Genomic DNA, 55,118 nt, shown 5'->3' with positions numbered 1-55,118 from the left:
CCCGCGTCGCGCTGAGCCGCCCGCAGCCCGGACCGTCCGGCCTCGTCTGGGGGCGGGTCTTCCTGCCGGTCCGGTCGCCGCGGGTGCTGCGGCAGGCTGCGAGGCTGCGGGGCTCTCGCGCCCCGGTCCGTTTCGGATGGCCGCTTGCCGTGCAGGCCCGGCGCTGTCGGCTCACGGGCGTGTGCTCGGGTGCTTGCGGCTGCGCTGCGGCCGCTGTCGCCTTTCACGTCGTCTGGCCGGTTGTGTCGCTGGGTGTTTGCGGCGGGCTGCGGTGACGCGGTCCGTCGCGAACCGCCGCGTACTTCTGCTGCTTCCTGTGCTCGGGGGGTGTCTGCAGTCTTGAGGCCGGCGCGTTGCTGTCCTGCCCTGGCCCGGCCGGGCCGGGCCGGTCCGGTCGCCTCGTGTTTGCGGCAGGCTGCGGTGCCTGTCCCGTCCCGGGCTGCCGTGCGCTCCTGCCACGCGTCCCGCTGACCGGCTTTCGCAGCCCGCATCCCGCGAGCCCGCAGCCTCTGTAGAGCGCACAGCTCGCATGCGGCTGCGGGGGCGGCGCCCGGTGTTCGTCCCGGGGTGTTCCGTCCGTGGTGCGAGGCCAGGGGTTGGGGGCCGTGGGGTGGTGTCCGGGGATGTGCGGGGAGTGCCGCGGCTTGCTCGGTCTATCGAGATTCGATAGATTTCGGTTGTCTTTCGTGAGGAGGGTGGGGTTGTGGGCAGGGTGACGGTGGGTGCGTTGCGGGCTGTGCTGGTGGTGGTGCTGGCCGGGACGGTGCTGGTGCAGGTGTTGATGGTGTGGGTTTTGGTCAGTGGGAGTGATCCGGAGGGCGGGTCGGCGGCGCTGACGGCGATGCGGGTGTTGACGGTGGTGGGTCTGGTGGCGGTGCAGGCCGTTGTGGTGTGTGTGGGGCGGCTGGTGGCGATGGTGCGGCGGGGGACGGTGTTCTCTTCTGCGGCGTTTCGGTATGTGGACGGTATTGCCGGGGCGATCGTGGGGGCGGCGGTGGTGTGGTTCGCGGTGACGGCTGTCAATGCGCCGGGTCAGCGGGACGATCCGGGTGTCACGGTGATCATGGGCGGGATCGGTGTGGCCGTTTTGGGGGTGGCGTTGATCGTTCTGGTGCTGCGGGCGCTGCTGGTCCAGGCTGTTGCCCGTGAGGGGGAGGCGGCGCGGATGCGGGCCGAGTTGGACGAGGTGATCTGATGCCGATCGCCGTGGACATCGATGTGATGCTGGCCCGGCGGAAGATGTCGGTGGGGGAGCTCGCGGAGCGTGTGGGGATCACGCCGGCGAACCTGGCGGTGTTGAAGAACGGCCGGGCCCGGGCGGTGCGGTTCACCACGCTCGCCGCGCTGTGCGAGGTCCTTCGGTGCCAGCCGGGCGATCTGCTGCGCTGGGAGGCCGAGGACACCACGGACACCGCCGGCCCCGCGGACACCGAGAGCGCCGTGGATGCCGAGAGCGCCGTGGATGCTGCGGGCGCCGCGGGCAGTGAGGATGCTGCGGACACCGCGGGCACCGAGGAAGCTGCGGGGGCTGTGGGGGGTTGATCCGTGTTGCGGGCGCGTGGGTGTGTTGTGCCCGTGCGGGGCGCGCCTGGTGCGTGTGCGGGGGCGGTGCCCGGCGGTGCCCGGCGGTGGTGGTCGTGTCCGGTCCGTCGGCTGGATGAGGCCGGGTTGCACGGTCACGCGTCACGGGTGTGCGGGGTGCGGGGTGCGGCTGGGGCCAGGCGGTCGGCGCGTGTGGGGTGAGCCGGTCCGGACCGTGGTCCGTTGCGGGCGACGCGAACATCCGTGGTGGCGGCCCCGGAACGCGACTTGGAGGGCGTGCCAGCCGAGTCCGCCCGGAGGGTGTGTGCAGGGGCGGGTTTTGCAGGCCTGGGCGGAGACGTCCACGGCGTGGTGGGCGGCCGTGCCCGGGTTCGTCCGCTGGGAAGGAGTGTCCGCGCACGGGACTTCACCGGGGAGGCGCCGTCGGGGGCGGGCTCGGTGTGGTGGTGGCCGTGCCGGGGCGCCGGGGCGCCGGGGCTGGGGTGCGGTGGAGGCCGGGTGGGGTGTGGTGGTGGCGGGTGATGCCGGCCGTGGCTGCGGCCGGGGTGTGAGGGGTGTGGTTGGGGTGGGGGAGAGGGTGGGGTTGTTGGGTGGGGACGGCCGCTCGGTGCGGCAGTGGCTTGCTGGGCTGATGGGGAATTCCGCGTTGCCCGCATCGGTGCTGGCGCGGTTGCTCACGGTTGAGGAGTTGCCCGATGGCGGCTCGTCGTGGCTGGCCCGGTGTCCGTTGGACGCAGGTGCTGGTGGCGTCGGTGCAGACGGGGCACCGGCTGGGGGCGGTGGAGAATCGGGCGGCCGATGTGGAGGTGCTGGCGCGTCTTGCCCGTGATCCGGTGCCGCGGGTCCGGTTCGCTTATGCGGCGCTGGTGGGCGACTTCGGCCGGCGTGTCCCCGAAGGGGTGCTGGAGGTTTTGGCGGGTGACGGTCAGGCGAGGATCCGGCGGGCGGTGACGCGGTGGGACGTGCCGCCTGCGGTGCGGGAGCGGCTTGCCGGTGACGATGACGCCGCGGTGCGGGCCGCGGCCGTCACCGAGCAGCTGTGGGCCTCGGCTGCGCCCGCCGTGCGCGAGGGCCTGCTCGCCGATCCCGCGCCCGAGGTCCGTGACGCCCTGGCCGTGTTGTTCGCGGGCGAGCGAGAACGCGGGTGACGGGGGGCGGGGACGGCGCCGGGGGAGAGGGGTGGCCACCGGGCTGCCGGGTGACGACAAGCGCATGGCCGCCACGTTCGGCGTGGGTGCCTTCGACGGGTACCTGGACCTGAACCGGCAGCCGTGGACGGACGGGCCTGCGCGAGGACGGACTGCTGGGCTGGGCGGTCACCGGACACAAGGATCTGTACTGCCGGCGGATGCGGGGCGAGGGATCCCGGCAACTGGCCGGTGGTGGTCCGCTCCTTCGACGACCAGGACGCCTGCTTGGACTGCCCGGCCGCGCCGTTCGTCTGCCGCATCCTCCTCGGTGCCCGCCACCCGTACACGAGGGCCCGCTCCTTCGACACCCCCTGCTTCCTGACCTACGGCGGCAGCCGCTGACCGCACCGCGCCCGGCGCCTGCCGGCTGCCGGACACCCCCCGCCCCCCTCGGCACCGCCGACGCCAACAGCCCCCCTTAGGGGGCTGGTCGGGATGTTGCCGGACCGTGGGGGCCCGGGCGGGCTGCTGCTGCGGCGGGCACCGCTGCCGTCACGAAAAAGAGGGGGGTTGGCGGCAGTGGTGCCCGGCCCGGGGTGTCAGGGGGTGGCGAGGTGGGAGGCCATCGCGAAGGAGTCGGCGATGATCCGGTCGGTGGCCTTGTCGATGTCCTCGTCGCTGGCCAGGGTCGCGCCCTGGGTGGCGCCGCCCTGGAGGTTGTGGGTGCCGCCCTGGGTGGCGCCCTGGGTGTTGTTGTTCCCCGAGCCCTGGGTGGCGCCCTGGGTGTTGCCGGTGCCGCCCTGGGAGCCGCCGAGGGTGTTGCGGGTGCCGCTGACGGTGCCGCCCTGGACGTTGTTGGTGCCACCCTGCGCGCCGCCCTGGGTGTTGGTCCGGCCGGTCTGGGTGCCGCCCTGGACGTTGTGGGTGCCGCCCTGGACGCCGCCCTGGGTGTTCTTCCTACCCCCGACCTGGGTGCCGCCCAGCACGTTGCCCGTGCCGCCCTGGGTGCCGTTCTGGATGTTGTGGGTGCCGCCCTGCGCCGCGGTCTGGGTGTTGCCGGTACCGCCCTGGGTGTTGCCGGTGCCGCCCTGGGTACCGCCCTGAAGGTTGCCGACCTGGACGTTGTTGCTGTTGCCGTCCCCGGTGTTGGAGATGTCGCCGATCCAGCCGCCGTTGTTGAAGATCACGTTGATCTTCGCGGGGGGTACGGGGTCGGTGCGCAGTGCCGCGGACGCCTGGCTCGCGGTGGTGCCCGTCCACGCCATGGCAGCGGCGAGGGACAGGGTCGCGTAGATGCCTACCTTCTTCACGGCAGCCCTTTCGTGCGGTAGGTAGAGAATCGGACCTTCTGCCGGTCCAACCTGTCGCACCCGCTGACCGCGCATCCACCGCGACACGGGCGAAGTCACCCGGACAGCGCCCCGCCCCACGGTCCAGCCCGACCGGCGGCCGGCCGCACCCCCCGGTACCCCGCGGGATACCGGCGGCCTGTGCGGCGCCCCTCGTACGGTACGAAGTGCCGTGTGTACGCACGGAGATGACCCCCTCGGCCCGAGCGCGGTGGGGGGCCGGCCGCGTCCAGGCGAAGCGGGCGGGGGCCGTCTTCGCCGGTGTGCGGCAGGTTCAACTCGGCTGCCCCGCCCGGCTGTGCCGCCCGGGACGTGATGTGCTCGTCATACGATCCACCGTTGTGTTTTTCGACAGGTCACTTGACGGGTGCGGCCGGCACGGGAGAAGGCCGACCGCGCCGCATCCGCGCCGCATCCGCGCCGCATCCGCGCCGCATCCGCGCCGCATCCGCGCCGCATCCGCGCCTGGCGGGCGCCGGCACCGGCCGCGCCGGGGCGGGTGCTCGCCGGCCGGCTCGAGGCGGCGTGCGATCGCACGCCGCCTCGCGGGGCACATGACGCCGATTACGGTGATCCCATGGACGTGGGGGCGGTACTGATCGCGGTCACCGGTGTGGCGGGAACCCTCGGGGCCGCGCTGCTCACCCAGCGAGGCGCCGACCGGGCCAAGAAACGCGAGCTGGAGATGGCGCACGCCATCCAGGAGGCGAAGGAGAACCGTGAGCTGCGGCGCAGCTGCTACACACAACTGCACCGTGATGCACGGCAGTTCACCACGGCGCTGAGCCGGCACCTGTACCTGCTGCGCGATCGGCTGCCCGCCCAGGAGGACGCAGCGGCGCTGGAAGCGGCCAAGGACGCCTACCGTGACCGGTGGTCCGAGACGTTGATGATCGCTCCCGACGCGGTGATCGTTCCCGCTCATGACCTCTCCGACGCGCTGACCGGGGTCTACGGGCAGGTCAAACGCCTGGAGCAGGGCAACTGCCGGCCCGGTGAAACCCTGCGGTCCGCCGCTGAGGCCCAGCATGCGCTGTGGTCGTCGATCCGCGTCATGAGAGAGGCGATGCGCCGCGACCTGGGCATCAGCGCGAACGCCGGTGACGAGGCGTCCCGGCACCTGCCGCGGGCCTCCTCCACCGATCCGGCGACCGTGACCGCGGACTTCGCGCTGTCCCCCGAGGACACGGACGGGTAGACGACGTCCCTGCGAAAAGGGCGCCGACCCCGGGGCAGCGCGTGGCCGGGGCATCGTCCGCCCGGGGCGGGCGCACAGGTGGGTGGCACGGTTCGCGTCCCCTCCGGGGCAACCTCGCCTGGCACTTTGAGGCAGTCGACGAAGGCAAGGACGAGGACCACGCGGACCGAGCACGTCGGCCACGAACCCGTCCGGGCGGCCACCGAACGCCGCCCGCACGCGCTGCCGGCCGGTCCTCCTCGGCACGCCGGCCGCCCAGGACGTCCAGGAGCCCGACACCCCCGTCGCCGGGGACGACCGCGGCCGCGGGGGCGCGGCCGTCGTGCGGCCGGTGCCGTCAGGTCCTTCACCGTTCCCGCCGTGAGGGCCGTCGCCGGCGTAGGCGACCGCGTCCGCACCGTCCCGGTCGGCGACCTGCTGCCCGAGAGCCATGTCCGGGCCGGGCCGCAACTCCCCGCCGAGCACGGCGCCTCGCCCGGCGACCTGCTGCCCGAGAGCCGCGTCCGGGCCGGGCCGCAACTCCCGGCCGAGCACGGCGCCTCGCCCGGCGCGGGCCGGCCCACCGGCCGGCAGGGCGACCGGTGCCCGAGGGGCACAGGGTGTGGGGCCCCGCCCCACGTCACCGACCGGTCCTTAGCCGCCATGCCGGCGCAGAGGAAGCTGTCCGCGATCACCCTCGACCGCCCCGACCCGCCGGCGCTCGCGGCGTTCTACCAGCGGGCCACCGGCCTCGAACCGTATCCGGAGTGCGACGCCGACTTTGCCGGCCTCAACGACGGGGACGGGCTCTTGCCCGTTTCCAGCGGGTCGACGACTACCGGGCGCCCCACGGGCCGGACCGGATCGTTCCTCAGCAGTTCCACCTCGACGTCGACGTCGACGACCTCGACGAGGCCGAGACACGGCTGCTCGAACTCCGCGCGGGCAGGCCGCCGTACCAGCCCCGGCCCAATCGCCGGCGGGTCCTCCTCGACCCCGCCGGGCACCCCTTGTGTCCGGTGGCCAAGGGCTGACCGCGCTCGCACACGAAGGGGAGGCGCGCGGTGAGGGAATCGCAGTGGACAAGCCACTGCCCTTCGTCGCGGCGGGCGAGCCGCGCACGCGCCTCTTGCCCGCTCTGCGCCCCTGGGCGGGGTATCGGTGTCGGCCGTACGGCTGTGCGTTCGTGCCGCACCACGCCGGTCGGGCGCCCGTGCCGAGGCCGATCGCGTCGTCCTCCTCGCAGCCCCGCAGCCCCGCTGCCCCGCTGCCCCGCTGCCCCGCAGCGCTGCAGCCCCGCAGCTACGCAGCCTCGCAGGTCCGTGGTTGCGCGGGCCGGGTGACCGGCGCCGTTTTCCGCCCGCGCACCGGCATGGTGATGGGGTGTCAGGTGACGGCGAAGCCGATGGAGATGGCGTTGGCGATGACGTAGGCGGCGGTCGTGGACCAGGCCACGATGCGGTTGGTGCGTCGTACGGCGGCACGTTTGTCGGGGTTGGCCCAGCTCAGGAGGATGTAGGTGGTGCAGCCGACGCCGACGAGGGTGTAGAGCAGGGTGGCGAGGTGGATCTGGTCGACGAGGGTCACGCCGAACTGGGTTCCGGTCAGGCTGGTGGAGCGCATGCTGAGCACGACGCTGAACAGGGAGGCGCCGAGGATGCCGAGGCGGGCCGCGAGCACGGTGAGGAACTCCGGCGCCCAGATGAAGTAGGACATCAAGGAGATGAGGAAGGCGACGTAGGCGGGCCAGGCCTGGCGGATGAAGCCGGCCAGGTCGACGCGGTCGAGGTGGAGTTCGATGACGAACTGGCTGTAGCGGCTCTGCTGCCCGTGCTTGATGCGGGGGTCGCCGAAGGACGTCTGGTAGGTGTGGGTGACCACGCGCACGCTGAAGTCGCGGATCTCGAAGCCGTCGAGGCTGATGGCGTGGTCGTAGCCGGAGTTCGCCCGGTCGGCGACGTAGGCGAACTGGGAGGCGTTGAGCTGGGAGTCCTCGACCTGGATCTGGACGTCCTGCTTGTCGAAGGGGTACTCGCTGAGGTCGAACTGCTGGCGGAAGGTGCCGGAGACCTTCACCTGGGACCAGTACTGGTCGCCGACCTTCTCCACCGACCGGTCGCTCTGGCTGACCTGGGTGGCGTTGATGAACTCCAGGCGCCGGGTGGCGTCCAGATCGGCGCTGGGGCACACGCTCCACAGCCAGAAGTCGGCGTTGATGGTCCGCGGTGAGACGTCCAGGCCGTAGAGGTCGGTGACGTAGGCGCCGACCTGGCAGGTCGGCGGCGCCGCCGCCGGGGCCGTGCGGGCCGCGGGCGCTGCCGGTGCCGCTGCCGGGGCGGCACGGGTGGCGGCTGCCGGTGCCGCAGGCGCCGTCGACGCCCCGAGGCCGGCGAACAGCACGGTGTGCAGCAGGGTGTACAGCACGAGCGTGACCGCCCTCCACCAGGCCCGGCGTCGCGGGTCTCCCTTCGCCGGGGCGGCGGGGGAGCGGTGGCCGGGACAGGGGTGGTCGGGCGTCACCATGCGGGGGACCGTACCTGCGCGAACGGAGCTTGCTTCGGGCTGACACACCCTGCCCGCCGCGTTTTCATCCCGCAGTGGTGCGGCAGGCGGCGCACCACCCCGGCAGGGCGACACACCCCCCGGCAGGTGGCACACCCCTCCGCCGGGCGGTACGGCCGGTACGGCCGGTACGGCGCGGGACAGGCACCGCCCGGGCCGGGCGGCCCCCTCGCCACGGCGTCCGCGCGGACCGCCGACCGGCGACCGGCGACCGCCCACCGCCCACCGCCGACCGCCGACCGGCGACCGGCGACTGCGGGCCGCCGACCGCGGGCCGCGGGCCGGTGCCGGGCTGCTCCTGTCCGCTTCCGGGTCAGGCGGCGGCCGATGCCGGGTGCGCGGGTGCCGGCCGGGTGCGCGCGGCGTGGTGGTGGCGTTGTGCCCAGCGCACCGCGGGTGGTGCGGCCAGGCCCGTCAGCGCGAACATGGCTCCGGCGACGTACCAGCCGGGGCGGCCCCAGGTGATGCACAGCGCGATGAGCAGTCCGGGGCCGAGGGCCTCGGCCAGGCCGGCGCCGAGGCCGAACACCCCCAGGTACTGGCCGGTGGCGTGGTGCGGGGCGAGGGCGAAGGAGACCTCGAAACCGGCCGCCGAGTGCCAGAGTTCACCGACCGTGTGGATCACCACCGCGGTGAGGAGCAGGGCCGCGGCCACCCCCGCGGGGACGCCCGCGGACAGCGAGAACAGCGAGCAGGCCAGGAGGAAGGCCACGCCCGCCCGGCGGTAGGCGCGGGCGGCGGCAGCGGGGGAGTCGACGCCGCGGCCGGCCCGGACCTGGAAGGCGACGACCATCACGGTGCCGGTGAGCATGGTGGCCGAGACGAGCCAGGCAGGGGCGGTGGTCGCGCCGACGATCCAGAGCGGGACGGCCACGGTGAGCACCTTGAACTGGACGGCCATCACGCCGTCCAGGGCGGTCAGCAGCAGGTAGGGGCGGTCCCGCAGGGCGATGCGGCGCGGACCGCCGGCGGCGGTCAGGGGCGCGAGGGGCGGCAGACGCAGAAGGATCACCGCCGCGGCCGCGAACGCGAACGCGTTGCCGGCGACCATCAGCCGGTAGGCGGTGAGCGTGCCCACCTGAACCACCCAGCCCGCCAGCAGGGCCCCCAGGGAGATACCGACGTTGGTCACCGCACGCAGGTAGGCCCGGAACTGCTGCGGCCGGTCTCCTGCGTGGTGCCGGATGAGCGGGGAGCGGGCGGCCGTGCCGGCCGCCTTCGCCGCGGCGGCCGCGCAGACGACCACGACGAACGGCCAGAAGCCGTCCACCAGGACGAAGCCGGCCGTGGCCAGCGCCTGCACCACCAGGGTCGCCGCGTAGATGCCGCGTGCACCGCGGCGGTCGGCCAGGTGGCCGACCGCGACCCCCAGGACCAGCGCGAGAAGACCGGCGATGCCCAGACCGAGACCCACCTCGCCCGCCGGAAGACGGACCGCCTCGGTGAAGTACAGCACCCCGGCGGTGAGATGGAGACCGCTGCCGAGGGTGTAGACGAGGTTCGACACCGCGAGGATGCGCTGCGGTCCGGCATCGGGCATCCAGCAGGGCATGACAAGACTCCAGGTCCGGCACGGCAGGTAAGGACCCCACCAGCTTGTTGCATATTACTTGCAAGGGCAAGAGGGTTGCTGTGGTGGGTGGTTGTGGTCGGCCTGCGGTGCCGTGGGGCTGCTTGTGCCGCCCGGCGGGAGCGCGGCAGATCCCCCGCCACGCTGCGGCAGATCCCTCGCCACGCCGCGGCAGATCCCCCGCCACGCCGTGAGACGGCCCTCCACTGCGGCGTGCCTGCCGGGGCGGCGGTGCATCGGCAGGGGCGCGGCCGGCTTTCGGCCGGCGGGGTCGCGCCGGCCCGGACGGCTCCGGCGGCAGCGCCGCCTACGGTGCGATCGTGTGTTCGCCCGGTGGGAGACCGCGCAGGCTCCACAGCCCGTACAGGGCCAGCAGCGGTTTGAGGACCGTCCATTCGCCCAGGCGGTAGTCGCCGGCGCGCACCAGCCTGGTGGCGAGATCGGGGCGCTGGCGGCGCAGGTGGGCGCGGGCCTTGAAGGCGTGGGCGGGCTGGGAGGCGATCTTGATGCGGTCGGCGTCCTCCAGCAGCGGGATCACGTTCGTGATGTTCTCCCAGGTCGTCCCGCTGGCCTCTTCGAGGACCACGGTCCCCTCGAAGGCGAGCACCCGCCTCGCGTAGTCGGCCATCACCCGTGCCTCCGTGGCGGCGCCGCCGGTCGCGCCGCCAGTGAAGATCACACGCGTGCTGGGTACGCGGTCGGCGGCGACGGAGCGGATGCCCGCACGCACACGCTGGCGGTTGACGGCGTTCGCCGACTTCTGCGGATTGCGGTATCCGAGGACGACGACGGCCTCGGCGGTGCCCTCACGGTCGCCCACCAGGGCGCGGGACCAGCGCCAGTTCATCCACTCGCCCCAGGCCAGGACCGCCGCCCCGGCCGCCACCGCCAGGCCCGTCCTTCGTCGCATGCGGCGACTGTAGTGCCGTGACCGCAAGGAAGGAGGGGCACGCCCCGGACAGATCTACGGCCGTGCTGCCCCCCCCGGCCGACGCGATGCCGCACCGCACTGCGCCCCGCCTACGCCCCGCAGTGCGCGCTGCACCGGGTTCAGGGCGCGCCTGACGGGCCGCCCCGCGGTTCGCGCGGCGGCCGGGTTCAGCGGACGACGTCGAAGACGTTCTTCTGCAGGCCGTTGGCGTACGCCTCGTGCTCGACGAGCTTCAGTTTCTGCGCGTCCTTGTCGGTGGCGCTGAACAGGCGCTTGCCGGCGCCGAGCAGGAGGGGGAAGACGAGCAGGTGGTAGCGGTCGATGAGGCCGGCGTCGCAGAGGGCGTGGTTCAGGGTGGCGCTGCCGTGCAGGATGATCGGCCCGCCCTCGGTCTCCTTCAGTGCGGCGACCTCCTCGACGGTGCGCAGGATGGTGGTCTCGCCCCAGTCGGACACCAGGTCGTCGTCGGTGAGGGTGGTGGAGACGACGTACTTCGGCATGACCTTGTAGTCGGCGAAGTCCGCCATGTCCGGCCACACGGGGCTGAACGCCTCGTAACTGGTGCGTCCCAGCAGCATGGCGGTGGCTTCCTTCTGCTCCCGGCCCTTGATCTCGAACGCCTCGGGAAGGAACTCGGTGTGCTTGAAGGTCCAGCCGGAGTTGCGGTAACCGGGCTCGCCGCCGGGGGCCTCCACGACGCCGTCGAGCGAGATGAACGCGGTGCTGATCAGAGTGCGCATGGTGGGTTTCCTCGGTGTCTGGTGGCCGTCATCGCCGAACGATCGGTCCGTGCCCGCCGCGGCCGCTTGAGCGGCTGAGGCGCACCAACCGTGATCTTTGACTGCCGATCATGACGGAACTCATCGGCGCTCACCCGCCCTCTTCCGGCAGCGGCGGGTGACCCGGACCACAGCCTAGAGGTGCCGCCCGGCCGACCCGGAGACATGCGCCGACGCCGGGTCGGCAGGCCGGGGTGGAAAGGGTCAGCGGGCCGGGGCGGAGGCGGTCTTCTTACGGGCCCGGTACGCGGCCGCCTTGATCTTGTTGCCGCAGGACTCCATGCCGCACCACTGCCGGCGCATGCCCCGGGAGCGGTCGATGTAGGTGCGGGTGCACTCGGGGTTGCCGCACTCCTTGAGCAGCGGCACGTCCGGCCCGCTGAGCAGCTCGACGGCACACCTCGCGACCAGGGACAGGGCTTCCTCGGCGCTGGCCTGGGTCCAGCGTCCGGACGGGGTCAGCTGCGGCACCGCGGGCGCGGTGCGGGCGGCGTTGTTCACCACGGTCAGCGCCGCCGTGTCGTAGGGCTCCGCGAGCCGGCGGGCGGTGACGAGCCGGTAGACGGCCTCCCGGACGGTCCTCGCCTGCTCGACGTCGGCCTCCGTGCTGGGCGCGACGGCGTCGACCAGGCCGGACTCCACGTACCAGGCGTTCAGCCGGTCGGGCGTCACGAACATCTCGAAGCGCACCGAACGCCGCGCGCGCAGCGTCGCGGCGAAGTCCAGCGCCGGGTTCCCGCAGACGAAGACATGCTCGAGATTCACATCACCATCCTGACAGGTGACTGCCGGGGCGGGCAAACAGTCCCCGACAGCACGGTCCCGCCCGAACGGCCGCCCGGCCTGCCCGCCGGCCGTTCGATCTGGCGGGCGGTCGTTCGGGCTACGCTGCGGCGAAGCGGCCGACAGCCGCCGGGGAGGGGATCGTGAGCCGTCGACCGTTGCTGTTCCTGGATGTCGACGGGCCGCTGCACCCGTACGCGACGCCTTCGGGCAGGTGCCCGGAGGGCTACGTCACCGTTCACCTGCCGGCCGAGGCACGCCGGCCGTCCGCCGCCGGGGCCCCGCCGTCGTACGTGCGTCCTCGCGCGGTGTGGCTCAACCCGGCCCACGGCCCCGCCCTGCTGGCTCTCGGGTTCGAACTGTGCTGGGCCAGCGTGTGGATGGGCGAGGCGAACCGGTGGATCGGTCCCGCCCTCGGCCTGCCGCCGCTGCCGTTCGTCGACTTCGGCGACGCGCTGCTGCGCGAGCGCCCGGACACCGTCCACTGGAAGTCGGCGCCACTGATCGCCCACGCCGGTGGCCGGCCCTTCGCCTGGGTGGACGACGAGCAGAGCGACGCGGACCACGGCCACGTCGCCGCCACCCACCGCGCCCCCTTCCTGCTGCATCATGTCGATCCCCGAGTCGGCCTGCGGCAGGAGGATTTCACCGCTCTGGCCGGATGCGCGGCAGCCCTCAACGGCTCCGCCGCAGCGCGGTGAGCCGGGCACCGCCGGCACCGGATGCCGGCACCGGATGCGGGGCATCGGATGCGGGGCATCGCGGACGGCGCGGGGGCGGATCCCCCGGGGGTGCAGCAGCAGCTGCTGGGCTGTGCCGTTCGCCCGGGCGGCCCGGCGCGAGGGCCGGCTGCCGCTGTCGGTCATGACGGCCGGCCGCCGAACTGCCAGGTGTGGACCTCGATGGCGGCGTACCGGTCGGGGGTCAGGACGGCGCGTGCCGTCTGCGGGTCCGGTGCCCGCAGCAGGACGGCCGTGCCCAGCCAGGTGGCGGCGTCGTCGGACAGCAACGGCCCGTAGGCGATCAGCTCGTGCCCGTCGTGCGGCACCGCGAGGTCGGCCGCCTGCCCGGTGCCGAGGCCGAGCACCAGGTACCGGTTGCCGCCCGTCCGGCCGCCGGGGAAGTCCCACATGGTGCGCCCCAGCGTGTTGTGCCACCGTCGCAGCAGCACGTCCCGGTAGACGCCGGCCTGGTAGTTGGGCTCCTCGAAGGCGAACGCGCGGGCGGCTGCGGCCTCGGGCAGGTCGACGATGTGCACGCTTCCGGTCGGGGTGGCGCCGTCGTCCGCGAGGGTCGGACCCCGGGCGATCATCTGCTTCGCGTAGTTGTCCATGTAGGACCAGTGGGCCTCCAGCAGCTGCTCGCGCAGCGGCAGGGAGGCGGGCCGGTCGCGGTGGTAGCAGAGGAACTCCATGCCCTCAGGGTCCCGGCGCGCCCGTCATCAGGCGAGCGATTTCCCCCCGGGGGGACCGGCACCCGTCGTCGACGGGACGGGGTGCTCAGGCGCCGGGCGTCCGGCCGTACGGGAGGCCGACGCCGCAACCGGCCTACCGATTACCAGATGTGACGTATGGTCAGGTGCTGACCGTGCGCAGGAAGTGGTCGGCGTCGTCCGGTCCTGCCAGCCGGCCCAGTTCCAGCCAGGATCCGTCCGGGAAGTGGAGGGCGAAGGTGGCGAATCCGCGCGGCCGGCCGGCCTCGGCCTCGATGCGGGCCTCGGCGGGGGAGAACCGTGCGACGGCGTGGAAGTCGCCGGCGGTGGTGGGGGAGAGTCTGCGGCGCGGGGAGGCGGCCACGCAGATGCCGTCACCGGCGAGCATCACCAGGCGCTGAGGGTTGGGGGAGTGCCCGTACCAGTGCAGCAGCAGCCGGCCCGCGGTGCGCTCCCAGTCGCCGTCGAAGAGGCCGTGCGCGGGATCGCCCGGGCGACGCCGGCCCCGGCGGTCCCGGCCGGGTGCCGGGGGCCGGGGCGAGGTCGCGGCATCGGCCAACCCTGACCCTGGAGTTGAGGTTGAGACCGGGTCCGGCTCGTGTCGGGGATGCGGGGCGCGCCGGCCGGCCGGCCGGCGCTCGAGGCGGTCGCCGAGCTTGTCGATCAGCATCATGGGGATGACGACGAAGAAGAACAGCACCGCGCCGGCGTAGAGCAGCCAGTGGCGGCCCGGTGTGAGGCGTTTGCTGCCCGCGGCCCGGTGCACCTGTTCGGGGGGTGCGGGGATGGGCCGGGCCAGTTCGCACCAGACCAGAGCCGTCGGGTCCGCACCCAGGATCTTCCTCGCCCGCCGTCTCACCTTGCGCTTCGCCATGCCGGGAGCCTACGTGCCCGGCCGTTCCCCTCTTCCCGCCCGCCCCTGCGGCCGGCACGGCCGGTGCTCTACCGTGCGCGGTCGGCGGCGGATGCCGGGTCCGGTCGCGGCCGCAGCGGCCGCAGCACCGCCGTCCCGTCCTCCAGCCCCACTCGCATGGCGAAGTCGAACCGGTCGACGTCCAGGCAGAGTTCGGCATCGGCGGGGTGGGCACCGCGGCGCCGCCCGCCGCGCAGGTCGTCCGCGGCCGGGGAGGTACGCGCCCGGTGCAGGAAAGGTCCGGCGTCGGGGACGTCCCCGGCCAGGAGCCGGTCCAGGTAGGCGGCGCAGGCCAGGTCCTCGGCGGCGCGGCCCCCTCGCCGGTGGCGACGAACGTCACGCGGTCGGCGCCGGCCTGCGCCAGGGCCCGCGCCGTCGCGCCGGCCACGACGAAACTCGCGCACAGTGCCAGTTCCGCCTCGACGACCGCCAGGGCGCCGACGGTTCCCGCCGTGGTCTTCTGGATCACGGTGCGGCCGGCCAGGTCGGTCTCCCGGATCCGGCCGGGGGAGTTGACCAGGTCGAACCCGCTCGCCGGCGCACCGTCCTTGAGCGCGAGCCAGCCCGGGTGGGACGCCTTGATCCGCAGTGCCTCGCCCTGGTCGGCAGCGAGGACGATCTTGTCCGCCCCGCGGTGGAACGCCCATGCGGCGGTGGTGAACGCCCGCATCACATCGATCACCACGGCCACCTGCTCGGTGCCGTCCACCTCGGGTATGCCGACCACACGCGCGTCCATGCCGGGATCGTCGCAGCCCGCCGAAACAGGCGGCAAGAGGAGGGACTTGCTACGACGGCTGCCGCAACGCCCGCCGAGTGGCCGCCTGTTGACGACACCAGGGCGGCCACTCGCCCGGCATCCGCCCGTCCGGTGGCGGACCCGCCTCTGCCGTGGGCGGCCCGGACGGTGCGGTGCCCCGTGCGTTCCGCGGCTCCCGCCGCGGGCAGGCCGCCGCCCGGCCGGCCACCCGGGCCCGCGCCGTGCACACCGGCACGAAGGCGGGACCGGCGGACGAACAGGGGCGGCTGACCAGGGGAGTTGACGCGGACCGGCCCCGCAGGGGGCGGGCGGTGTGGGTCAGGGCAGCAGGACGGTCTTGCCGTGGTTGCGGTGGGCTTCGAGGTCGGCGTGTGCGGCGGCGGCCTCATCCAGGGGGTAGGTCCGCCAGACGGGCAGGGTGAGTGTGCCGGCCGCGGCCGTCCGGGCCAGTTCCGGCAGCGGGTCCTCGGCCCGGCCGCCCCGGCCGCCCCGGCCGCCCCGGCCGCCCCGGCGCCCCGGCCGCCCTGGCCGGCCGGGCCGGCCGGGGCGGTGCCGGCGCTGAAGCGGACGCCGTGCTCGGCGGCGGACATGTCGGCGATGGTGACGACGCGTGCGCTGTCGCCGGTCAGGGCGACGGAGTCGGCGAGGACCCCGGCACCGGAGGCGTCCAGGACGTAGTCGACTTTCCGGGGTGCCGCGTCCCGCACCCGCTGGGGCCAGCCGTCGCCGTAGCGGACCGCGGTGGCACCCAGCGCGGTGACCCGCTCCACGTCGTGCTCGCCGGCCGTGGCGACGACGGTGAGCCCGCGGGCGGCGGCCAGCTGCACCGCGAGGATGCCCACGCTGCCGCCGGCGCCGTGCACGAGCAGGGTTGCGCCCGCCCGCACGCCGAGTTCGCCCAGGACGCGGGCGGCGGTCCGGCCGACGGTGACCAGCGAGGCGGCGACCTCCCACGACAGGGCGGCGGGTTTGGCCACCGGCTCCTGCACCAGCGCGTACGCGGCGTAGCTCCCGCCGACGGTGGCCCCGAGGACCGCGTCGCCGACGGCCGCGCCGGCGTTCTCGCCGGCGGCGTCGACGACACCGGCCGCGTCCAGCCCGGGGACCATGGGGAAACGGACGGGGAACGCTCCGGCCATCGCACCGGAGCGGATCTTCAGATCCAGGGGGTTCACGGACGCGGCCCGCACCCGGATGCGGACCTGGCCGGGGCCGGGCTCCGGCAAGGGGACCTCGGCCGGCCGCAGCACCTCGGGCGCGCCGTACTCGGAGAAAGTGATCGCTCGGGACATCGGTCCCTCCAGGCGATGGGGGCAGGCGGTGGGGGCGGGCGTTCAGGCGGTGAGGGCGGGGTAGTCGGTGTAGCCGCGGTGGTCGCCGCCGTAGAAGGTGGCCGGGTCGGGGGTGTTGAACGGGCCGCCGGCGGCCAGGCGCCGGGGCAGGTCGGGGTTGGCGAGGAACAGCGCGCCGTAGGCCACCATGTCCGCGGCGCCCTCCTCGACCAGCGTGAGCGCGTCGGGGCCGGTGGCGTCGGGGTGGGTGAAGGGGTTGAGGACGAACGTGCCGGGCCAGGCCTTGCGCAGCCGCCCGGTCAGCTCGGCGTCCGGGCCCTCCAGCAGGTGCAGGTAGGCCAGGCCCAGGGGGGCGAGCCGGTCCAGCAGGGCGCCGTAGACCTCGCCCGGACTGGCCTCGGTGATGTCGTTGAAGGGGTTGCCCGGCGAGATCCGCAGCCCCACCCGCCGGCCGCCGACCGCCTCGGCCACGGCGGTGACGACCTCGACGGCGAAGCGGATCCGGCCCTCGCCGCCGCCCCAGGCGTCGGTGCGCAGGTTGGCGTTGTCGCTGAGGAACTGGTGGATCAGGTAGCCGTTGGCGCCGTGGATCTCCACGCCGTCGAAGCCGGCCGCGACGGCGTTGCGGGCCGCGGCCGCGAAGTCGGCGACGGTCTGCGCGATCTCCGCCTCGCCGAGCTCCTTCGGCGTCACGAACTCCTTCGGCCCCTCGTGGGTGTAGACCCGGCCCCGGGCGGCCACGGCCGACGGCGCCACCGGCACCAGGTGACCGGGCAGCAGGCTCGGGTGGCCGATGCGGCCGGTGTGCATCAGCTGCGCGAAGATCACGCCGCCCTCGCGGTGCACGGCGTCGGTCACCGTCCGCCACGCCCGCACCTGCCCCGGGGTGTGCAGGCCGGGGGTGTCGGGGTAGCCCTGGCCGACGGGGGAGGGCTGGATGCCCTCCGTGACGATCAGGCCGGCGCCGGCGCGCTGCGCGTAGTACGTCGCCATCAGCTCGGTCGGCTCGGCGCCCGCTCCGTAGGCGCGGCTGCGGGTCATCGGCGCCATCACGACGCGGTTGGCCAGGGGCGTGCCGCCCAGGACGATCGGGTCGAACGCGGTGGTCATAGGGCTCTCCTCGGTGATGCGTGGCGTGCGGGGGCCGGGCGTACCGGCGCCCCACCCATTGCCTGTCCGGACAAGTAAATCACTTGTCCGAACAGTAAACGCCCGCTGGTTCATTCCCCGGGGCCGGAAGCGACGCCATGAAACACCCATCTAGCTGCATCGATGCATTCCTGAAGAGGCGGGAAGCCCGTGGCGGGCCTCCGGTGAAAGGTAGAGTTGTCCTGTCCAAGCAGGAGAGTGAGGAAGAGATGGCCGAGTCGACACCTGACGCCGGGCAGGAAGCCGCGGCGGCGCCACAGGAGGCCACCGTCCCGGTCCCGGGCGCGGCCGGCGGCGGGCCGATCAGCCACGCCATCTTCCGACTCGCCCGCCTGCACCGCATGTTCGCCGGACAGCTGCTGCGCCGCATCGGCCTGCACCCGGGCCAGGAGCTGGTCATGATGCACCTGTGGGAACTCGGCCCCCAGCGCCAGATCGACCTGGTACGCCTGCTGGACTCCGACGCCGCCACCATGACCCGCACCGTCCGCCGCCTCGAACAGGCCGGCTTCGTGCGCCGCCGCGCCTCGCCCACCGACAAGCGGGCCTCCCTCATCGAACCCACGGCCGCCAGCCACGCCCTGCGCCGGGAGGTCGAAGAGGTCTGGAGCCGGCTGGAGGACTTCTCCACCGCGGGCTTCTCCGACGACGAACGCGCCGACGCCCTCGCCACCCTGGAGCGCCTGGAGCACAACCTCGTCCAGGCCGCCGCCCGGCCCATGGGGCCGGCGCAGCAGTAGAAGCCGCGGAGCGGCCCGAACGGCCAGGTCGCCTCAGCCGACGGCCCGGTGGACTCCTCCGCGGCCCGGTGGACTCCTCCGCGGTCCGGTGGGCTCCTCCGCGGGCCCGGTGCCGGGCTGTCGAGGGATGCTGAGGGCTGCCGAGGAGGGTGCGGGCGGTGTCCCGGGTGCGGTGGTGCCGGTGGGGCGGTGGGCATGCCTCACGACGCAAGCCCCGGCCGGGTCGTCGGCGGGTCGTCTCCGTATCGGTCACGTCGATCCGCCCGTCGATCCGTCCGGGCCCGGAGTCAACCGGGCGCAGCCCTCTTCCAGGTGTCTTCGGGGCAGGAGTCAGGGTGACGGCCACGGAGGAAATCTGTCGTGGCGAAGGTAGACATTGCCCAGCTACGGAGTTATCTTTTCTGGCGTACCCAGGAAGTCGACGTGGGCACGGATGAACGCCGTGCGAACAGGTCAGCGGGACGCGACCCGTGGGGTTGCGAGCAGTACCCGCGGTATGTAGCAGTGCCACCGAGTAGTCGAAGGTAAGGAGCAGAGCGCCATCAGGATCGCCCGGGCGAGGAGGTAGTCCGCTCGGGTACCGCAAGGCCCCGGATTGGAAGGTGGTCCCCGGTCACGCATCCGCGATCCCCGCAGCCCCGTCCTCCCAGGCGGACCCTGCGGACACAGAAGGCCGGCGCAGTCGGCCGGTAGATGGTGTTGAAAGCTCGGGGCCCGGGCCGCCGTACGGCGGCCCGGGCCCCGACGCGTCCGTGAAAGAAGAGGTTTATGCCCCCTGCCAGTACCCGGTCCGCCAGCAATCTCGACGACGACGACTACCCCGCCTACACCATGGGCCGGGCCGCCGAGATGCTCGGCACCACCCCCGCCTTCCTCCGCACCCTCGGCGAACACCGCCTGATCACCCCGTTGCGCTCCGAAGGCGGCCACCGCCGCTACTCGCGGTACCAGCTGCGCATCGCCGCCCGCGCCCGTGAACTCGTCGACCAGGGCACCCCCATCGAGGCCGCCTGCCGCATCGTCATCCTCGAGGACCAGCTCGAAGAAGCCCAGCGCATCAACGAGCAACTGCGCACCCAGGGCGGCCGGCCGCAGCCGAACACCCCAGCCTGACGCCGACAGAACGGGCAGAGCAGACCAGGCGCCGGGCAGAGCAGACCAGGCGCCCGTCCCGGCTCCGCGCCGGCCGCCTCCCGCCGGCCCGGAGTCGGTACCCACAGCACGACAGAAGGACCCCGGCACCCCCCTGCCGGGGTCCTGGCGCATCTCGGAGCCGCTCGACCACGGTCATCACGTCGGCGGCGTGGGCGGCCCGGCCCACCTCCCGCGGGGTGCCGGTCGCTCGCGCCGTGACCGCGCTGGTCCACGGCGACGGCACGGTGCCCCGGGCGGCAGGGCCCGGACGGGGCCGTCCCGCTCGCCCGCTCGCCCGGCCGGCCCGTGCGCCGGCACGACAGGCGGGCCGGTCGCGGCAGGCCGGACGGGCCCCGTCGCGCTCCACGATGCGCGCGGAGCAGGACAGGTGCTCCCCGTTCGGGCCGGGGCGGGGCGCTGCGCCGTGACGGTCAGCGGTAGGCGGCGGGGAAGGCGCGGACGCCGGCAGCGGCCCAGTTGCCGAGGTCGGCCTCCGTGTGCTCGGGCGAGCCGGTGCACATCGCCTTGTCCACCGGGATCCACAGCAGCAGGCCGGCGAAGTGGTGGGCGGCCGGCAGCGGATCGTCCACCCGCAGCAGCCGCTGGTCGGACAGGCGCGCGAAGGTGGCCGCCAGGGTCTCCAGGACCCGCTCGAACCCCTGCGTGTACCAGGCGGTGCCCAGCTCGGGGAAGGCTTCGGCGTTGGCGATGATCAGCCGCCGCAGCTGCAGCACCCGGGGCTGGGTGAGGGTGCCCACGAACCGGCGGGCGAGCCGGTTGAGGTTCTCGTCCAGCGAGGCGGCGTCGGCGGGGACGTCCGCCACCAGCTCGATCCTGGCGTCGACCTGGTCGCACGGCCACGCCAACGCCCTGGTGGCACACACCCTGGCCGAGGAGACCCCTGAGTAGCCCTCACCGCGCCGGGGCCGCCCGCCACCGGCCCCCCGGCGCACCCGGTGCCGCCTCCCGCGAGCCGGGGGGGGGCGGCCGGAGCCGTTCGGCGAACACGCCGTCACGGGCGTCGCCCACCCGGCGCGCACACCGCCGCCCGCCCCTCACCGCCGACCCGCCCCGTCCTGGCCGTCGCCGCGGCCCCGAGGCGCGCGCGGTACGGCCGGGAGGACCACTCCCGGCGTCGTGACCGGCGGCCGAGGCGACCGCGCCGGGCGCCCGCTGCGCCGCCCGAGGCGGGGCTGCGGCGCCCGGCCGCAGCCGCAGCGCACGCAAGGCGCTGTCGCGTGGTGGGCCGTGGGCATGGGCTCACCCGCGCACCGGCCACAGCTCCGGCCGCCTCCCCAGCAGCCGCAGCGTCTCCTCCAGCGCTCCCGCCCCCTCGGCCTCCCCGGCGGGTGCGGGCACCACGGGGGCGAAGGCGGAGCCGGGCCCCCGCAGGGCCGGGTCGGCCGGGACGCGCCGGGCGACGGCCAGTGCCGCACGCAGCACCTCGTCCGGCAGAAGGACCTCCACGCCGAGGGTGACGGCGACGTCCCAGGCGTGCACCACGTAGTCGACCAGATGGAAGCCGACGGCCCGGCGGCCGGGGACGGCGCTGCCCAGCTCCGGCAGCACGAACTCCCTTTCCAGGACACCCGGTTCACCGAAAGCGTCGAGAACGGCCGTCGCGGCCGCGCGGTGCACCCGTGCCGGCTCGCCCCTGTCCCGCGGTTCCTGCCAGCGGGCGGCCTCGTGGCCCAAGCCCCGCGCGGCGGCCGCGAAACCGTGGTGCTGAGCCGCCATGTGCGCCACGAGCCGACGCAGCGTCCACCCCGCACACGGGCTGTCGCGTCCCCAGTCGTCGTCCCCCGCCAGATCCACCACCCGCACCGCCTCCCGTACCGCGATCCGGTCCCACTCGACGATGTCCGCTGCGTGACGGGTCATGGACCCGAGCCTAAAACTGCACGAACGACCGTGCTATCTGCTTTTCGGCGGCCCACCACCGGCCCAAAACCCGCACTATTCGGGGGACTTGGGGGCCTGATGGGGGTCGGGGGGAGCCGGTGGCGGCTGCCCGCACACGGACCGTGATGCCGCTGGCCGCCTCCGATCAGTGCCCCGAACTCGAAGGCGGGTCGGGGCACTTCGGTGTCCGCCCGCGGGCCGCCCGCTTCGGCGCAGGTGCGCTGACACCCGTGGCCGCGAGCTCCAGCGATGCCTCGGACAGCCGCCACACCCGCCCGATCCCCGCGGGCTCCGCCACCGCTGGACGCGCCACCCGCTCGACGCGCCCGTCGTAACGCGCCGTGGACATGCCCCTGCCTGCCACGCGGGAACACTGGCGCGCGGCAGGCAAGGGCCACTTCCGGGCAGGGCCGGGAAGCCGGGGCGGGGGAGCGCCCGCGGGATCAGAAGTTGAGCAGGCTGCTCTGCTCGACGGCGTTGTTCATTTCGCAGGAGTTCGCAAAGGTGTGTTTCCACGAAGTGCGCGTGCCCTGCCAGACACCGTCGACCGTGACGGTGACGGGCGACCACAGCCGCGTACACGCCTGGCCGGGCGCCGTGGACAGCAGCGAGTCGAACTGTCCGCCGGCGGCGCGCAGGTCGGCGCAGGCCCCGGCGGGATCGGGATGGGTGCCGCCGGCGCCGGGCATGCAGCTCAGGGTGACGGCGCGAGCTGCGGTGTCGGTCGTCCCGCCGGGGTGGGTCACGGTCAGGACCAGGGCCGAGGGCGCGTACAGGCCGGCCGGTGCCGCGGTGGCGGTGACCGAGGTGACGGCGAGCGCTCCACCGATCAGGGCGGTGGCTGCCGCGGCGGTGACGGCGAAGCGCAGGTTCGTGCGCATGAAAGCTCCTTCGTGAGGGTCGACGGCCTTGTGGGCCGGGAGCAGCTTCGCCTGAGCAACGGGGCAAGGCCAGTTGACGGACCGTGTTTGAGACGTGCCCTCTCTGTGTGCGGGGTGTGAACGCCGTGTGGGCAGGTCACGGCCACGGCCCACCTGCGGCAGATCTCCATTCAGTTCGGACTAGTGTGAATCTGACTAGTCTTGAGGGGGTGAAAGGCCAGGTCGCCATGGTCGTCACACCCCGCAGAATGGCCGGAAGTCAGGGCGTATCCGCCCCCACGGCGGCGCAGTGCCGCGCCCGGCGCACCTGACACACCCTCACCGGCCCGGCGAAGCAGGGGTGTCCGCCGGCCCCGTGGGACATGTGCGGGGGCGAGACCGATCGGGGGGTGGGGGAGCGGCGTGGCCGCACCGCGGGCCGAAGGCGATCCGGCGGGCACCGCGCCGGGCCCGTCCCCGGCGCGGTGCAGGTGCGGTTCACCGACGTGGTCGGGCGCGGATACCGCTGGGCGTCGACATGCCGGGCGCCGGCACGGCCGGGCGTCGCCGCCGGGCGGCCGACGAGACCACCGCCCCCGGCACCGCGGGCGTCCTGGGACCCGCAGCGCGCCCTCCCCGGCACCGCACACACCGGCCGCGAACACCCGCCGGCAGCAGCAGGCCCCCGGCCACCGCTGCTCGCACCGCCCCCGCGCGAGCCGCAGCTCTCCCACCACCGAAGACACTCCCGGCGCGAGCCGCAGCCCAACCCCCGCGCGAGCCGCCACTCCCGCGCGAACCGCTACCCCGAAGCCCCGAGCCGCCCCCACCCGGCAACGCCCGGAGCCCCAGGACCTGCCGGTCCCAGGGCTCCAGTCCCACTCCACCTGCCCGCAGCCGACCCGGCCGACCCGACCCGGCCACCCCAGCCGACCCAGCCGACCCGGCCAACCTGACCCGGCCAACCTGACCCGGCCGGCGGTCAGACGACGCTCAGGACGATCTTCCCGGTGGTGCGGCCCTGCTCACCGATCTCGTGCGCCTTCGCGGCCTCGGCCAGCGGTACGACGGTCTCCACCACGGGCGTGAGCGCGCCCCGCTCGGCCAGGGCGGCGATCTCACGCAGGCCCAGGTGGTCGGGCTCGACCAGCATCCACACCGCCCGCACGTGCTCGGGGACGTCGGCGGGGACGTCGTCGGGGCCGGGCAGGGTGATCAGCCGGCCGCCCGGGCGCAGCACCTTCAGGGACCGCTCGGCGTTCTGGCCGCCGAGCCCGTCCAGCACCACGTCGACGTCCCCGACGGCGTCCTCGAAGCGGACCGTGCGGTAGTCGATCACCTCGTCCGCGCCCAGCTGCCGCAGCAGGTCGTGCTTGCCGGCGCTGGCCGTGCCGATGACGTACGCGCCGCGGGCCTTGGCGATCTGCACGGCCAGGTGGCCGACCCCGCCGGCCGCCGCGTGCACCAGCACCCGCTCACCGGCGCGCACCTGGGCGGTGTCCACCAGGGCCTGCCAGGCGGTCAGCGCGGCCAGCGGCAGCGCCGCCGCCTGCACGTGGGTGAGGTTCGCCGGCTTGGGCGCCAGGTGGCGGGCCGGGGCGACGACGTACTCGGCGTAGGCGCCGGCCTGCCGCGGGAACAGCGGCATGCCGTAGACCTCGTCGCCGGGGCGGAACATCCCCACGCCCGGTCCGACGGCCTCCACGGTGCCGGAGACGTCCCAGCCGACCGCCGGAAGAGCGCCCCACTCGATCAGGGCCCCGCTGGCCCGGGTCTTGAAGTCCACCGGGTTCACTCCGGCCGCGTGGACCCGCACCAGGACCTCGTTCAGTCCCGGCTCGGGCCGGGCGACCTCGCGCTCGACGAGCATCTCCGGTCCGCCCCACTGCTCCACGACCACCGCACGCATGCTGTCCGCCTCACATTTCGTCTCGATCGGATACCGGCCGCCCGGGCCTCTCCCGGGGCGACGTGAGTCCACGATCCGGCACCCGCCCCCACCATGGTGTTGGCCGTTTGGCCACTATGTGACAGGATCTGGCCATGAGCGAGATGCAGTGGCCGTGCACCGACCCCCGCCCCGACCGGAGCGCCGACGCGGCCGGACGGCACCGCATCGCCGTCCTCGCCCTGCCCGGCGTCCCGCCCTTCGAGCTCGGCATCCCCTCCCGCGTCTTCGGCAGCGTCCTGGACGACGGCGGACGCCCGCTGTACGAGGTCACCGTCTGCACCGCCGACGGCGCCCCGGTCCTCAGCGACGCCGGGTTCACCGTGCAGCCCGCGGCCGGCCCCGAGGCCCTGGCCGCCGCGGACACCGTGATCGTCCCGCCCACGCACGCCATGCCCGAGCTGGGCCGCGGCGGCCCGCTGCCGCCCGAGGTCACCGCGGCCATCGCCGGCATCCGGCCCGGCACCCGCCTGGTGTCCATCTGCACCGGCTCCTACGTCCTGGCCGCCGCGGGCCTCCTCGACGGCCGGCCCGCCACCACCCACTGGAACCTCGCCCCCGAGTTCCGCCGCGCCTACCCCCGCGTCAAGGTCGACGAGGAGGTCCTCTTCGTCGACGACGGCGACGTCCTGACCTCCGCGGGCGTCGCCGCCGGCGTCGACCTGTGCCTGCACATGATCCGCCGCGACCACGGCGCCGCCGCCGCCAACCGCGCCGCCCGCATGTGCGTCGTACCGCCCTGGCGGGACGGCGGCCAGGCCCAGTACATCGACCGCCCGGTGCCCGAACCCACCGTCGCCACCACCACCGCCACCCGCGCCTGGGCCCTGGAACACCTCTGCGAACCCCTCTCCCTGAACCGCCTGGCCGAACACGCCCGGATGAGCCTGCGCTCCTTCACCCGCCGCTTCCGCGACGAGGTCGGCATGACCCCCGTGCAGTGGCTCACCGCACAACGCCTGGAACTGGCCAAGCAGTTGCTGGAGACCACCGACCTGTCCATCGACCTGGTCGCCCACCGCTCCGGCTTCGGCTCCGCCAACTCCCTGCGCGCCCACATGCGCGCCGCCTTCGGCGTCTCACCCGCCGCCTACCGCCGCACCTTCCACCCCAACGACCTGCTCGAAGCCGGCGCCTGAGGACACATCAACCCCGCACACACCCGCCCCGCGGACCGGCCGGGATGTGTGTGCGAGACGGTCGGACGTGTGCGGGATGTGTGCGGGCCGGCCCGTGCGACCGCCGCTGCGGTGACCACCCCGTGAAGGGGACGTGGGGGAGTTGTCGTATCTGGTCCTCCCGCGTAGCCCGCGGCGACGCGACTGGGGTTTTCTCGTGTGTGCATCTCCAACCCCCCACACTTCATGGAGACTTCATGCGCCCCACCGCTTCCGGCCTGCCCGCCGCACGGCTCCGCCTGCTGTGCCAGGGATGCCCGGGACGCACCTGACCGCCGCCGGGCCCACGGACGCGCACGCCCGCACCGGCACCCCCGCCTGCGCGAGGTGACAGCCGGGAACCGTGCGGCACGACCACAACAGCCGCTACAGCCATAGCTACGGCTACAGCTACAGCTGCGGCTGCGGCTGCCGTCCGCCCCGGCCCGGTGAGGCACTGACCGCCCGCACCCGCCCGCATCCGCCCGCGGTCCACCCACGGCACCCCCGCCCGTCGCGGCGCCCCGCGATCGGCGGCACCCGCGGCCGCACACAACATGTGCGCGCCGCCGCTCCCACCTGCCGTTTTCCCCGCTCGCGCAGGTCGGCCGATTCTCGACCGGCAGCACCCGGCAGGTAGTGACATGAGCACGTCATAAGTGTCAGTCTCTGTCCACCCGCTGTACGAGCACGATCCATCCCATGTCCGCCCGGGCCGGCCCCACACCGGCCAGGCGGCGTACCCCCCACAACAAGGAGCCTTTGTTCGTGAGCCTCCTCAACGTGCGTCACCCGCGCACCACTTTGGCCATCGCCACCGCGGTGGCGGCCGGCGCCCTGCTCTCCACGGGCCTGGCCGGCAGTGCCTCCGCCCAGATCCCGGCAGAACCCGCGGCCGCGAAGCCGCTCGCCGCGGCCCCGACCACCCTGTCGGCCGCCGCCCGCACCACGCTGATCCACAAGGCGCAGGCCGGCGCCGCCGGCACCGCGCAGCGCATAGGCCTCGGCGCCAAGGAGAAGCTGGTCGTCAAGGACGTCGTCAGGGACACCGACGGCACCACCCACACCCGCTACGAGCGCACCTACGCGGGCCTGCCCGTGCTCGGCGGCGACCTCGTCGTCCACACGGCCAGGTCCGGCAAGAGCGAGGGCGTCACCAGAGCGACCACCTCCGCCATCAAGCCCGCCTCGCTCACGCCGCGGATCTCCGCCGCCCACGCCGAGAAGCAGGCCGTCTCCGCCGCCAGGACCCTCGGCTCCGCCAAGTCCTCCGCCACCGGCGCACGCAAGGTGATCTGGGCCGCCTCCGGCACACCCGTCCTCGCCTACGAGACGGTCGTCGGCGGCCTCCAGGACGACGGCACCCCCAACGAGCTGCACGTCGTCACCGACGCCGCCACCGGCAAGAAGCTCTTCCAGTACCAGGGCATCGAGACCGGCGTCGGCAACACCCAGTACAGCGGCAAGGTCGACCTGACCAGCACCCAGTCCGGATCGTCGTACACCCTCACCGACGCAAGCCGCGGCGGCCACAAGACCTACAACCTCGACCACGGCTCCGACGGCACCGGCAAGCTGTTCACCCAGGACAGCGACACCTGGGGCGACGGAAAGGCCTCCAACGCGGGCACCGCCGCCGCGGACGCCGCCTACGGCGCCCAGGAGACCTGGGACTTCTACAAGAAGACCTTCAACCGCAGCGGCATCAAGAACGACGGCGTCGGCGCCTACTCCCGCGTCCACTACGGCAACGCCTACGTCAACGCCTTCTGGGACGACAGCTGCTTCTGCATGACCTACGGCGACGGCACCAAGGACGCCGCCCCCCTCACCTCCCTCGACGTCGCCGGCCACGAGATGAGCCACGGCGTCACCTCCAACACCGCGGGCCTGGAGTACTCCGGTGAGTCCGGCGGCCTCAACGAGGCCACCAGCGACATCTTCGGCACCGGCGTGGAGTTCTACGCCGACAACGCAACCGACGTCGGCGACTACCTCATCGGCGAGAAGATCGACATCAACGGCGACGGCACCCCGCTGCGCTACATGGACAAGCCCAGCAAGGACGGCGGCTCCGCCGACTACTGGTCCGCGGACGTCGGCGACAAGGACGTCCACTACTCCTCCGGCGTCGCCAACCACTTCTTCTACCTCCTCGCCGAGGGCAGCGGCGCGAAGAAGATCAACGACGTCAGCTACGACTCGCCCACCAAGGACGGCTCCACCGTCACCGGAATCGGCCGCGACAAGGCCCTGCAGGTCTGGTACAAGGCGCTGACCACGTACTTCACGTCCAAGACCGACTACAAGGCGGCCCGCGAAGGCACCCTGAAGGCGGCGACGGACCTGTACGGCGCGGACAGCACCGAAGCCAAGACGGTCGCCGCGGCCTGGACCGCGGTCGGCGTCGGCTGACACCCCGCACCCCACCGGGGCGGCGCCCGGGGAACCCATCCCCCGGACGCCGCCCCGCCCCGCACCGCCGGTGCGCCGCCCGCCCCCGCACCGCCGGTGCGCCGCCCGCCCCCGCACCGCCGATGCGCCGCCCGGCCCGCGCCGGTGCGAGGCCCGCGAGGCCCGGCGCACACCTCACCCGCCCGGTCCGGCAGCAGGCGCCGTATCCTCCCCGTCCGGCCCGTCCGGGGCCTCGGTCATGAACTCGGCGACCAGTTCCGCCGGGTTGGCGGCGGACGTCAGTGCGAACATCGCGTCCGGGTCGAACATGTCGTACAGGATCACCGGGACCGGCCGTCCCAGCGCCCGGGCGATGACGCCGTCCTCGTGCAGATGCCGGGCCGCCGCGACGCACACCCGGGCGAACCACGCGGCCAGCCGCTCGCCGCGTTCCCCCGGCTCGCCGTCGTCCTCGTACCACAGCCCCCGCGCCTGGGCCTCCCGCCGGTGCCGGGCGGCGCCGTCCGGGTCACACCCGACGCTTTTCACCCCTTCGAGTCCCGTCCGCGGGAAGAAGGCGTAACTCCAGCGCGCCTCCCACGCGTTCGACGCCGACCCCGCCGAGGCGGCCGCGTCGGCCTCGGTGGTGTAGCCGATCGCCACGTACGGAAACCGCGGATCCTGCTCGACGCTGTCGATCCGGAACGTCACCGCGTAGATCCCGCCGTCCGCCGCAAACCCGGCGACGACCTCACCGGCCGCCCGCCGCACGTGCTCCTGGAACGTCATACGACCCCCTCCTCGGCCCAGGCCGAACACCCCCGGCCCCGCCCCGGGCGGGGGCTCCTCCGGTGGCGGTAGCGCAGAGCTTTGCGGCGCCGACACCTGGGTAGCAGCGACATTGTTCCGCTACTCGCTGAGGTGATCACATGCGGTTCTACCGACTCGGGCAGGCCCCGGGGGAACCGCTCGGCGCGGTGGACGACACGCACGGCGACGAGGGCGTCCTGCTCAGGGCGGAAGTCGAGCACCTCCGCCACGAGGTCGCCGTGCGCTCGCGGATCTGCATGGCGGAGGGCGCCGTGGCCGTGCTCGGACACCTGCCCGTCGAGCAGGCCGCAGCAGTACTGCGCGACGTCGCGCACACCCTAGGCCTGGACCTGCACCGCGTCGCGGAACACGTACTGACCCTGGTCCAGGGCACCGGCACGCCCACCGCCGTGGTCGACGAACTGCGGCGGGCCCTGGACCGGGCCTGAACCAGGGACCTTGCGATCGATCCCCCCCGGCCCCGCCCTGCCCACGGAGGCCGGGCACGCGCCGCAGGCGCCGCGGGGGCAGGGGCGGCCCGTCGCGCCCGGCGGGCCAGCGACGCGGCGGAGGCGGGGACTTGGAAGGAGCGGCCCGTCGTACGCCCGGCGGGCCAGCAGTGCGGCGGAGGCGGGGACTTGGCGCGGCAAGCGGACCCGGACCGGGCCGGCGCCCCCCCTGCTGGGGGCGGTTGGGCCGGATGCCGCGTCCGGATGCGAGGGGCGTACGCCGCGTCACAGGATCTGCACCATGCGGATGTTCACGGTGACCCCGTCCCCTCGTCGGCCGATGCGGCGCGGCGGAGCACGGCACGCCATAGGCGCCGTCCTCGCCTGCGGCGTCCTGCTGACCGCCGCCACGGCGTGCGGCCAGGGTGCCGAGCGGAAGGTCGCCGGCGGCGCGCCCGGCGCCGCGTCGGCCCGCCCCGGCCAGGCGGTCGGCATCCGCCTTCCGGGGGTCGGCGAGCGGATGTCCCGTCAGCTGCCCCCCGACACCGGGCAGGCCGTGGTCGTCTACGGCGAAGGCCCCGATTCCCCCGACAGCCTCGCCGTCCTGTACGAGAAGCAGGGCTCGGCCTGGTACCGGACGCAGAGCTGGCCCGCGCACAACGGCAGACTGGGCTGGACGACGGACCACCGCATCGACGACGAGCACAGCCCCGTCGGCGTGTTCACCCTCACCGACGCGGGCGGCACCCGCACCGACCCCGGCAGCCGGCTGAGGTACTGGTACGACGACAACGCCTACGCCGCCATGCTGAACCCCGAACCCGCCCACGCCCATGACTTCGACTACGTCATCGCCATCGACTACAACCGGCTCAAGGGCGCACCGCCGTTCGACTGGAACCGCCCCGACGGCGTGGACAAGGGCGGCGGGATCTGGCTCCACATGGACCACGGCGACGGCACGTCGGCCTGCGTCACCGTCCCCGAGCCCGGCATGAAGACCCTCCTGCGCACCCTGGACCCCGCCCGGCACCCGGTCGTGGTGATGGGCGACCGCGAACGCCTGCGGTCCTGACACCGGCGAGAAGGCCGTCCGCCGCTGCGGCGCGGTGCGATGCGGTGTGGTGCGGCGCGATGCGATGCGGTGTGGTGCGGTGCGGTCCTGCCCGGTCCTGCCCCGCCGCCGGTGCACGGTCGGCGACCCCGCGGACGCGGACCGTGACACTCCGGCCGGCTCGCACCCCCCTCGGGAGGGAGGCGAGCGGCCGCTCCGGGGGCCGCTGCGGGGCCGGATCCACCGGCCGAGGGGTGATGAGCCCCATAGGAGCCATGTCACGTCCTATCCGGGGCCGTAGGTCCGCGCCGCCCCGAGCAGGAAGAAAAGCCCCTCGATGCCCGATTTAAGATGTTTCTCCGAAAGTGGGTAGTACGTCACATTCTTGCGTGGGGTTCCGCGGGTCGCTAACCATGTTGGTCGTTGCCGCAAGCCGCTGGCCGACCGGGCGTTGATCGCCGGACGTGCCCGCTGGAGCGTGCAGCAGGGCTCGCCCCGACGCCCTGCAGGCCGCGACCGGATATCCGGCCGGCGCCTCGACGACGTCCCACAGGAGAGTCCCTTGACCGCGATCACCGCTTCCCGCCGTCTTGCCCGCCTCGCCGTGACCGGCCTCGCCACGACCGGTGCCGCTGCCGCCGCCCTCACCCTGGTGCCGGCTTCCGCGCAGGCCGCCGAGGCGCCCAAGGCCGCGCACAGCGCCGCCGCCCCCGCGCGTGACGGCCACGCCGACGCCGCTGGTGCCGGCAACAACCTCGACGGCTGGATCAAGCAGTCGCTGGCCATCATGAAGAAGAAGGGCATCCCCGGCAGCTACGAGGGCCTGCACCGCAACATCATGCGTGAGTCCAGCGGCAACCCCAACGCCCAGAACAACTACGACGTCAACGCGAAGAACGGCACCCCGTCCAAGGGCCTGCTGCAGGTGATCGACCCCACCTTCAACGCCTACCACGTCGACGGCACCGCCCACAGCTCCACCGACCCGGTGGCGAACATCACCGCGGCCGCCAACTACGCCGCGCACCGCTACGGTTCCATCGACAACGTCAACTCCGCGTACTGAGCCACCCCGTGGTTCTGGAGCCCGGCGCGGCGGCACGACGACACGCGCCCGCGCCCGCTCCACCGCAGGACACGGGCACGGGCCGCGAGCGCCGGCCCGGGCCGCGCCCGGCACCGCGCGAACCGTCTCGACGTGAAGCGTGTCGACGCGAACCGTGTCGCCGTGAACCGTCTCAACCGTCCGGGTTGAGCTCCGCGTACAGCATCTCCGTCAACTCGGCGGCCTCGGGCGCGCGCGGGTCACCGGGAACCTCGTAGTACCCGCCCAGGGTGGCGATCACGTCCCGCCGGGAGCCGTCGTACTCGTGCTCGTGCCGGCGGTCCTCCCGCTCCCCGGACGTTCGGGGGTCGGCGGTCTGCCACCACCACACCCTGTCCCGGATCTCGTCCTTGGACAGGGGCCCGTCCAGGACGATGTCCCTGCCCTGGACCTTTCCCGTGATCCTGGCGGAGTTCGCCTCGATAGCCATGCGCCGCGTCTCCCTTCACCGGCCAGATCAGCGGCTACCCGCGAACCGCGGCCGCAGCGCCTCGCACGCGGCCCGGATGTTTCCTCCGGGCGGATCAGGCCGCGCTACGGCCGTCGAAGGGAAGGTCCAGCCGGCCGGCCACGGCGGTCAGGGCCGCGCCCAGGGGAAGCGCGACGCGGGTGAGGGCGTGCCGGTCGCCGCGGGTCGGATCCCGGTTGACGACCAGGACGGGCTTGCCTGCCTGGGCGGCCTGGCGGACGAACCGCAGCCCGGACATCACCGTCAGCGAGGACCCCAGGACCAGCAGCGAGGCCGCTTCCCGCACCAGCGCGCGGCAGTGCTCGACCCGCTGCGGGGGAACGGCTTCCCCGAAGAACACCACGTCCGGTTTGAGGACGCCGCCGCAGACCGTGCAGGGCAGCACCTGGAAGTCGCCGACCTGCGCGTCGGTGAGGTCGGCGTCACCGTCGGGATTGATGCCGGAGGCCACCGGATCGAAACCGGGATTGGCCGCCTCCAGGCGCCGGGCGAGTTCACGGCGCGCGCTGAGGGCACCGCAGGATAGGCAGACCACCCGGTCCAGGCTTCCGTGGAGTTCCACGACGTCCTCACTGCCCGCCGCCTGGTGCAGACCGTCGACGTTCTGCGTGATCACCCCCGCCAGCAGGCCGTGCCGCGCGAACGCGGCCACCGCCCGGTGGCCCGCGTTGGGCCGGGCACGGCCGAAGGTACGCCAGCCGAGGTGGCTGCGCGCCCAGTACCGGCGCCGGGCCTGGGCACCGGCGAGGAAGTCCTGGTAGGTCATCGGGGTGTGCCGGCTCAGGCTGCCGCCCTCACCCCGGTAGTCGGGGATGCCCGACTCCGTGGAGATGCCCGCCCCGCTGAGCACCAGCACCCCGCCCGCGCGCAGCGCATCGGCGACCGGCCCCACGTCCGTGGTGCCCGGCGGCCAGTCGTCGGCAGGGGTCCAGCTCAACGTCGGGCGCATGCGCATGCCGCCAGGGTACGAAACGACTGTTCGGACCGGGCATAGCCGGCCCCGCGACCGGACGCGCCCCCCGGCTCCGAGACCGGACGCGCCCCCCGGCTCCGAGACCGGACGCGCCCCCGGCTCCGAGACCGGACGCGCCTCCCCGGTCCCGCGACCGGACGCGGCCTGCGGCGCATCGAGCCGACGGGGGCCGGCTCGCCGCGCCGGACAGGGGGCGGGCCCCGGCACCGTATAAGGGAAGGGCCCGCCGGCTCATGCCGCCGCCGTCCCGGTCACCTGCCCCGGCCCCGCAGACCTGCCGGCCACCGGCCCCGCCGCCCCCCTCAGCGCCGGCCGTGTACAGCCCGCCCCCTTTGGCATCCCCGGGGCCACTCCCGGTGGTCGCGGCCGTCCCGCGCGGGGCACTGCGGCGGGGCGCGCGCCGTGTGGCCGGCGAGGCGGCCGCCTGCGGACGTGCGGGGAGCCGGGCGGATCCGGCCGCCTTCGCACGGCCGTTGCGGGCGCGCGGCCTCAAAGGGGTGGCCCGGACAGGGCACTCTGGTGCCGGTTGCCTCGATGTGACACGCTCGGAGGAGAACCAGCCTGGTCTGGTGGGAGACCCCGCGCCGCCGTGAGGTGACAGCGCAGCCAGGTGGCCGGTGGATGGTGCGGGTGGTCTTGCTCGGCTGTGATGCGGCACCGTATGCCGCGCGCTTGACGGCCTACTTCCGGCAGTGGGAGCCGACCGTGATGGGCTTAGATCCCGAACGGTGGTTTCCCCATGCCGTCTTTCGACGTGCACGTCAGCGACCTTCTCGAGCGAACCGTGGTCACGGTGACGGGCGAACTGGACTTCGACACCTGCCCGCGGGTCACCCGGGTGACCGACGCGGTGCACATCCGCAACCGCACCCTCTGCCTGGACCTCGCGGGTGTGCCGTTCCTGGACGCCAGCGGCCTGGGCCTCCTCCAAGGCCTGCACCGGCACACCGACGCCCAGGGCGGACTCCTCCTCCTGTCCGGCCTGCAGGCCCAGCCGCGACGGGTCCTGGAACTCACCGGAACCCGCACGCAGTTCCGTGTGACGACGGCTCGCCTCGGCACCACCGCCCACCTGCCCCCGCACCACGCCTCGCCATGACGGCGGGCCGGCCCGCCGGTCTCCGTGCCGCACGCCCGCCGCGGACCGGCGGGAGCCGGCTACACCTCGCCGGTGGCGAACAGTTCGAGGTGCCCGCACTTGGGGCAGCGGTAGGCCGCTATCTGCCGCCGGGGCCGGCCCAACCGCTTGGCGCCCCCGAAGATCCCCCGCTCCAACGCGCCCTCGATCCAGCGCGCGTACCCGCGTGAGTGCTCGCCGGCGTCCTCGATGAAACCCTCCGTCAGACCGACGGTGCCGCAGTGGGTGCACGTGTAGGAGTTCATCCCGCGAGTGTAGGAAACAGCCCGGCCGCCACCGTGGGGCCGTCCGGCGGCGCTTGCCGTTACGGCCGGTGCTACCGCCGCCACGGCCGCTACCGGCGCTACCGGCGCTACGGCCGCACGACGGCCGCCCGCGGCACCGAAGCCGCGTTGCGGCACAGAACTCAAATCCGGCGGCCGGCGCGCGCCTCCCGCCCTCCTGCGGCTTCCCGCCCTCCCGCGGCTTCCCGCCCTCCCGCGGCTTCCCGCCCTCCTGCGGCTTCCCGCCCTCCTGCGGCTTCCCGCCCTCCTGCGGCTTCCCGCCCTCCCGCGGCAGGCCGCACCACCGCTCCACCCAGCCCCCCGGAAAGTACCGAGGCCGTCCCCGCGGACGTGCCCCCCGTGGGGGCGCGGCCGTGTCCCGGATGGCAGCATCAGGGGGTGTCCGTCATGAGCAAGCTCCAGATCAAGCCCGGGCAGAGCGTCGTCGTCCTGGGCAAGCCCGACGACCTTCCCCTGGAGGTCGAAGCCGCGGGCGGGGTGGCCGCGGGCGACGCGGCGTCGGCCGACGCGGTGCTCGTCTTCGTGACCGCCTCCGGCGACCTTCTCGGGGCGGATGCCCGGGCGGTGCTCGACGCGGCGCGCCGTGACGCCCTCGCCTGGGTGGCCTACCCCAAGGGCGGGAAGCTCGGCACGGACCTCAACCGCGACACCCTGGCCGCCGCGCTCTCCGCGCACGGCGTACGCCCCGTGCGGCAGATCGCCGTCGACGACACCTGGTCCGCGCTCCGCTTCCGCCCCGGCGTCTGACCGCCGGACGTCCCGCCGACGGCAGGGCCGAAGACCCCGGCGCGCGTGGCACACGTCCGCGGCCGCCGTCCGCGGGCTACCGTGGCGGCCTGCTTCGGTGACCGGCGATCGCACAACGGAGGAACGGGTGCCCGTCCCGCTCGGCGAGGAACTGGTGGCGCTGCTGCGCCGTCCGGCCACCTGCTACCTCGCCACCCTCATGCCGGACGGCTCCCCCCAGCTCACCCAGACCTGGGTGGACACCGACGGGCGCCATGTGCTCATCAACAGCGTCGAGACCCATCAGAAGACCCGGAACATCGCCCGTGATCCCCGCGTCGCGGTGGCCGTCGCGGATCCCGCGGATCCGGCGTCCTACGTCCAGATCCGCGGCCGGGTGACCGAGGTGCGCACGCAGGGCGCGGTCGAGCACATCGAGTCGCTCTCCCGCAGGTATCTCGGCGGCCCCTACCCGTGGTTCGGCGGCCGCGACCAGGTCCGCGTCATCCACGTGATCGAGCCGGACCGGATCAGCGGCCCCCGCGGATAGCGCGCGCGGCGCGGGCGCTCCACTGGGTGGGGGCTCTTCCCTGCCGGGACGGCACTGCGGAGGGTTCAGGCGGCCAGGGCCCGGCTCGCCGCGGCGGCCGTACGGCGCTCCGCCCGCAGCTGCTCCAGGAGGGCGTCGGCGGCGGCGAGGGCCTGGTCCACCGATCCCGTGGACGTCAAGGCGCACAGCCGGGCGGAGGTCTCCTCCAGTTCCCGGCTGGAGCGGCCGGTGGGCTGCAGGTCATGACGGAAGCGGGCCTCGGCGAAGCGGGCCAGCACTGCGCGCAGTTCCTTCTCCGCCGGCAGCAGCACAGCAGCAACCCCTCTCGTGCGGCGGGCCGTCACACGGTCCCGCGACCAGCGCCGAGCGCACCCCTGTGGAAGGCGGCACCCCGGTCGGACGGAGCGGATACACGCTCCGGGACACCGTGTGCCCCCGCCGGATCACCGTATGCACTTCTTCCGCGACGCTCCGCGGACGACACGCTCCCGCCGCGCCCGGTCCGGCCTCACACGGGCGCCCGTTCCCGCGACTTGACGGGTCCGGTGCCCCCAACGCGGGTCAGGGGCTGGGACGCTGCGGGCCGGGGCTGCCGGTGAGAGGCACGCCGCTGCGGGCCGGCCGCGGAAGGCGGGCCCCGCCCCGCGGCCCCGGTGACCAGCGAAGACTGGGCAAAAGGGGCAAAGTGTGGAATTTGTGATGATGGTGCGGGTAGCGGAGGTGAAACCCACTCACGTAGGGAGGCGCATCCATGCACCCCGCCCAGGATGTCGTCGAGTTGATCCTCGAGGACCACCGCACGCTGGAGGACCTCCTGCGCCTGATGCGCAGCACCGAGGCCGACCGCTCCGCCGCGCTCCACGACTTCGCGCATCTGATGATCGCGCACGGTGAGGCCGAGCGGGCCTCGGTGCACCCGGTCCTCCTCACCTGCTTCGAGGACGACGACACCGTCGCCCACATCGAGACCGCGCACCAGGAAGCCGTCAAGGTCCTCTTCGCGCTCCTGCGGGTGCGCGACCTCGCCTCCGCGGAGGGGGAGTGGCGGCTGCAGCAACTGGCCTGCGCCACCGGCCGCCACACCGACGAGCAGGAGCGCACCCTCGTCAACCGGGTGCGGGAGACGCTCAGTCGGCCCTGCCGGGAGGAACTCGGCGCCGGCTACGCCAGGACGAGGGCCGACCTGCTGGCGGCACGGTGCGGCAGCGTCGCCCATGTCCACCGCCTGGTGCACGCCACCGCCCCCGTATGAGACCCCCGCCCGCCGCGCACCCGGGGGCCTCGGGACGGCGGGCGGGTCACCGCACGGGCACGCGCACGGGCCACCGCCGAGAAGAGACGCGACGACTAGGAGCCGTCATGGACTGGAGTCTGGGCACCTTCCTCACCGAGGTCACCGAACGCGCGGGCTACGACCGGCCCCAACAGGGAGCCAGAGCCGTGCAGAACGTGCTGGAGGTCCTCGGCGCCCACCTGGTGGGCGACGACCGCACGGACCTGGCCGCCCTCCTGCCCGCCGGATGCGCGTCCCTGCTGACCGCGGCCGAGCCGGCCAGCGAACCGCTGACCCCCGCCTCCTTCGTCGAGGCCGTCGCCGACCGCAGCGACACCGGCCTCGCCGAGGCCCGGCGCGAGATCGACGCCGTCCTGCCCACCCTCGCCCGGGCCGCGGACGACGCACTGCTGCGCCGTCTGCTCACCCAGCTGCCGCCGGGCCACGCCGGCCTGTTCGGCTGCACCGACCCCGGATGACCGGCCCGGGGACCCGCGAGGGCCGGCCGCCCCACGCCGCGGGGACGGCGTGGGGCGGCGCGGTCAGTCGCCGACGGCCTGGACGATGTCCAGCGGGTCCAGACCGGTCAGCTGCGCGATGCGCGGCGCGGGAATGCCGGCGGTCAGGGCCCGGTGCACCAGCGACTGCCAGTCCTGGGTGGTGTCCCGGAAACTGAGCAGCTCCGACTCCATGTCCGTCACGGACCTGGGCGCACAGGCGTGCTCCACGCGCAGTGTCTCCTCCTCGCCGAGCGGCACGGGCAGCCGCTCGGCCTCCTCGGGGACCAGCACCGCCGCGCCCGCCGGGACGATCCGGACGCGCTCGGAGGAGGCGGGGAGGCCGTGGGCGTGGAGCCAGCCCAGCACCGCGGGGCTCTCGGCGCACTCCAGCCCGCCGACCGCGGACAGGGCCGCCCCCAGCAGCGGATGACGTTCGGGAAGCACGAACAGCAAGGCATCGTCGGCCATCGCCAGGACACCCCTTCTCAACAGAAGCCGGGCAGGGACCCCATGACTATCGCCTCCGGACGCGCTGAGCCCGCACCAGCATTGCGCACTCACCCGAGCGGGGGCTGGACCGCTTGCCTGTACGCATTCCCGCACCGCGCCACCACGCCGGCCGGGCTGCGGGATCACGCCGGCCGCACCGCGCCACCACGCCGGCCGGGCCGCGGGGCGGACGGCCGGCACACACCCCGGCTACCCGGACCGTCCCGGCGACAGGTCGATGGGCCGCAGACCCCGGCCAGCCGGGCCCGCACCGCGGTACGGGCCCGGGCCCCAGCGCGCACCGCGAGGGTGGCACCGTCGGTGCCGGCGGTGACGTCACCGGTGACGATCAGCCCCCGCACCGCGCGGCTTCCCGCCGCGAGCACGTACCAGGCGCCCTTCGGGGACCGCCAGTTCGCGTGGACGACGACGTGCTGCCCGAACCTGCCGCACGCGCCGGTCGCCCGCGCCCTGGCCACGACGCGGGCCTGTTCGCCCGTGCCCGCCCCGGCCGTGCGCAGGGCCACCGCCACCTCGCCGGGACCGCGCCAGGTGTCGGCCCGCGCGCACGTCCACACACCGGGCCCGGCCCCGTCGGGCAGGTCCTGCTCGGCGAAGTCCCAGACGTTGACCGCCTTCACCCCCGGCCCGTGCGGCAGGCCGACGGCGCAGCCCGTGCGGGCCCAGGCGAGCAGGGCGGCCGGGCCGGTGGCCTCCCGCGGCTGCCGCGCCGGCGCCCCTGCCCGGGAAGGGGCGTGTAGGTCAGGTGCACGGCGGTGAGCTCGCCGAGGCCGGCCAGCAGGAAGGCGTGGTGTTCGGCGATCCGCGAGGAGGAGCGCAGCTGGAGCACGGTACGGCTGCCACAGCCGGCGCCGGCACCGGGGCGGGGACCAGGGCCGAACAACGGGACCGGCGCGGTCACCCCGTCGCCGTCCACGGCGAGCGCGCGGGCCGGGGTGTCGGGACGCATCAGGTCGCGGGTCCACGACGCGGCCACCCAGGGCGCCAGCAGGTAGCGCACCCTCTCGCCGGAGGTGTCCAGGGCGACGGCGGCGGCCGTCGTCACGTCCGCGTCGTCCACCCGGGCCAGCACCAGGGACCGGGCACCTGAGGCAGCCGCCTCGCGGTAGCGCGCCAGACGCTGACCGTCGTACAGCAGCACCACCGTGCCGCCGCCGACCGGCCCGGCGTACAGCAGGTGCGGTGCGTCCAGCGGCGGGCCCGCCGCGGTGCCGGCACTCCGGCTGATCCGCGTGGCGTGCCCGTCCCCGGCCCACGCCGTCAGCGCCCGGCGCAGCAGCGCCCGGTCCCTCACGAGCCGGCCGCGCGCGGGCCAGGCCGTGAAGTCCACCCGGGAGGTGGCGGCCCACGCCCCGGGAGCCACCCGCACCACGTCGTCGACGGCCGGCGCGGGCCGGGACGCACGGTGCGCTCCGGCCCCCGCGCGCACGGTGGGGGCACCGTCACTGACCACCAGCGTCACCACGGTGATCAGCGCCACCAGTACGGCGATTCCCGCCAGATGCACGCGACGGCGGCGGCGCAGCAGATCGCTCGGCCGGGCCCGCACCGTGCACGGGTCGAACTCCTCGGACGCGAGGACCCCGGCGGCGCCGGAGTCGAGGACGGCGTCGAGATCGAGCGCCGCGCGCAGTTCGGCCTCGACGCCGCCGAACCCGGCCGCTTCCAGGACCCCGCGGGTCTCCGCCTCGGTCAGCCGTTCCACCCGCAGCAGGATGAAGGCGGCCCGCGCGGTCGCCGACAGCTCCGACAGCGCCCGGCCCAGGGCGAGTTCGTCGGCTCCGCCCGCGCGGGGCAACAGCCGCAGCCCCCACACCACGGGCAGCCGGGGCAGCAGCATCCCCGGCGGCGGGACGCGGCCGGGCCACAGCGGCGGCCGCCGGGAGAGGGCCAAAACCTCGCGCAGCACCGGCACATACAGCGACCGCGACATGGGCGGGGCGTCGTCCCGGCGGCGCGCGGCGCGGGCACGCCGGACGCCGCGGCGGGCAGGGTCCGCTGCACCAGCGCGTGGGCGAGCAGAACCCGCCGGTGCCTGCCCAGGGCCGTGGGCAGGACCAGATACGCCAGCCGTACGAGATCGGCGTACCGCTCGGCGAGCCGCTGCTCGGCGTGGAGCAGGCCGCGGGTGGAGACCTTGGGCAAGCGGCGGAGCAAGGACGAGACCATCAGGCGGGTGCCTTCCGCGACCTAGGAGGTGGGGCCCGGCATTCCGGCAAACGAGTGAACCCGCCTGCGGTCACCCGCCGCCGCCCCGCTCCGGCCGCGCCCAGGGCCGCGGCGGCCCGGGGCCGACCGGCGGTGCCGACGGGCAGGCCCGGTGGTCCCCGTCGTGGTTCACACGGCCACCTCCCGGTGGCCCCCGCGGCGCGGCGTGCCTGGCCCCGGTACCTGGGATCCGCCGTTCAAGATCCACATGGCAGGATTCGGAACGACCAGCACGACAGGCACGACTTCCCTGCCGGTCGAGGGGCTTCCTCGCCGGTGACCGGACCGCATGCTCGTGTGACCCCGCCGGGCCCCTGACCGGGCCCTGAACAGACAGGCAAGCACCGGCATGACCGCACAGTGGTACGTCCTCATCGAGGAGGACACCCGGGTGACCGAGCACGTCGACGGCTCGGAACTGAAGCTGCACCGCTGGATGCTGGTGGGCACCCACCCCATCGACGGGGACGAGGCGCAGGCCGTCGCGGCCGCCGAGGACGCGGCCCGCAACTACACGCCCGGCGTCCTGGCCCGGCACGCCCGGCCGGGCGACGAACCGGCCCGGCACGCCCTGCTCACCCGGGACGGAACATGGGTGGTGCTCGTGCGCCAGCGCCACCGGGAGTGCCACCTCCGCGTGAGCGTCGCCCGGCTCATGCACTCCACCCAGGAGAAGGAAGCCCCGCCCAAGTCCCTGAAGGACACCCTCCGCAGCGCCTTCGAGGCCCCGCGGCCCGCGGCGAAGCCCTGGGCACCGCCCGCACAGACCCGGGACACGACCGCACAGGCCTGAGACACGACCGCACAGACCCGATACGCGACCGCAAGCCGCGCCCGCGCGACGGTGTGCCCGGACGGCCTGCCCGGGGGGCTGCCCGGACGGCCGGGTCGGCCACGGTCCGCACGGCTCGGCGGCGGCCCGGGGTGAGCCGCCCGCCCGGGGGTATCCGCAACGGTGGTGGAGGTGGGTGGACACGCGGCGGCACGGCAGCGACGACCGTGCCGCCGCGCACGGCACACACCGGCCCCCGCAACGGGGGCTGGGGCGGGAACGCCGCTCACTCGATGGTGTGCACCGCCCGCCCGAACTCCCCGCCCCCGCACCGCTCACGCGCCCGCACCGGCACGAAGGGCGCCTCGCCGCGCCCTAGACTCCGCGCCCATGTCGTCGCTGTGGCTGCTCAACCATTTCAGCACCTTCACCCTCGCCGTCGTCGCCGTCGGCGGGACCGTCCTGGTGGCCGTCACCGGCAGTGTGCTGCTGCGCCGCCGCTATCCCTCAGTGGCCCGCGGCGAGCACAACGACATGGTCGGGGTGACGCTGGGCATGTTCGGCGCGATCTACGGCATCATCCTGGCGTTCGTCATCGTCACCCTGTGGACGCAGATGGAGGACACCCAGACCATCGTCGCGTCCGAGGCCACCGACGCGGCCCTCATCGCCCGCGACGCCGCGGCCTTCCCGGCACCGGTGCACGCCCGCCTCGACGCCAGTCTGAGCGGCTACGTCCACGCGGTCGTCGAGGACCAGTGGCCCCGGATGCGCGCCGGGCATCCGAGCTACGGGGCCACCGAGAGCCACCTGCGGGCCGCCTTCGAGGCGCTGCAGACCTTCGACCCCAGGAGCGGACGCGAGGAGGTCTTCTACGAGGAGGCCGTCAGCCATCTCAACGACGTCGCCTCCCAGCGCCGCGCCCGGCTGACCATGGCCGGACAGGAACTCCCCCCGCTGCTGCAGGTCCTGGCCTTCGGCGGCGCACTCGTCCTGGTCCCGCTCACGTTCCTCTACGGCATGCGCAAACTGCGGGTCCAGCTCCTGTTCGTCGCCTCCGTCGCGGGACTGGTCGGCTTCAGCCTGCTCCTGGTCTTCGTCCTGGACCGGCCCTTCGCCGGCGAACTCAGCGTCAGCCCGGCCCCGTACCGGGAGGGAGCCCTCGCCCAGTACTGGAGCCGGTGAGCCGGCACCCGATCCTCGGGGCCCGCGCCCAGGGGTGAGGCGCCGTCACCGCGAGGCGGTCGCCCGGGCGGCCTGCTCGATCACGCGGGTGACGGCGCCGGGGTGGGAGACGGCCATGGCGTGGGAGGAGTCGACCTCGGTGATGTGCGCCCCGGCCCGCTCGGCCATGTGGCGCTCGGCGGCGGGAGGGATCGTACGGTCGTTGCGGGCGACGGCGTACCAGGAGGGCAGGGTGTGCCAGGCGGCGTGCTCGCTGCGGGCGTCGAGCGCCGAGGCGTCGATGGGGCGCTGCGCCGCGGCCATCGCGCGGGCCTCGGCGGGGGGTACGTCCGCGGCGAAGACGGCGCGGAACTTGTCGGGCTTGACGTACAGGTCGGTGCCGGTGCTGCCGTCGGGGCGGGGGTAGGGCAGGGGGTTGAGGGCGTCGGGCAGCTCGCTGCCGGGATAGGCCCCCAGGATGTCGTTGGCGCTCTCGCCCTTCTCCGGGGCGATGGCGGCGATGTAGACGAGTGCCTTGACCTGCGGGTTGGCGGCGGCCGCGTCGGTGATGACCTCGCCGCCGTAGGAGTGGCCGACCAGGACGACGGGGCCGGGCACGTTCTTGAGCACGTTCGCGAGGTAGGCGGAGTCGCTCTTGAGACCGCGCAGCGGGTTGGCGGGGACGACGACGCGGTAGCCCGCGGCCTGGAGGCGCCGGGTCACCTTGTTCCAGCTGGACCCGTCGGCGAAGGCGCCGTGCACCAGGACGACGGTCGGCCTGGCCGGCTCGTCCGCGTGGCGGGGCGCGGCCGTCGCGACGGTGGGGGCGGTGCCGGCGACGACCGCCGCGGTCGCCAGTGCGGACAGCGCGAGCAGCCTCATGGGGGAGTTCATGGCGTGTTCTCGGTTCCTGTGAGTCGGGAGCGCCGCACCGCGGTCGGCGGCCGGCGCGTCGAGCACCTGGGGGCAGGCGCGGGGGAGGGCGAAAAGGGGTGGCTCGCTCTCCGGCCGCGCGTCCGTCCTCCCTGCGGGGGAAGGTCGGGGGGTGCCCCGACCCGAATCAAAGCACACAATTAAATTGTGCACAATCTAAATGGCGCGGGCCGGGCGCTCCTGGGCCGGGCGCTCCTGGGCCGGGGCGCTCCTGGGCCTGCGCCCCGATTGGTGTGCCGACTGGTGCCCCGACTGCGCAGGCTAGGGGTGCCGGATCGTTCCGTCGTCGGCGATACGGGCGGCGTGCGGGCCGAAGTCCTCCTGCGACAGGCCGGCGACGAGGCCGATCCCGTCGCCGCCCGGCTCCGGGGTGCCCGGCGGGACGAGTTCGGTCGGGTGCAGGCGTCCGGAGGCGTAGGTGCCGTCGGCGTGGAGGGTGACGTCGAGGACGCCGCTGGTGGAGAGGATGCCGCCGAGGCCGAACACCTTGTAGCCGGCGAAGTTGCCCAGGCTGTAGGCGATCAGCCGGCCCTTGTAGAACTCCATCCCGCGCATGACGTGCGGGCCGCTGCCCACCACGAGGTCGGCGCCGGCGTCGATCACCGCGCGGCTGAAGCGGTGGGCGTCGCCGCGGTCCTCGCCGAGGAAGTACTCGGTGCCCGGCTCGACATGGGTGTGGTCCGCGCCCTCGGCGCCGGCGTGCATGGTGACGACGACGATGTCCGCCATCGCCGCGGCGCGGGCGGTCAGCCGCTTGGCGGCGGGGAGGTCCGTGAGGTCGGCGGACCCCTCGTCGGGGGCGAACCCGAGCACCGCGACGCGGAGGCCGTGCATCGGCTGGAGGGTGATCTGTCCCGCCCGGCCGGTGAACGGCAGGTCCGCGGCGCGCAGCGCGGCGAACGTCTGGCGCCGCCCTTCCGCCCCGAAGTCGTCGATGTGGTTGTTGGCCAGGTTCATCACGGTGAAGCCGGCCTTCTTGAACCAGCGGCCGTAGGACGGCGGGGCGTTGAACGCGAAGCAGTGCGTACTGTCGTCGTCGCACTTGCTGGTCCCGCCGGTGGTGAGGGTGCCCTCCAGGTTCCCCAGGACCACGTCGCCGGAGAGCAGGTCCTGGACCGGGTCGAAGAAGGAGGCGCCGTCGTCCGGCGGCAGGTCGTCGGGCAGCGTGCCCATGACGACGTCCCCGACCGCGGCGATCCGCACGCTGCCGGTGGGGCGCGGTGCCGGGGGCGCCGCCGCGGGGCGCGGGGGAGCCGTGCTCCGGACCGTCCGCGGGGGAGTGCCGGCGGAGGCGGCCGGGGCCGGTTCCGCCGGGCCGTCGCGCAGAGCGAGCCCGGCGACGATCACGCCGGCCCCCGCCATACCTCCGGCCGCACCGAGGACGAGCCGGCGCCACCGCACCGGCTGCCTGCGCGGCCCGTGCCGCCGGGGACCCCGCTCATCGGACGTGATCACCGGCTCATGCTACGAACCGGACCCTTCACGACCGCGCAAGGACGACGACGGCGTGTTCCCGGCGCCGCCGTGCTTCCCGCCCGACGCCCCTCGCCGCGGGGGGCGGAGCCCGGTCACCGGTCGGGCGGCTTGGGGCGAGGGCCGTCCCCTCCTCTCTTCGCGGCCCCGGAACCGAACCCCGACCGCTCGTCGGTTGGTGCGGTGGTGCGGACTTCCTTCCGGGACGATCGGGCTCGACAGGGGCCGGCTCGGTCATGGGACGCTCCCTCACAGGCTGCGGGCGTCGATGTCGCCGTAGCCGGTGGACGCGTGGATGGTGAGGCCGGCGGCGGCGCCGTCGGTGTTGGCGAGCGCGTTGTGGATGCGGCCGTAGGCGGTGCCTGCGTCGAGGGTGGCGGAGGTGCCGCGGGCGGCGGTGACGGAGATCCGGCCGTGCTGGGTGCGCAGGGTGAGGGTGCCGCGGTGGGCCTCGGTGACGGTCAGGTCGCCCTTGTGGGTGCTGAGGTCGGCGGGGCCGGTGAGGCGGCCGAGGGTGATGTCGCCGGCCTTGAGGGTGAGGCGGGCTTCGTCGGTCTCGTCGAGTTTGACGGTGGCCTGGGCGGCGTCGAGGGTGACGTGGCCGAGGCGTCCGACGCCGCGGAGTTCGGTGAGGGCGGCGGTGGCCTTCAGGTGGGAGCCGGCGGGGAGTTGGACGGTGATCTCGACGGATCCGGGGGTGCCGAGGGCGCGGTGGGCGGGCTCGCGGGCGGTGATGCGCAGGACGCCGTCGTCGTAGCTGACGTCGATCCGTTCGGCGGCCTTGATGTCGCGGCTCTTGGCGGGGTCGGCGGGCAGGATCTCGACGGTGGTGTCGGCGCGGTCGGCGGCGATGAGCCGGATGCGTCCGGCGGGGATGTCGAGGTGGGCGGTCACGGGGGCGGGGGTGGCGAACTTCGGCATGGCGGAACTCCTCGGTCTTCCGGTGCGGGCCCCTTCGGCCCGCTGTTTCTGACACCGGAAACGCTACGTTGCATTCACCTGCTGGGCGACAGTCTTGTTGCCCTAAGTCCCCGTATTCACAGGGTGATGCAGGGAAATCATTGCAACAAGTGGGAATCTAACGCAACAGCGTGGGCCTGAAGTCGTTGCAATGGAATGCGGTAAACGCTAAGCCTTCTCAGCTGCCAGGACCGTGCGGTTGCCGGAGAACGGCATGAGCCCCATAGGGTCGCGGGTATGACCGACGATCAGCAGCAGGAGCAGGCCGCGGCGGGCGCCTGGGCGAGGATCGAGGGGTGGCTGGGGCAGCACGCTCCGCGTTCCTACCGGATGCTTCCGCCACCCGCCCCGGAAGCCGACATCCGTGAGGTCGAGCAGGAACTCGACCTCACCATCCCGCCGGGCCTCAAGGCGTTCTACCGCCTCCGCAACGGCACCGGTCACCCCGCCGACTTCGGCTGGACACCCGCACCCGATGCCGGGCTCGAGCCGCAGGGACAGGGAACAGCCTGGCTGCTGCCGAGGAAGCATGCGGTCCCCCCGGTGCAGCATCTGCCGTACTGGGACGAGGGCCCCCACACCATCGGCATGCCGGGCGACCCCGCGATGCGGTACCTCGCCTTCGCCGCGACCGACCGCAGCGGCCTGTACGGGCTGTTCATGGACTGCACCCCGGGACCCGGCTACGGACGGATCGGAACCTTCGAGGAGGCCGGCATCCCCAAGCTGGGCGCGTGGCCGTCGTTCGCCGACTATCTCATCGAAGTCGCCGATGCACTGTACGAGAACCGGGGCGTGGAGTACGCGGACGGACGCCAGGACACGAAGGTGCCCGGTCTCGTCGACCAGGCCTTGGCGTGGGACAGTCCGGCGCATCCGCGGGATGCGGACTGGACGCGCTGGGCATAGCACCGTGGCCGGAACACCACGAGGTGCTCCGGCCACAGAACCGGTCAGGGGGCGGTCAGTTGTCTCCGCCGACCTTCTTCCAGGCACAGACCGTGTCGGCGTTCTTGCAGTGCTCGAAGCCGGGATCGCCGATGAAGAACCCGTCCTTGTCGAGCAGCCGCATCTGCGGGACGAACTTGATACCGAGGTCGCGGAAGGCGCCCGTGTTCTGATCCGTTGGCACGGAGGCGCGACCACACCTTTCGTTCCACTTCGGGCCGGTGTAGCCGTCGCAGTTCTCGGCAAGCAGTCCCCACGTGCCGCCGGTCAGCGGCTTGGTGTAGAGCTGTGCGCAGTCCTTCCCGGAAGCGACCTGGTTCGGGCCCTTCGGCATGCCGCCGCTCTGGTAGGTACTGGCGGGCGCGTACTCGTCGCACGAGCCGCTGGGAGTGGCGGGGTTGGGCTTGAAACCGTTGGCCCCCGTAGGGCAGACGATGCCGCGGCTGTCGTCATTGGTCCAGTCACCACCGTCCGGATCGGCATTGTTGCCGGGGCCGAGGTAGGTGACGAGGGAGTCCCACTTCCGGCTGCCGGGATGGGAGGGGAGCTTCTCCTGCATCAACCAGTAGTAGGCACCGGCCGCCGGGTAGAGGTTGGTGTCGACCGTCCAGGTGGGCTTGAAGTAGGGGAAGACGCAGCCGGTCCTGATGCTGCCCCCTGCGATGTCGTCACAGCGCGGCGCCAGCTCGCGCACGCGGACGTCGCCGCTGATCCGAGCAGGCTCCAGCCGAGGTCGAACTGCTCCTTGCCGGTGCTGTTCCAGATCGTCTGCACCTTCGCGGTCATGGCGTACGGGGCGCCGACTTCGCCGACCGCCCAGTGCGGGGTGGTGTTGAGGCCGTCGTCGCTCGCCCACTGCACCTGCGAGCTGGTGCAGTCCTTGCAGTTGTCGGACGCCTTCCAGGTGAGGTGAACGCCCTCGGTCGCGTCGTCGATCCGCGTCGGGACCACGGTGAGCTGCTGGTCGAACTCGGTCCGGTCCGTGCCGGTGTCGGATTTCTTGTTGTACAGCTTGATCTGCTGGGACAGCGCGAACGTGGCGGTGCCGAACCTCGGCAGTTCATCGGCGTCGACGAAGATCAGGGTGGCGTAGCCGACGTTCTTCAGGCACGCCTCGGTCCGGTTCATGTAGTCCTTGCCGTCCGGCTTCGAGGCACACCACGGGACGACATCGGCGCCCCGAAGAGCCTGCCTCATCGCCTTCTTGGTGACCGCCGCATCGTCGGGAGTCGGCGCGGTACGGCTGATCCGGATGCACACCTTGCGGCCCTGGCTGTCCGGGGCGGAGCATGGGCGGCCGGCGTCCGGGCCGCCGCGTACGCCCGTGACGGGGCCGGGATCGGTGCGGGTGACTTCGACCGGAGTCTGCGCGAGCGAGTCGATGCCGGAGGCGGCCTGTGGCGCCGGGAAGGTGACGTACGGCTTCTCGGCCGGCGGAACGTTGATCCTGAAGGTGGAGTACGGCGACCAGTCGCTCTCGTACACGTTGCTGGTGGCGTCGTACCCGGAGGAGCGGACCGCGTAGGTGACACCGTTCTTGAGCTTGCCGGCGGGAACCGTGACAGAGGCCGGTTTGCCGGCGGCCACCTCGCTGGAGACGAGGACGCCCCACTGGTTGTCGTCGGTGAGCTTGACGACCGTGGCGGTGGGCTTGCCGCTGGAATCGGTGGTGCGGACCTCGAAGGTCGCGGTGGTCTTGTGGCCGCTGGGAGCGGTGACAGTGTTGCGCAACGTGGGTGTCGTGGTGGCGGTCTGCCACACGCCGCTCTTCTTCGTGAACGGCGGTCCGACCTCGGGGCCGTCGGGAGTGTTCGGCTCGGCGGCCGCAACTGCCCGTGCGCCAGGGCCGTGCACCGGCGGCGGGCCCTCGGAGCCGGCCGCGTAGCCGGCGCCGGTGGCACCGGATCCGATGACGATTGCGAGGATCGCGCTGAAGGCTAAGTGACGTCGTCTTGCGGTGGGCGGTATCACTCGATGACCTCTCTGCGGGAACAACTGTGCGATCCCAGCAGGCGCGTGCGGCGAGAACCATGGCCGTCATCACGGTTTGAGCGAGGACGGAAAGAGATGAGCCACCGTGGACGCCCGCCCGCCAAGGCTGAGAGCCTCTCGCAAAAGCCTGTGGGTACGCGAGACAGATGGAGGCCGGGCCAATCCGCCATGCGTCGGCTGCACCAGGAGGCATCGGGCAGCGGCCCACCACGGGCCGCGGCCAGACGCGTGGCTCGGGAACGAGCGCGGGCTGGGACCGCACCAGGGCCGCGTATATGGACGACCTCGCCGCCGGTCGGCACCCAGGCCTCCGCAGGAGCCGTCGCTGTCACTCAGGACAGCCCGAACGTACCCAGCGGCGATGAGTTCGGATCGTCGCTGACCATCTGTGATCTCTACCAGGGCGGCCGCCCGGACCTGGCCGTCGGCGGTGGGGGCGAGGACGGCTACCACGGCGCTGTGCGGGCGCTGCCCGACCGCGGTTCCCGCCCGGCCATAGACCGTACATTGTGTGCGGCAGGAGCGTCGGCCGTGGTCGTGCGCTGCCCGCACGAGGCGGGCAGATGAAGGCGACCGCTAGATCCCGACCGGTGCATCCGGCTCGGTGCGCGACCGCGTCCGCACGGGCAGGCTGCGGAGCCCGCGTTTATGGAAGGAGGGCAGCCAGGGCAGCTCGTCCGCTGGTACGGCGAGTTCCAGCTCGGGGAAGCGTCCGAGGAGAGTGGTGACGGCGATCTCTGCTTCCAGCCGTGCGAGCGGGGCGCCCAGGCAGTGGTGGAAGCCGTGACCGAACGCCAGATGGACGGGGAGGCGGTTGGGGTCGAAGGTGTCGGGCGAGGGGAATCGACGTTCGTCCCGGTTGGCCGAGGCGATGGAGATCCAGACACGGCCGCCGGCCGGGACCACGGTGCCGCCGACGGGTACGTCCTCCAGGGCGAAGCGGCGCACCCCTAGGGGAAAGGGCGGGTTCCAGCGCAGAGTCTCCTCCACCACGGCTCGCAGGGGCAGCGTTCCTTGTCGGACGTCGTCCATCAGACGAGGGTGCAGGAGCAGGGCGAGGACGGTGTTGCCGATGAGGTGGACGGCATTGTCGTAGCCGGCGAACAGCATGAGGAAAGCGAGGGAGAGCAGTTCCTGCTCGGTCAGTGCTTCCCGCTCGTCGCGGGCATGAGTGAGCATCGACAGCAGATCGTCGGCCGGATGGCGGCGCTTGTCGCGGATGACGGCGGCCAGGAACTGGTGCATCTGCCGCATCGCGGTGCGTGAGGCCGCGGCCGCGTCGGGCGCCGGCGAGAGCAGGGTGTCCGTCCAGGTCCGAAAGTCGTGACGGTCTCGCTCGGGGATGCCGAGCAACTCGCAGATGACGTGCATGGGAAGGGGCACGGCCAGGGTCTCCATGACGTCCATGCGCACGCCCTGCCCGGCGGCGAGGAGACCGGCGGCCGTGGCCCGGATTCCGTCGGCCAAGCTCTTGATGTGCTGTGGTGTGAAGGCCTTCGCGACGAGCCGGCGGACGCGGGTGTGGTCGGGCGGATCCATGTTCAGGAGATGGGCATCGAGTTCGGGCGGCATGGACGACTGGTAGTCGCCTTCGACCTTTGCGTTGGCTTTGTCCAGGGAGAACCGTGCGTCCGCGAGGGCGGCCCGGGCCTCGGCGTAGCGGGTGATGACCCAGACCGGCTGTCCGTCCGGGGTGGAGGTGCGGTGGACCGCGGACGCCTCACGGAGCCTGGCGTAGGCGGCGACGGGGTCCGCCACGAGGCGGCGATCGAACAGTGTCATGACTGCGTGCGGCAGTCGTGGGCGGTCGCTGTGAGGCGTGCGAGGACAGCCGGGACGACGGGGGAGAGGAGCGCCTCGGCCACCCGTACGAGCCGCGTGGCTTCCTTGGCCAGGTCGCCATCGGTGGACTCGCGCACGTCTGTCTCGGACCGCAGCGGCAGCTCTCGGCCGACCACGTGCGCCTGGAGAGCCGCGGCGAGTTGCACGGCCTCCACAAGTGCCTCCGCCTGGATGCCCGTGATTCTGCGGCCGGTACACTCCTTGCGCGTCAGCTCACTGATGGCGGTGTCGTAGTGCGGGCGCAGTCTCATCTCGCCGTCGAGGATCTCGATCACCTGACGGTTCTGGTAGAAGCTGAGCTCGCGGGCCAGTTCGAGCCGTGAGGACGGCGGAGGGACAAGCACGATCTCCGGAAAGGCCCGCGTGATCGCCTGCCACAGCGGATAGCGCCGTTGGAAAGCAAGGTAGCCAGATATCCACGACGCGGTCGTGCTCATCCCCACACCCCACACGGGCATGGTGAAGCCGATGGCGAAGAGGGCGGCCGCAGCGCTGGCGAACATGGGGGCGACCACGGAGCTCACCGAGTCCAGGGGGGAGTCTCCGGCCACGTCCCAGGCCAGAGAGACGGCCTTGGGCAGGCAGTAGCCCAGGCCTGTGACGGCACCGGCGGTGATGACGCGGAGGCCCCCTCGTAGCCACGGCCTGTCGACCATTGTGGAGTAGCGCCAGCACATGAGGATCAGCCCGATCATGCTGACGGTGAACAGGCACTGGTAGGTCAGGAGGAACTCAGTGATGTAGGGCGTGCTGGCGTAGTGGACGTCGAAGTCGACGGGATGTTCCGTGTCGTTGACCGTACCGAGGAAAAAGAAGGTGACCATGGCCACGATCGTGGTGACGGCGTATCCGACGATGAGCCGGTGACGGAGGCGGATCTTGGACTGCGTCGACGACCAGCTTACGAGGAGGGCGAGGAACGACGTGAGGCAGACGGCCACGCAGGTGTAGATGATGAGGGTGGCGATGTTGCGCTGACCGAGCAGTGCGTCGAGGCGTACATAGACCGGGGGAGTCGCGAAGAAGAAGGGTGCGGCGAACGTGCTGATCGCCAGGCACAACAGTTGCAGCTCTCTGTTTCGCCAGTCCCTGGAAAGGTCTTTCAGTTTGACGGCGAAGGCGCTCCAGGTGATGAGCGACAGCATCCCGTAGACGACGATGAACAGCATCGGTCACACCCTTCGTCGGGAGCTTCGCTCGAGCGAGCGCTCCAAATGGCTGACAAGGGCGGTTACATGTGGGGGAGAAGCCGTTGCTCGCCGGGGGGCCGTGCCGTCGGCCCGGAGCGGAATCAGTGAAGCTATGAGTTCGGCGGCCTTTTCCTCGTTACGGTCGTAGTGGGTGCGGCCAAGGACGACGCGAACTAGCGAAGGATCGATGTTCGGCAGGAGGAGTCGGCTGATTTCCGCCTCCTCCGCGGGAGTTGCCTGATGGCCGAAGAGCATGTGGCCGATCTCGTGGAGGACGATGTGCCTCTGGTGGGCCTTCCGGGTGTTTGCCTGGTAGATGACGTAATCCACGTCAGGAGTGGCCACCCACAAGCCGCACGGGCCCCGGTCGGCGGGTAGCGGCATGGACAGCAGGGAGATGGGCCGGCCGCGACGCTCTTCCAACTGGTCGACGAGTGCGTTGATGTCGAACGGCTTCGGAAGGTCGAGTCGCCTCACTATGTCGCTGCAATAGCGGCGTAGCTCCCTGTCGTTCATCCTCGCTCTTCCCGGAAGATCAACGGCCCACTGCCATTGAATGAAGGTCACGTCGCGGTACCCCCCTTGTACCGCGCGGCGGCGTGAGCGCCGGCCAACCGATGGGCCACAAGGTCCTACTTCAGGGCACCTCCGCCGGCCGGTGCCTACCGCCATACACCATCACACCAGCGGCGCCCGTCACGGTTCCCTACATCCGCTGCCGCTTGCCGGCATGCCGCAGGTGCTGGATCACCGGGACGAGAGCTTCGAGGGCCTCATCGTCCAGATCGGCAACTGCCCGCAGGGCGATCTGGCGGGGATCGGTGCCCTGTGCCTTGAGCGCGTCCAGGAGGTCGAGGTCGATGCCGACCTGTGTGGCGACTGCGTCGTCGGCGAAGTAGGCCAGCGGCACGCCGAAGAAGGAGGCGAGTGCCCCGAACTGCTCATAGCTCGTGGGGTCCCAGGTACCGTTGCGCAGCCGTTCCACCTGCTCCTCCGTGATTTTCCCGCCGCGCTCGGCGATGGCTTCGGCGACTTCGTGGGAGTTGTAGGGGCCTCGCTCCTTGGGATGGATCGTCTCGAAGAGCCGGTTCAGTCTCGCGGACAGGTTCACCGCGGCCGGCGTCGGTTGAGCCGCTGGGCCGCGGCTGCCCGCACCGGCCGCCTGTGTCGCAGGAGCGTCCTCCTCCAGGAAGAAGCCGAGTCTGACGCCGAAGACATTGGCCAAGGCTCGCAGGCTGTCGACCCCTGGGTTCTTGACGACCCCGTCCCGAATATTGGCGACGGTCTGATGACTGATGGTCGGGGCTCCCGGGTGTGTCTTCGCGTGGTCCCGACTGCGCCTGGCGATCTCGCGTTCACTCCCTGGGCCTTGTCCGCCCGGGTGCCTGGCAAGGATCAACGCGTCCAGTCGCTCCGCAATCAATCCTCGTGCGGCGGGTGTGCTCTCACCCATGTCCCTGATTCACCACTCTCTGGCGGACGTGTCTAATGCATTTGACATTCCATCATCTCGGGCCAGCGTCGTCTAGCAGGCTTGACAGTGACTATGTGCTTCCGGCTAGGGTCACAGTGTCATGTCCAACGGGCCGAACACAGAGCCCAGTTGACAGACAAGCAGACGCTCGACAGCAGGCGTCAGGAAGAACCGATGGCGAGACCTTGAGCAAGGGCAGGGGCGGTTGCCGCACAGGCGACTTCACAACGCTCGACCGCTGCCATCGCTCAGGCTCCCGATCGCGCGCTCGTCGGAGACCGACCACCTCCGCTCGCGAGCCCGCCGTGGGATGCGCTACCTGCTCGGTGCAGGATGCCTCGGCGCAGGGACATCGGCCGCAGCGACGAAGTGGGGGAAGGATGCGAAGGCGCGGCGAAGAGCACAGGAGCCTTGCGCGGGGCTGCCGTCCAAGGACGGGCGGGTGCCTGGTGACGCTGCCTCCGCACCCCTGCAGCACCGCCTGGCCGGCACCTGCGGAGCTCGCAAGCCGGCGCGCTCCCCACTCCGTACGGCCCTCTGGGGTGAAATCCCCGCCGGTGAGCTCACCAGGCAGTAATTCAGGCATGCCGTGAGGCATTCGGGTTCGCTGCCCGGCATGCTGCGGGGCGTTCAGGGCGGCAGCGCTACGCGCATCGACATGTGCGATGGCCGCCCCCACGCCACGAGGATCTGCGATCTGCGGTATGACTCGCCGCTCCCCAGCGAGTAAGACGACGCGGCTGGGGACGGGCCGTCCGGTCCCAAGGGTCTGGGTGAGCACGGCCAACGGCTGTGGGCATTGCCATCTGTGTCGATCCCTTCCGCTGGCGCCTGGCCCCACTGGTGGGATCCATTCTGCACGGAAGACGATCTCGGGAGCGGCCGGCCGGGCCTGCTCCGCACGGTGTGCGGCCGTCCGCAATGCGCTGACGGGGACCATCCGCGCTGAAAGGGAGTCGGCGGACCATACGCCCGCACGTCAGGAAAACGTAGGAGGGATGTTGTGGGTTCTTTTGCCAGGGGCCCGCCGTACGGATGGTGCAGACGGGGGTAATACAACTGCATACACACGGGGAAAGGTCAACTGACTGTGTTGGAAAACTCTGAAAATGCAGAGGAGTTGGGCGGTGTCTGTGCGCAGATCGACATGGAAAATATCTCCCAGCCGCCGGCTCCCGGCGACCCCTCTGCCATCAGCGATCTCACGCCGCGTGAACGTGAGGTGCTTCTGCTGCTTGCGTGTGCCGCTTCAAATCGGGACATCGGCCGGAAGCTCGGCATAGCTGAACGAACCGCCAAGGCCCACCTGACGAGCATTATGACCAAGATCAGTGTCAGTTCGCGCACCGAGGCGGCTCTTTTTGCTTATGCGTACCACCGCTGTATCGCGCGGTTCGACACCGCCTGATCGTATGCGTAATGCTGTGGCGTCCTCGGGTGAGAGGCAAGTGCCGGGGACGCCGGTGCGGGTCCCGCGCGCAGAAGATGTCTGCTGAACGGCCGCTGTAGCCTGCTGCGGGCAACCGGTAAAGGCGCGACTGTGAGGAACGACGAAGCCGCCACCAGACGAACGCATCCTCGATGAGGGTGCGCGCCTGGCGGCGGCTGCCCGGACGCGGGGGGAACGCTCCGGGTTCAATGAGCGGTGCCTGTCCGGCCGGTGTGCTGATGGCCGTGTGCCTGACCAGGGCGGTTGGGGGAATCCCGACAGGCGGCGCTCAAGCTCGTGGGGGCGGAGGCGTCCTTCGCTGTCGGTCCCTGCGTCTGCGCGGTTGCTTGCCGGGCGGGAACAGACAGGAGAGCAGGATGCCGACTGCGCCGGCGATGAGGAGGGCAGCGGTTTGCTGTGCTTGGCTCATGGCAGGGTACGGAATCCGTTCGGGCCGACCAGGGCCGGGACGCGGCAAGCACGTCCCGGCCGAGGATCACTGGGTGACCGCGCCGTTTTCGGCGGGTGTCACTTCTTCAGAAGAGTGATGACGATCTCGATCAGCTTCTTTCCGCCGATCTCCAGAACGATCCGAACGGGGTTCTCCGGCTTGAGCGACTTGACCCACTTGACGAACGCCGCGTAGCCCTTCTTCGCGGCGTTCCTGGCCTTCGTGTACTCCTTGGCCAGGTACTTCTTGATGTAGGCCACGATGTCCTTGGCCGTTTCGAGAAGCGCAGGGTCGACAGCGCCCTTCGCGGTCACCGTTTCGCCCTGCCGGGAGGTCAGTGCCGCGGCGATGGCGTGCATCTGAGCAGGACTGGCGGCCGCCTCGACCTGCACGGCGGATACAGCGGGAGTGCGGGAGGCCTCGACGGCGCTGGCCATCGGAGCGGCGACACCGAGCGCGAGTGCTGCGGTGACAGTGGCAGCGGCTATGCGCAGCTTGCTGTTCACAGGAAAGACTCCTCAGTCGAATGGTCCGAACCAGCTTGGGTCTGCACAAAGGCAAGGGGGCAGACCGTCGCCGCTTCATCGCAGAGATCGAATCGATCACTGAGGAGTTTTCCGTGACGAGCCTCGGCACGGTATTGAATCTTTGGGCATGAGCCCTTTGGGGCAGCGAGCCCAGGAATTGGGCAAGGAGGCGAAGCTGCCGCCGCCCCCGGGCAGCGGCCACTTGGCGACTGGGAAAGGCAGTGGGCCGTGGAGCGCGGTGCGTTCCAGAAAATCTCTGCCGCGAAGTGACAAAGACAGCACGATCCAGGAGAGGAAGCGCGCAGTCAACTCCTGCCGGTCGGACGCTCATCCGACCGGCAGGGTGCTTTGACGGACCGGTCGTCTTCTCCGGTGCCGGATGACGCCACGACGGCACTAGTGGCCGAAGG

The 55,118-nt window shown here is 72.8% G+C and carries 55 protein-coding genes and 3 pseudogenes (1 of these 58 running past the window's edge); 23 read left to right on the top strand and 35 right to left on the bottom strand.

The genetic code is table 11. The annotated features are described in order from the left end of the window. The first annotated feature begins 703 nt into the window (after positions 1-703). The 4 genes from N8I86_RS38565 to N8I86_RS38550 all read left to right on the top strand — a co-directional run bounded on the left by N8I86_RS38565 (position 704) and on the right by N8I86_RS38550 (position 3,074). The gene (locus N8I86_RS38565; protein WP_073898799.1) at positions 704-1,195 is read left to right on the top strand and encodes a DUF2975 domain-containing protein; all 492 of its coding nucleotides are present in this window, start codon (positions 704-706) and stop codon (positions 1,193-1,195) included. Beyond that, positions 1,195-1,542 carry a helix-turn-helix domain-containing protein gene (locus tag N8I86_RS38560; RefSeq protein ID WP_263280306.1) on the top strand — a complete coding sequence of 116 codons (348 nt, stop codon included), beginning with the start codon at positions 1,195-1,197 and terminating at the stop codon, positions 1,540-1,542. Before N8I86_RS38565 ends, N8I86_RS38560 begins: the two co-directional genes overlap by 1 nt. A gap of 695 nt (positions 1,543-2,237) precedes the next feature. After that, positions 2,238-2,690 carry a hypothetical protein gene (locus N8I86_RS38555; RefSeq protein ID WP_263280305.1) on the top strand — a complete coding sequence of 151 codons (453 nt, stop codon included), beginning with the start codon at positions 2,238-2,240 and terminating at the stop codon, positions 2,688-2,690. 231 nt (positions 2,691-2,921) lie between these two features. Then, positions 2,922-3,074, top strand: a complete 153-nt coding sequence (locus N8I86_RS38550; RefSeq protein ID WP_263280304.1) for a hypothetical protein — start codon at positions 2,922-2,924, stop codon at positions 3,072-3,074. Positions 3,075-3,271: 197 nt separating this feature from the next. On the opposite strand, the gene N8I86_RS38545 is transcribed toward N8I86_RS38550, so the two are convergent. Beyond that, on the bottom strand, positions 3,272-3,982 hold the full coding sequence (locus N8I86_RS38545; RefSeq protein WP_073898803.1) for a hypothetical protein: 711 nt from the start codon (positions 3,980-3,982) through the stop codon (positions 3,272-3,274). A 616-nt stretch (positions 3,983-4,598) separates the two neighbouring features. On the opposite strand from N8I86_RS38545, the gene N8I86_RS38540 reads away from it, so the two are divergent. Then, a complete protein-coding gene (locus N8I86_RS38540; protein ID WP_263280303.1) occupies positions 4,599-5,219 on the top strand; it encodes a hypothetical protein in 621 nt (206 codons plus the stop codon). Between the two features lie 642 nt (positions 5,220-5,861). Then, a pseudogene (locus tag N8I86_RS38535) lies at positions 5,862-6,232 on the top strand (VOC family protein). A gap of 352 nt (positions 6,233-6,584) precedes the next feature. Here the strand turns inward: N8I86_RS38535 and N8I86_RS38530 are convergent. The 5 genes from N8I86_RS38530 to N8I86_RS38510 form a co-directional block, all read right to left on the bottom strand. Then, positions 6,585-7,721: a ligand-gated ion channel gene (locus N8I86_RS38530; protein WP_263280302.1), complete on the bottom strand. Its 1,137-nt coding sequence runs from the start codon at positions 7,719-7,721 to the stop codon at positions 6,585-6,587. Positions 7,722-8,073: 352 nt separating this feature from the next. Beyond that, positions 8,074-9,300 carry an MFS transporter gene (locus N8I86_RS38525; protein ID WP_263280301.1) on the bottom strand — a complete coding sequence of 409 codons (1,227 nt, stop codon included), beginning with the start codon at positions 9,298-9,300 and terminating at the stop codon, positions 8,074-8,076. Between the two features lie 337 nt (positions 9,301-9,637). Beyond that, entirely contained in the window at positions 9,638-10,240 is a 603-nt protein-coding gene (locus N8I86_RS38520) for a YdcF family protein (protein WP_263280300.1), read from the bottom strand. Between the two features lie 188 nt (positions 10,241-10,428). Next, the gene (locus N8I86_RS38515; protein WP_263280299.1) at positions 10,429-11,001 is read right to left on the bottom strand and encodes a dihydrofolate reductase family protein; all 573 of its coding nucleotides are present in this window, start codon (positions 10,999-11,001) and stop codon (positions 10,429-10,431) included. A gap of 243 nt (positions 11,002-11,244) precedes the next feature. Next, positions 11,245-11,805, bottom strand: coding sequence for a CGNR zinc finger domain-containing protein (locus N8I86_RS38510; RefSeq protein WP_073898818.1), 561 nt, complete (start codon positions 11,803-11,805; stop codon positions 11,245-11,247). Between the two features lie 161 nt (positions 11,806-11,966). Between N8I86_RS38510 and N8I86_RS38505 the strand changes: the two genes are divergently transcribed. Beyond that, complete coding sequence (locus N8I86_RS38505; protein ID WP_263280298.1) at positions 11,967-12,524, top strand: hypothetical protein; 558 nt, start codon at positions 11,967-11,969, stop codon at positions 12,522-12,524. 161 nt (positions 12,525-12,685) lie between these two features. On the opposite strand, the gene N8I86_RS38500 is transcribed toward N8I86_RS38505, so the two are convergent. From N8I86_RS38500 to N8I86_RS38475, 6 genes and pseudogenes are all read right to left on the bottom strand, one after another. Then, a complete protein-coding gene (locus tag N8I86_RS38500; RefSeq protein WP_263280297.1) occupies positions 12,686-13,237 on the bottom strand; it encodes a YciI family protein in 552 nt (183 codons plus the stop codon). 160 nt (positions 13,238-13,397) lie between these two features. Further along, positions 13,398-14,129, bottom strand: coding sequence for a hypothetical protein (locus N8I86_RS38495; protein WP_263280296.1), 732 nt, complete (start codon positions 14,127-14,129; stop codon positions 13,398-13,400). Positions 14,130-14,197: 68 nt separating this feature from the next. Beyond that, positions 14,198-14,907 (bottom strand): annotated as a pseudogene (locus tag N8I86_RS38490) (2-phosphosulfolactate phosphatase). Between the two features lie 339 nt (positions 14,908-15,246). Further along, positions 15,247-15,345, bottom strand: coding sequence for a zinc-binding dehydrogenase (locus N8I86_RS38485; protein WP_263280310.1), 99 nt, complete (start codon positions 15,343-15,345; stop codon positions 15,247-15,249). Positions 15,346-15,575: 230 nt separating this feature from the next. Beyond that, positions 15,576-16,220, bottom strand: a pseudogene (locus N8I86_RS38480) (NADP-dependent oxidoreductase); the annotation flags it as partial. 42 nt (positions 16,221-16,262) lie between these two features. Continuing rightward, positions 16,263-17,330: an alkene reductase gene (locus N8I86_RS38475; RefSeq protein WP_263280295.1), complete on the bottom strand. Its 1,068-nt coding sequence runs from the start codon at positions 17,328-17,330 to the stop codon at positions 16,263-16,265. 248 nt (positions 17,331-17,578) lie between these two features. Here N8I86_RS38475 and N8I86_RS38470 point away from each other — a divergent pair, with 248 nt between their 5' ends. Then, a complete protein-coding gene (locus N8I86_RS38470) occupies positions 17,579-18,109 on the top strand; it encodes a MarR family winged helix-turn-helix transcriptional regulator (RefSeq protein WP_263280294.1) in 531 nt (176 codons plus the stop codon). A gap of 768 nt (positions 18,110-18,877) precedes the next feature. Further along, positions 18,878-19,222, top strand: a complete 345-nt coding sequence (locus tag N8I86_RS38465) for a MerR family transcriptional regulator (RefSeq protein ID WP_073898833.1) — start codon at positions 18,878-18,880, stop codon at positions 19,220-19,222. Positions 19,223-19,674: 452 nt separating this feature from the next. Here N8I86_RS38465 and N8I86_RS38460 read toward each other — a convergent pair whose 3' ends face one another. From N8I86_RS38460 to N8I86_RS38445, 4 genes are all read right to left on the bottom strand, one after another. Then, positions 19,675-20,127 (bottom strand): TetR/AcrR family transcriptional regulator C-terminal domain-containing protein, encoded by a 453-nt coding sequence (locus N8I86_RS38460; protein WP_263280293.1) that lies wholly within the window; start codon positions 20,125-20,127, stop codon positions 19,675-19,677. A gap of 376 nt (positions 20,128-20,503) precedes the next feature. After that, positions 20,504-21,124, bottom strand: a complete 621-nt coding sequence (locus N8I86_RS38455; protein WP_123439510.1) for a TIGR03086 family metal-binding protein — start codon at positions 21,122-21,124, stop codon at positions 20,504-20,506. 464 nt (positions 21,125-21,588) lie between these two features. Beyond that, positions 21,589-22,026, bottom strand: a complete 438-nt coding sequence (locus N8I86_RS38450) for a subtilase-type protease inhibitor (RefSeq protein ID WP_073898841.1) — start codon at positions 22,024-22,026, stop codon at positions 21,589-21,591. A gap of 961 nt (positions 22,027-22,987) precedes the next feature. Then, positions 22,988-23,914: an NADP-dependent oxidoreductase gene (locus N8I86_RS38445; RefSeq protein ID WP_073898843.1), complete on the bottom strand. Its 927-nt coding sequence runs from the start codon at positions 23,912-23,914 to the stop codon at positions 22,988-22,990. 143 nt (positions 23,915-24,057) lie between these two features. On the opposite strand from N8I86_RS38445, the gene N8I86_RS38440 reads away from it, so the two are divergent. Next, on the top strand, positions 24,058-25,092 hold the full coding sequence (locus N8I86_RS38440) for a GlxA family transcriptional regulator (protein ID WP_263280309.1): 1,035 nt from the start codon (positions 24,058-24,060) through the stop codon (positions 25,090-25,092). 786 nt (positions 25,093-25,878) lie between these two features. Beyond that, positions 25,879-27,525: a M4 family metallopeptidase gene (locus tag N8I86_RS38435; RefSeq protein ID WP_263280292.1), complete on the top strand. Its 1,647-nt coding sequence runs from the start codon at positions 25,879-25,881 to the stop codon at positions 27,523-27,525. Positions 27,526-27,699: 174 nt separating this feature from the next. On the opposite strand, the gene N8I86_RS38430 is transcribed toward N8I86_RS38435, so the two are convergent. Continuing rightward, a complete protein-coding gene (locus tag N8I86_RS38430) occupies positions 27,700-28,293 on the bottom strand; it encodes a hypothetical protein (protein ID WP_263280291.1) in 594 nt (197 codons plus the stop codon). Between the two features lie 140 nt (positions 28,294-28,433). Here N8I86_RS38430 and N8I86_RS38425 point away from each other — a divergent pair, with 140 nt between their 5' ends. From N8I86_RS38425 to N8I86_RS38415, 3 genes are all read left to right on the top strand, one after another. Further along, positions 28,434-28,763, top strand: coding sequence for an ANTAR domain-containing protein (locus tag N8I86_RS38425; RefSeq protein ID WP_073898846.1), 330 nt, complete (start codon positions 28,434-28,436; stop codon positions 28,761-28,763). A 340-nt stretch (positions 28,764-29,103) separates the two neighbouring features. Next, entirely contained in the window at positions 29,104-29,838 is a 735-nt protein-coding gene (locus tag N8I86_RS38420) for a L,D-transpeptidase family protein (RefSeq protein ID WP_073898848.1), read from the top strand. A 541-nt stretch (positions 29,839-30,379) separates the two neighbouring features. Then, positions 30,380-30,883: a transglycosylase SLT domain-containing protein gene (locus tag N8I86_RS38415; protein WP_123439516.1), complete on the top strand. Its 504-nt coding sequence runs from the start codon at positions 30,380-30,382 to the stop codon at positions 30,881-30,883. A 172-nt stretch (positions 30,884-31,055) separates the two neighbouring features. Here the strand turns inward: N8I86_RS38415 and N8I86_RS38410 are convergent, their stop codons facing one another. Continuing rightward, positions 31,056-31,352: a hypothetical protein gene (locus N8I86_RS38410; RefSeq protein WP_073898852.1), complete on the bottom strand. Its 297-nt coding sequence runs from the start codon at positions 31,350-31,352 to the stop codon at positions 31,056-31,058. A gap of 94 nt (positions 31,353-31,446) precedes the next feature. Next, positions 31,447-32,346: an NAD-dependent protein deacetylase gene (locus N8I86_RS38405; RefSeq protein WP_263280290.1), complete on the bottom strand. Its 900-nt coding sequence runs from the start codon at positions 32,344-32,346 to the stop codon at positions 31,447-31,449. A gap of 757 nt (positions 32,347-33,103) precedes the next feature. On the opposite strand from N8I86_RS38405, the gene N8I86_RS38400 reads away from it, so the two are divergent. Beyond that, a complete protein-coding gene (locus tag N8I86_RS38400) occupies positions 33,104-33,463 on the top strand; it encodes an STAS domain-containing protein (RefSeq protein ID WP_123439519.1) in 360 nt (119 codons plus the stop codon). A gap of 59 nt (positions 33,464-33,522) precedes the next feature. Here the strand turns inward: N8I86_RS38400 and N8I86_RS38395 are convergent, their stop codons facing one another. Continuing rightward, the gene (locus N8I86_RS38395) at positions 33,523-33,747 is read right to left on the bottom strand and encodes a hypothetical protein (protein ID WP_123439520.1); all 225 of its coding nucleotides are present in this window, start codon (positions 33,745-33,747) and stop codon (positions 33,523-33,525) included. Positions 33,748-34,173: 426 nt separating this feature from the next. Between N8I86_RS38395 and N8I86_RS38390 the strand changes: the two genes are divergently transcribed. Both N8I86_RS38390 and N8I86_RS38385 read left to right on the top strand, forming a co-directional pair. Beyond that, a complete protein-coding gene (locus N8I86_RS38390; protein WP_148088521.1) occupies positions 34,174-34,533 on the top strand; it encodes a hypothetical protein in 360 nt (119 codons plus the stop codon). Between the two features lie 127 nt (positions 34,534-34,660). Beyond that, the gene (locus N8I86_RS38385; protein WP_073898860.1) at positions 34,661-35,062 is read left to right on the top strand and encodes a PPOX class F420-dependent oxidoreductase; all 402 of its coding nucleotides are present in this window, start codon (positions 34,661-34,663) and stop codon (positions 35,060-35,062) included. A 65-nt stretch (positions 35,063-35,127) separates the two neighbouring features. Here N8I86_RS38385 and N8I86_RS38380 read toward each other — a convergent pair whose 3' ends face one another. Next, on the bottom strand, positions 35,128-35,373 hold the full coding sequence (locus N8I86_RS38380) for a DUF5133 domain-containing protein (protein ID WP_073898862.1): 246 nt from the start codon (positions 35,371-35,373) through the stop codon (positions 35,128-35,130). 440 nt (positions 35,374-35,813) lie between these two features. Here N8I86_RS38380 and N8I86_RS38375 point away from each other — a divergent pair, with 440 nt between their 5' ends. Both N8I86_RS38375 and N8I86_RS38370 read left to right on the top strand, forming a co-directional pair. Further along, positions 35,814-36,314 (top strand): hemerythrin domain-containing protein, encoded by a 501-nt coding sequence (locus N8I86_RS38375; RefSeq protein WP_263280289.1) that lies wholly within the window; start codon positions 35,814-35,816, stop codon positions 36,312-36,314. 107 nt (positions 36,315-36,421) lie between these two features. After that, complete coding sequence (locus tag N8I86_RS38370) at positions 36,422-36,814, top strand: DUF2267 domain-containing protein (protein ID WP_073898866.1); 393 nt, start codon at positions 36,422-36,424, stop codon at positions 36,812-36,814. 63 nt (positions 36,815-36,877) lie between these two features. On the opposite strand, the gene N8I86_RS38365 is transcribed toward N8I86_RS38370, so the two are convergent. The 3 genes from N8I86_RS38365 to N8I86_RS38355 form a co-directional block, all read right to left on the bottom strand. Further along, positions 36,878-37,303, bottom strand: coding sequence for a DUF6003 family protein (locus N8I86_RS38365; protein ID WP_073898868.1), 426 nt, complete (start codon positions 37,301-37,303; stop codon positions 36,878-36,880). Between the two features lie 164 nt (positions 37,304-37,467). Next, positions 37,468-37,965 (bottom strand): hypothetical protein, encoded by a 498-nt coding sequence (locus tag N8I86_RS38360; RefSeq protein ID WP_263280288.1) that lies wholly within the window; start codon positions 37,963-37,965, stop codon positions 37,468-37,470. Further along, positions 37,962-39,278: a hypothetical protein gene (locus tag N8I86_RS38355; protein WP_263280287.1), complete on the bottom strand. Its 1,317-nt coding sequence runs from the start codon at positions 39,276-39,278 to the stop codon at positions 37,962-37,964. The genes N8I86_RS38360 and N8I86_RS38355 overlap by 4 nt, the downstream gene beginning before the upstream one ends. Positions 39,279-39,902: 624 nt before the next feature. Here N8I86_RS38355 and N8I86_RS38350 point away from each other — a divergent pair. Together N8I86_RS38350 and N8I86_RS38345 are read left to right on the top strand one after the other, a co-directional pair. Continuing rightward, entirely contained in the window at positions 39,903-40,346 is a 444-nt protein-coding gene (locus tag N8I86_RS38350; RefSeq protein ID WP_263280286.1) for a hypothetical protein, read from the top strand. A gap of 369 nt (positions 40,347-40,715) precedes the next feature. Next, positions 40,716-41,510: a bestrophin-like domain gene (locus tag N8I86_RS38345; protein WP_073898875.1), complete on the top strand. Its 795-nt coding sequence runs from the start codon at positions 40,716-40,718 to the stop codon at positions 41,508-41,510. 45 nt (positions 41,511-41,555) lie between these two features. Here N8I86_RS38345 and N8I86_RS38340 read toward each other — a convergent pair whose 3' ends face one another. From N8I86_RS38340 to N8I86_RS38330, 3 genes are all read right to left on the bottom strand, one after another. Then, entirely contained in the window at positions 41,556-42,383 is an 828-nt protein-coding gene (locus N8I86_RS38340; protein WP_263280285.1) for an alpha/beta fold hydrolase, read from the bottom strand. A 300-nt stretch (positions 42,384-42,683) separates the two neighbouring features. Next, positions 42,684-43,877 (bottom strand): CapA family protein, encoded by a 1,194-nt coding sequence (locus tag N8I86_RS38335; RefSeq protein ID WP_263280284.1) that lies wholly within the window; start codon positions 43,875-43,877, stop codon positions 42,684-42,686. A gap of 267 nt (positions 43,878-44,144) precedes the next feature. Further along, the gene (locus tag N8I86_RS38330) at positions 44,145-44,816 is read right to left on the bottom strand and encodes a DUF4097 domain-containing protein (protein ID WP_263280283.1); all 672 of its coding nucleotides are present in this window, start codon (positions 44,814-44,816) and stop codon (positions 44,145-44,147) included. 276 nt (positions 44,817-45,092) lie between these two features. Between N8I86_RS38330 and N8I86_RS38325 the strand changes: the two genes are divergently transcribed. Continuing rightward, a complete protein-coding gene (locus tag N8I86_RS38325; protein WP_263280282.1) occupies positions 45,093-45,764 on the top strand; it encodes an SMI1/KNR4 family protein in 672 nt (223 codons plus the stop codon). Positions 45,765-45,819: 55 nt separating this feature from the next. Here N8I86_RS38325 and N8I86_RS38320 read toward each other — a convergent pair whose 3' ends face one another. The 6 genes from N8I86_RS38320 to N8I86_RS38295 form a co-directional block, all read right to left on the bottom strand. Then, positions 45,820-46,362, bottom strand: a complete 543-nt coding sequence (locus N8I86_RS38320) for a hypothetical protein (protein ID WP_263280281.1) — start codon at positions 46,360-46,362, stop codon at positions 45,820-45,822. Then, complete coding sequence (locus N8I86_RS38315) at positions 46,362-47,534, bottom strand: hypothetical protein (protein ID WP_263280280.1); 1,173 nt, start codon at positions 47,532-47,534, stop codon at positions 46,362-46,364. Before N8I86_RS38315 ends, N8I86_RS38320 begins: the two co-directional genes overlap by 1 nt. 837 nt (positions 47,535-48,371) lie before the next feature. After that, entirely contained in the window at positions 48,372-49,577 is a 1,206-nt protein-coding gene (locus N8I86_RS38310) for a cytochrome P450 family protein (protein ID WP_073898885.1), read from the bottom strand. Beyond that, a complete protein-coding gene (locus N8I86_RS38305; RefSeq protein ID WP_263280279.1) occupies positions 49,574-50,806 on the bottom strand; it encodes an MAB_1171c family putative transporter in 1,233 nt (410 codons plus the stop codon). The genes N8I86_RS38310 and N8I86_RS38305 overlap by 4 nt, the downstream gene beginning before the upstream one ends. Before the next feature lie 3 nt (positions 50,807-50,809). Beyond that, complete coding sequence (locus N8I86_RS38300) at positions 50,810-51,394, bottom strand: toxin (RefSeq protein WP_263280278.1); 585 nt, start codon at positions 51,392-51,394, stop codon at positions 50,810-50,812. A gap of 139 nt (positions 51,395-51,533) precedes the next feature. Continuing rightward, positions 51,534-52,052: an XRE family transcriptional regulator gene (locus N8I86_RS38295; protein ID WP_143611393.1), complete on the bottom strand. Its 519-nt coding sequence runs from the start codon at positions 52,050-52,052 to the stop codon at positions 51,534-51,536. 1,342 nt (positions 52,053-53,394) lie between these two features. Between N8I86_RS38295 and N8I86_RS38290 the strand changes: the two genes are divergently transcribed. After that, the gene (locus tag N8I86_RS38290) at positions 53,395-53,709 is read left to right on the top strand and encodes a helix-turn-helix domain-containing protein (protein ID WP_263280277.1); all 315 of its coding nucleotides are present in this window, start codon (positions 53,395-53,397) and stop codon (positions 53,707-53,709) included. A gap of 549 nt (positions 53,710-54,258) precedes the next feature. Here N8I86_RS38290 and N8I86_RS38285 read toward each other — a convergent pair. Both N8I86_RS38285 and N8I86_RS38280 read right to left on the bottom strand, forming a co-directional pair. Beyond that, positions 54,259-54,687 carry a hypothetical protein gene (locus N8I86_RS38285; protein ID WP_263280276.1) on the bottom strand — a complete coding sequence of 143 codons (429 nt, stop codon included), beginning with the start codon at positions 54,685-54,687 and terminating at the stop codon, positions 54,259-54,261. Between the two features lie 417 nt (positions 54,688-55,104). Then, positions 55,105-55,118 carry the final stretch of a hypothetical protein gene (locus N8I86_RS38280; protein WP_073898897.1) on the bottom strand. Its footprint extends 286 nt past the window's final position, so 14 of the gene's 300 nt are visible here — the last part of the coding sequence; its start codon lies beyond the right edge, outside the window — the gene reads right to left on this strand; its stop codon occupies positions 55,105-55,107.

The organism is Streptomyces albidicamelliae (assembly GCF_025642175.1).
GTDB classification, from domain to species: Bacteria; Actinomycetota; Actinomycetes; order Streptomycetales; family Streptomycetaceae; genus Streptomyces; species Streptomyces albidocamelliae.
The sequence above is the reverse complement of the archived record's forward strand: the minus strand, read 5'-3'. Positions and strand labels throughout refer to the sequence as shown.

Excerpts from the sequence above, each read along its gene's own strand:
- N8I86_RS38560 (WP_263280306.1), top strand. The coding sequence starts at position 1,195 with ATGCCGATCGCCGTGGACATCGATGTGATGCTGGCCCGGCGGAAGATG.
- N8I86_RS38555 (WP_263280305.1), top strand. The coding sequence starts at position 2,238 with ATGGCGGCTCGTCGTGGCTGGCCCGGTGTCCGTTGGACGCAGGTGCTG.
- N8I86_RS38540 (WP_263280303.1), top strand. The coding sequence starts at position 4,599 with ATGGACGTGGGGGCGGTACTGATCGCGGTCACCGGTGTGGCGGGAACC.
- N8I86_RS38530 (WP_263280302.1), bottom strand. The coding sequence starts at position 7,721 with ATGGTGACGCCCGACCACCCCTGTCCCGGCCACCGCTCCCCCGCCGCC.
- N8I86_RS38525 (WP_263280301.1), bottom strand. The coding sequence starts at position 9,300 with ATGCCCGATGCCGGACCGCAGCGCATCCTCGCGGTGTCGAACCTCGTC.
- N8I86_RS38520 (WP_263280300.1), bottom strand. The coding sequence starts at position 10,240 with ATGCGACGAAGGACGGGCCTGGCGGTGGCGGCCGGGGCGGCGGTCCTG.
- N8I86_RS38515 (WP_263280299.1), bottom strand. The coding sequence starts at position 11,001 with ATGCGCACTCTGATCAGCACCGCGTTCATCTCGCTCGACGGCGTCGTG.
- N8I86_RS38500 (WP_263280297.1), bottom strand. The coding sequence starts at position 13,237 with ATGGAGTTCCTCTGCTACCACCGCGACCGGCCCGCCTCCCTGCCGCTG.
- N8I86_RS38495 (WP_263280296.1), bottom strand. The coding sequence starts at position 14,129 with ATGGCGAAGCGCAAGGTGAGACGGCGGGCGAGGAAGATCCTGGGTGCG.
- N8I86_RS38475 (WP_263280295.1), bottom strand. The coding sequence starts at position 17,330 with ATGACCACCGCGTTCGACCCGATCGTCCTGGGCGGCACGCCCCTGGCC.
- N8I86_RS38470 (WP_263280294.1), top strand. The coding sequence starts at position 17,579 with ATGGCCGAGTCGACACCTGACGCCGGGCAGGAAGCCGCGGCGGCGCCA.
- N8I86_RS38465 (WP_073898833.1), top strand. The coding sequence starts at position 18,878 with ATGCCCCCTGCCAGTACCCGGTCCGCCAGCAATCTCGACGACGACGAC.
- N8I86_RS38455 (WP_123439510.1), bottom strand. The coding sequence starts at position 21,124 with ATGACCCGTCACGCAGCGGACATCGTCGAGTGGGACCGGATCGCGGTA.
- N8I86_RS38450 (WP_073898841.1), bottom strand. The coding sequence starts at position 22,026 with ATGCGCACGAACCTGCGCTTCGCCGTCACCGCCGCGGCAGCCACCGCC.
- N8I86_RS38445 (WP_073898843.1), bottom strand. The coding sequence starts at position 23,914 with ATGCGTGCGGTGGTCGTGGAGCAGTGGGGCGGACCGGAGATGCTCGTC.
- N8I86_RS38440 (WP_263280309.1), top strand. The coding sequence starts at position 24,058 with ATGCAGTGGCCGTGCACCGACCCCCGCCCCGACCGGAGCGCCGACGCG.
- N8I86_RS38430 (WP_263280291.1), bottom strand. The coding sequence starts at position 28,293 with ATGACGTTCCAGGAGCACGTGCGGCGGGCGGCCGGTGAGGTCGTCGCC.
- N8I86_RS38425 (WP_073898846.1), top strand. The coding sequence starts at position 28,434 with ATGCGGTTCTACCGACTCGGGCAGGCCCCGGGGGAACCGCTCGGCGCG.
- N8I86_RS38420 (WP_073898848.1), top strand. The coding sequence starts at position 29,104 with ATGCGGCGCGGCGGAGCACGGCACGCCATAGGCGCCGTCCTCGCCTGC.
- N8I86_RS38410 (WP_073898852.1), bottom strand. The coding sequence starts at position 31,352 with ATGGCTATCGAGGCGAACTCCGCCAGGATCACGGGAAAGGTCCAGGGC.
- N8I86_RS38405 (WP_263280290.1), bottom strand. The coding sequence starts at position 32,346 with ATGCGCATGCGCCCGACGTTGAGCTGGACCCCTGCCGACGACTGGCCG.
- N8I86_RS38400 (WP_123439519.1), top strand. The coding sequence starts at position 33,104 with ATGCCGTCTTTCGACGTGCACGTCAGCGACCTTCTCGAGCGAACCGTG.
- N8I86_RS38395 (WP_123439520.1), bottom strand. The coding sequence starts at position 33,747 with ATGAACTCCTACACGTGCACCCACTGCGGCACCGTCGGTCTGACGGAG.
- N8I86_RS38390 (WP_148088521.1), top strand. The coding sequence starts at position 34,174 with ATGAGCAAGCTCCAGATCAAGCCCGGGCAGAGCGTCGTCGTCCTGGGC.
- N8I86_RS38375 (WP_263280289.1), top strand. The coding sequence starts at position 35,814 with ATGCACCCCGCCCAGGATGTCGTCGAGTTGATCCTCGAGGACCACCGC.
- N8I86_RS38370 (WP_073898866.1), top strand. The coding sequence starts at position 36,422 with ATGGACTGGAGTCTGGGCACCTTCCTCACCGAGGTCACCGAACGCGCG.
- N8I86_RS38365 (WP_073898868.1), bottom strand. The coding sequence starts at position 37,303 with ATGGCCGACGATGCCTTGCTGTTCGTGCTTCCCGAACGTCATCCGCTG.
- N8I86_RS38355 (WP_263280287.1), bottom strand. The coding sequence starts at position 39,278 with ATGTCGCGGTCGCTGTATGTGCCGGTGCTGCGCGAGGTTTTGGCCCTC.
- N8I86_RS38350 (WP_263280286.1), top strand. The coding sequence starts at position 39,903 with ATGACCGCACAGTGGTACGTCCTCATCGAGGAGGACACCCGGGTGACC.
- N8I86_RS38345 (WP_073898875.1), top strand. The coding sequence starts at position 40,716 with ATGTCGTCGCTGTGGCTGCTCAACCATTTCAGCACCTTCACCCTCGCC.
- N8I86_RS38340 (WP_263280285.1), bottom strand. The coding sequence starts at position 42,383 with ATGAACTCCCCCATGAGGCTGCTCGCGCTGTCCGCACTGGCGACCGCG.
- N8I86_RS38330 (WP_263280283.1), bottom strand. The coding sequence starts at position 44,816 with ATGCCGAAGTTCGCCACCCCCGCCCCCGTGACCGCCCACCTCGACATC.
- N8I86_RS38325 (WP_263280282.1), top strand. The coding sequence starts at position 45,093 with ATGACCGACGATCAGCAGCAGGAGCAGGCCGCGGCGGGCGCCTGGGCG.
- N8I86_RS38320 (WP_263280281.1), bottom strand. The coding sequence starts at position 46,362 with ATGCAGGAGAAGCTCCCCTCCCATCCCGGCAGCCGGAAGTGGGACTCC.
- N8I86_RS38310 (WP_073898885.1), bottom strand. The coding sequence starts at position 49,577 with ATGACACTGTTCGATCGCCGCCTCGTGGCGGACCCCGTCGCCGCCTAC.
- N8I86_RS38305 (WP_263280279.1), bottom strand. The coding sequence starts at position 50,806 with ATGCTGTTCATCGTCGTCTACGGGATGCTGTCGCTCATCACCTGGAGC.